The 55,058-nt window shown below is 72.5% G+C and carries 53 protein-coding genes (2 of these 53 cut by a window edge); 29 read left to right on the top strand and 24 right to left on the bottom strand.

Annotation, left to right across the window (positions count from 1 at the left end; translation table 11 throughout):
• Window positions 1–987, bottom strand: the 5' portion of a protein-coding gene (locus ACKUU6_RS07845; protein ID WP_407987741.1) for an FAD-dependent oxidoreductase. Its footprint begins 558 nt before the window's first position; the window shows 987 of its 1,545 coding nt (coding positions 1–987); its start codon is at window positions 985–987; the stop codon falls past the left edge of the window.
• A 49-nt stretch (window positions 988–1,036) separates the two neighbouring features.
• Window positions 1,037–1,474, bottom strand: a complete 438-nt coding sequence (locus tag ACKUU6_RS07840; RefSeq protein ID WP_407987740.1) for a DUF6480 family protein — start codon at window positions 1,472–1,474, stop codon at window positions 1,037–1,039.
• A 271-nt stretch (window positions 1,475–1,745) separates the two neighbouring features.
• Here ACKUU6_RS07840 and ACKUU6_RS07835 point away from each other — a divergent pair, with 271 nt between their 5' ends.
• On the top strand, window positions 1,746–1,901 hold the full coding sequence (locus ACKUU6_RS07835) for a hypothetical protein (protein WP_407987739.1): 156 nt from the start codon (window positions 1,746–1,748) through the stop codon (window positions 1,899–1,901).
• Here ACKUU6_RS07835 and ACKUU6_RS07830 read toward each other — a convergent pair.
• Window positions 1,894–2,943, bottom strand: a complete 1,050-nt coding sequence (locus ACKUU6_RS07830) for a C40 family peptidase (protein ID WP_407987738.1) — start codon at window positions 2,941–2,943, stop codon at window positions 1,894–1,896. The genes ACKUU6_RS07835 and ACKUU6_RS07830 overlap by 8 nt on opposite strands.
• Window positions 2,944–3,159: 216 nt before the next feature.
• On the opposite strand from ACKUU6_RS07830, the gene ACKUU6_RS07825 reads away from it, so the two are divergent.
• On the top strand, window positions 3,160–3,915 hold the full coding sequence (locus ACKUU6_RS07825; RefSeq protein WP_407987737.1) for a hypothetical protein: 756 nt from the start codon (window positions 3,160–3,162) through the stop codon (window positions 3,913–3,915).
• 50 nt (window positions 3,916–3,965) lie between these two features.
• On the opposite strand, the gene ACKUU6_RS07820 is transcribed toward ACKUU6_RS07825, so the two are convergent.
• Together ACKUU6_RS07820 and ACKUU6_RS07815 are read right to left on the bottom strand one after the other, a co-directional pair.
• Window positions 3,966–5,543 carry an IS1182 family transposase gene (locus ACKUU6_RS07820; protein WP_407992022.1) on the bottom strand — a complete coding sequence of 526 codons (1,578 nt, stop codon included), beginning with the start codon at window positions 5,541–5,543 and terminating at the stop codon, window positions 3,966–3,968.
• 68 nt (window positions 5,544–5,611) lie between these two features.
• A complete protein-coding gene (locus ACKUU6_RS07815; RefSeq protein ID WP_407987736.1) occupies window positions 5,612–7,363 on the bottom strand; it encodes an FAD-dependent oxidoreductase in 1,752 nt (583 codons plus the stop codon).
• Window positions 7,364–7,605: 242 nt separating this feature from the next.
• On the opposite strand from ACKUU6_RS07815, the gene ACKUU6_RS07810 reads away from it, so the two are divergent.
• Both ACKUU6_RS07810 and ACKUU6_RS07805 read left to right on the top strand, forming a co-directional pair.
• Entirely contained in the window at window positions 7,606–9,078 is a 1,473-nt protein-coding gene (locus ACKUU6_RS07810; protein ID WP_407987735.1) for an alpha/beta hydrolase family esterase, read from the top strand.
• Window positions 9,079–9,194: 116 nt separating this feature from the next.
• On the top strand, window positions 9,195–10,388 hold the full coding sequence (locus tag ACKUU6_RS07805) for a L,D-transpeptidase (RefSeq protein ID WP_407987734.1): 1,194 nt from the start codon (window positions 9,195–9,197) through the stop codon (window positions 10,386–10,388).
• Window positions 10,389–10,469: 81 nt separating this feature from the next.
• Here ACKUU6_RS07805 and ACKUU6_RS07800 read toward each other — a convergent pair whose 3' ends face one another.
• The gene (locus ACKUU6_RS07800; protein ID WP_407987733.1) at window positions 10,470–10,694 is read right to left on the bottom strand and encodes a hypothetical protein; all 225 of its coding nucleotides are present in this window, start codon (window positions 10,692–10,694) and stop codon (window positions 10,470–10,472) included.
• Window positions 10,695–11,148: 454 nt separating this feature from the next.
• On the opposite strand from ACKUU6_RS07800, the gene ACKUU6_RS07795 reads away from it, so the two are divergent.
• From ACKUU6_RS07795 to ACKUU6_RS07785, 3 genes are all read left to right on the top strand, one after another.
• On the top strand, window positions 11,149–11,352 hold the full coding sequence (locus tag ACKUU6_RS07795) for a cold-shock protein (protein WP_030918248.1): 204 nt from the start codon (window positions 11,149–11,151) through the stop codon (window positions 11,350–11,352).
• Between the two features lie 372 nt (window positions 11,353–11,724).
• The gene (locus ACKUU6_RS07790; protein ID WP_407987732.1) at window positions 11,725–13,242 is read left to right on the top strand and encodes a DEAD/DEAH box helicase; all 1,518 of its coding nucleotides are present in this window, start codon (window positions 11,725–11,727) and stop codon (window positions 13,240–13,242) included.
• Between the two features lie 104 nt (window positions 13,243–13,346).
• Window positions 13,347–13,772 carry a CBS domain-containing protein gene (locus tag ACKUU6_RS07785; RefSeq protein ID WP_407987731.1) on the top strand — a complete coding sequence of 142 codons (426 nt, stop codon included), beginning with the start codon at window positions 13,347–13,349 and terminating at the stop codon, window positions 13,770–13,772.
• Between the two features lie 99 nt (window positions 13,773–13,871).
• Here the strand turns inward: ACKUU6_RS07785 and ACKUU6_RS07780 are convergent, their stop codons facing one another.
• A complete protein-coding gene (locus ACKUU6_RS07780) occupies window positions 13,872–14,360 on the bottom strand; it encodes a carboxymuconolactone decarboxylase family protein (RefSeq protein ID WP_407987730.1) in 489 nt (162 codons plus the stop codon).
• Window positions 14,361–14,567: 207 nt separating this feature from the next.
• Between ACKUU6_RS07780 and ACKUU6_RS07775 the strand changes: the two genes are divergently transcribed.
• Entirely contained in the window at window positions 14,568–16,589 is a 2,022-nt protein-coding gene (locus tag ACKUU6_RS07775; RefSeq protein ID WP_407987729.1) for an amino acid transporter, read from the top strand.
• Between the two features lie 24 nt (window positions 16,590–16,613).
• Here ACKUU6_RS07775 and ACKUU6_RS07770 read toward each other — a convergent pair whose 3' ends face one another.
• Window positions 16,614–17,381 (bottom strand): SDR family NAD(P)-dependent oxidoreductase, encoded by a 768-nt coding sequence (locus ACKUU6_RS07770; RefSeq protein WP_407987728.1) that lies wholly within the window; start codon window positions 17,379–17,381, stop codon window positions 16,614–16,616.
• A gap of 281 nt (window positions 17,382–17,662) precedes the next feature.
• Here ACKUU6_RS07770 and ACKUU6_RS07765 point away from each other — a divergent pair, with 281 nt between their 5' ends.
• From ACKUU6_RS07765 to ACKUU6_RS07755, 3 genes are all read left to right on the top strand, one after another.
• Window positions 17,663–18,040, top strand: coding sequence for an STAS domain-containing protein (locus ACKUU6_RS07765; RefSeq protein WP_407987727.1), 378 nt, complete (start codon window positions 17,663–17,665; stop codon window positions 18,038–18,040).
• Window positions 18,041–18,121: 81 nt separating this feature from the next.
• Complete coding sequence (locus ACKUU6_RS07760; RefSeq protein WP_407987726.1) at window positions 18,122–18,556, top strand: Hsp20/alpha crystallin family protein; 435 nt, start codon at window positions 18,122–18,124, stop codon at window positions 18,554–18,556.
• A 118-nt stretch (window positions 18,557–18,674) separates the two neighbouring features.
• Window positions 18,675–19,079, top strand: a complete 405-nt coding sequence (locus ACKUU6_RS07755; protein WP_407987725.1) for a DUF2267 domain-containing protein — start codon at window positions 18,675–18,677, stop codon at window positions 19,077–19,079.
• Window positions 19,080–19,109: 30 nt separating this feature from the next.
• Here ACKUU6_RS07755 and ACKUU6_RS07750 read toward each other — a convergent pair whose 3' ends face one another.
• Window positions 19,110–20,183: an NAD-dependent epimerase/dehydratase family protein gene (locus ACKUU6_RS07750; RefSeq protein WP_407987724.1), complete on the bottom strand. Its 1,074-nt coding sequence runs from the start codon at window positions 20,181–20,183 to the stop codon at window positions 19,110–19,112.
• Between the two features lie 462 nt (window positions 20,184–20,645).
• Here ACKUU6_RS07750 and ACKUU6_RS07745 point away from each other — a divergent pair, with 462 nt between their 5' ends.
• Window positions 20,646–21,866: a PP2C family protein-serine/threonine phosphatase gene (locus tag ACKUU6_RS07745; RefSeq protein ID WP_407987723.1), complete on the top strand. Its 1,221-nt coding sequence runs from the start codon at window positions 20,646–20,648 to the stop codon at window positions 21,864–21,866.
• 226 nt (window positions 21,867–22,092) lie between these two features.
• The gene (locus ACKUU6_RS07740) at window positions 22,093–22,977 is read left to right on the top strand and encodes an ANTAR domain-containing protein (protein ID WP_407987722.1); all 885 of its coding nucleotides are present in this window, start codon (window positions 22,093–22,095) and stop codon (window positions 22,975–22,977) included.
• A gap of 24 nt (window positions 22,978–23,001) precedes the next feature.
• Here ACKUU6_RS07740 and ACKUU6_RS07735 read toward each other — a convergent pair whose 3' ends face one another.
• Window positions 23,002–23,181 carry a hypothetical protein gene (locus ACKUU6_RS07735; protein WP_407987721.1) on the bottom strand — a complete coding sequence of 60 codons (180 nt, stop codon included), beginning with the start codon at window positions 23,179–23,181 and terminating at the stop codon, window positions 23,002–23,004.
• Window positions 23,182–23,279: 98 nt separating this feature from the next.
• A complete protein-coding gene (locus tag ACKUU6_RS07730; protein WP_407987720.1) occupies window positions 23,280–23,636 on the bottom strand; it encodes a hypothetical protein in 357 nt (118 codons plus the stop codon).
• 178 nt (window positions 23,637–23,814) lie between these two features.
• On the opposite strand from ACKUU6_RS07730, the gene ACKUU6_RS07725 reads away from it, so the two are divergent.
• From ACKUU6_RS07725 to ACKUU6_RS07710, 4 genes are all read left to right on the top strand, one after another.
• Window positions 23,815–24,768, top strand: a complete 954-nt coding sequence (locus tag ACKUU6_RS07725) for an NmrA/HSCARG family protein (RefSeq protein ID WP_407987719.1) — start codon at window positions 23,815–23,817, stop codon at window positions 24,766–24,768.
• 118 nt (window positions 24,769–24,886) lie between these two features.
• The gene (locus ACKUU6_RS07720) at window positions 24,887–25,591 is read left to right on the top strand and encodes a 2-phosphosulfolactate phosphatase (RefSeq protein ID WP_407987718.1); all 705 of its coding nucleotides are present in this window, start codon (window positions 24,887–24,889) and stop codon (window positions 25,589–25,591) included.
• 217 nt (window positions 25,592–25,808) lie between these two features.
• Window positions 25,809–28,283, top strand: coding sequence for a glycoside hydrolase family 9 protein (locus ACKUU6_RS07715; RefSeq protein WP_407987717.1), 2,475 nt, complete (start codon window positions 25,809–25,811; stop codon window positions 28,281–28,283).
• Between the two features lie 156 nt (window positions 28,284–28,439).
• A complete protein-coding gene (locus ACKUU6_RS07710; protein WP_407987716.1) occupies window positions 28,440–30,869 on the top strand; it encodes a SpoIIE family protein phosphatase in 2,430 nt (809 codons plus the stop codon).
• 34 nt (window positions 30,870–30,903) lie between these two features.
• On the opposite strand, the gene ACKUU6_RS07705 is transcribed toward ACKUU6_RS07710, so the two are convergent.
• Together ACKUU6_RS07705 and ACKUU6_RS07700 are read right to left on the bottom strand one after the other, a co-directional pair.
• Entirely contained in the window at window positions 30,904–31,200 is a 297-nt protein-coding gene (locus ACKUU6_RS07705) for a hypothetical protein (RefSeq protein ID WP_407987715.1), read from the bottom strand.
• On the bottom strand, window positions 31,197–32,012 hold the full coding sequence (locus ACKUU6_RS07700) for a phytanoyl-CoA dioxygenase family protein (protein ID WP_407987714.1): 816 nt from the start codon (window positions 32,010–32,012) through the stop codon (window positions 31,197–31,199). The genes ACKUU6_RS07705 and ACKUU6_RS07700 overlap by 4 nt, the downstream gene beginning before the upstream one ends.
• 106 nt (window positions 32,013–32,118) lie before the next feature.
• Between ACKUU6_RS07700 and ACKUU6_RS07695 the strand changes: the two genes are divergently transcribed.
• Window positions 32,119–32,919, top strand: coding sequence for a helix-turn-helix transcriptional regulator (locus ACKUU6_RS07695; protein ID WP_407987713.1), 801 nt, complete (start codon window positions 32,119–32,121; stop codon window positions 32,917–32,919).
• Between the two features lie 88 nt (window positions 32,920–33,007).
• On the opposite strand, the gene ACKUU6_RS07690 is transcribed toward ACKUU6_RS07695, so the two are convergent.
• The 5 genes from ACKUU6_RS07690 to ACKUU6_RS07670 form a co-directional block, all read right to left on the bottom strand.
• On the bottom strand, window positions 33,008–34,420 hold the full coding sequence (locus ACKUU6_RS07690) for a GH1 family beta-glucosidase (RefSeq protein ID WP_407987712.1): 1,413 nt from the start codon (window positions 34,418–34,420) through the stop codon (window positions 33,008–33,010).
• Window positions 34,421–34,473: 53 nt separating this feature from the next.
• Window positions 34,474–35,412, bottom strand: a complete 939-nt coding sequence (locus ACKUU6_RS07685; RefSeq protein ID WP_407987711.1) for a carbohydrate ABC transporter permease — start codon at window positions 35,410–35,412, stop codon at window positions 34,474–34,476.
• A 14-nt stretch (window positions 35,413–35,426) separates the two neighbouring features.
• On the bottom strand, window positions 35,427–36,422 hold the full coding sequence (locus ACKUU6_RS07680; protein ID WP_407987710.1) for a carbohydrate ABC transporter permease: 996 nt from the start codon (window positions 36,420–36,422) through the stop codon (window positions 35,427–35,429).
• Between the two features lie 113 nt (window positions 36,423–36,535).
• A complete protein-coding gene (locus ACKUU6_RS07675; RefSeq protein WP_407987709.1) occupies window positions 36,536–37,837 on the bottom strand; it encodes an extracellular solute-binding protein in 1,302 nt (433 codons plus the stop codon).
• Between the two features lie 242 nt (window positions 37,838–38,079).
• Window positions 38,080–39,093, bottom strand: a complete 1,014-nt coding sequence (locus ACKUU6_RS07670; protein ID WP_407987708.1) for a LacI family DNA-binding transcriptional regulator — start codon at window positions 39,091–39,093, stop codon at window positions 38,080–38,082.
• Between the two features lie 209 nt (window positions 39,094–39,302).
• Here ACKUU6_RS07670 and ACKUU6_RS07665 point away from each other — a divergent pair, with 209 nt between their 5' ends.
• The gene (locus ACKUU6_RS07665; RefSeq protein ID WP_407987707.1) at window positions 39,303–40,277 is read left to right on the top strand and encodes a glycoside hydrolase family 6 protein; all 975 of its coding nucleotides are present in this window, start codon (window positions 39,303–39,305) and stop codon (window positions 40,275–40,277) included.
• Between the two features lie 72 nt (window positions 40,278–40,349).
• Window positions 40,350–41,648, top strand: a complete 1,299-nt coding sequence (locus ACKUU6_RS07660; RefSeq protein WP_407987706.1) for a glycoside hydrolase family 6 protein — start codon at window positions 40,350–40,352, stop codon at window positions 41,646–41,648.
• Window positions 41,649–41,712: 64 nt separating this feature from the next.
• Here the strand turns inward: ACKUU6_RS07660 and ACKUU6_RS07655 are convergent, their stop codons facing one another.
• From ACKUU6_RS07655 to ACKUU6_RS07640, 4 genes are all read right to left on the bottom strand, one after another.
• On the bottom strand, window positions 41,713–42,048 hold the full coding sequence (locus ACKUU6_RS07655; RefSeq protein ID WP_407987705.1) for a hypothetical protein: 336 nt from the start codon (window positions 42,046–42,048) through the stop codon (window positions 41,713–41,715).
• A 192-nt stretch (window positions 42,049–42,240) separates the two neighbouring features.
• Window positions 42,241–42,813 carry a cation:proton antiporter gene (locus ACKUU6_RS07650; RefSeq protein ID WP_407987704.1) on the bottom strand — a complete coding sequence of 191 codons (573 nt, stop codon included), beginning with the start codon at window positions 42,811–42,813 and terminating at the stop codon, window positions 42,241–42,243.
• A 23-nt stretch (window positions 42,814–42,836) separates the two neighbouring features.
• Entirely contained in the window at window positions 42,837–43,994 is a 1,158-nt protein-coding gene (locus tag ACKUU6_RS07645) for a sensor histidine kinase (RefSeq protein WP_407987703.1), read from the bottom strand.
• Complete coding sequence (locus ACKUU6_RS07640; RefSeq protein WP_407987702.1) at window positions 43,994–44,653, bottom strand: response regulator; 660 nt, start codon at window positions 44,651–44,653, stop codon at window positions 43,994–43,996. Before ACKUU6_RS07640 ends, ACKUU6_RS07645 begins: the two co-directional genes overlap by 1 nt.
• Before the next feature lie 590 nt (window positions 44,654–45,243).
• On the opposite strand from ACKUU6_RS07640, the gene ACKUU6_RS07635 reads away from it, so the two are divergent.
• From ACKUU6_RS07635 to ACKUU6_RS07595, 9 genes are all read left to right on the top strand, one after another.
• Complete coding sequence (locus ACKUU6_RS07635) at window positions 45,244–46,992, top strand: ABC transporter ATP-binding protein (protein ID WP_407987701.1); 1,749 nt, start codon at window positions 45,244–45,246, stop codon at window positions 46,990–46,992.
• 117 nt (window positions 46,993–47,109) lie between these two features.
• A complete protein-coding gene (locus ACKUU6_RS07630; protein WP_407987700.1) occupies window positions 47,110–47,685 on the top strand; it encodes a TerD family protein in 576 nt (191 codons plus the stop codon).
• A gap of 38 nt (window positions 47,686–47,723) precedes the next feature.
• Window positions 47,724–48,305, top strand: coding sequence for a TerD family protein (locus ACKUU6_RS07625; protein WP_407987699.1), 582 nt, complete (start codon window positions 47,724–47,726; stop codon window positions 48,303–48,305).
• A 309-nt stretch (window positions 48,306–48,614) separates the two neighbouring features.
• A complete protein-coding gene (locus ACKUU6_RS07620) occupies window positions 48,615–50,147 on the top strand; it encodes a sensor histidine kinase (protein WP_407992060.1) in 1,533 nt (510 codons plus the stop codon).
• Between the two features lie 17 nt (window positions 50,148–50,164).
• Complete coding sequence (locus ACKUU6_RS07615; protein WP_407992059.1) at window positions 50,165–50,551, top strand: roadblock/LC7 domain-containing protein; 387 nt, start codon at window positions 50,165–50,167, stop codon at window positions 50,549–50,551.
• A 64-nt stretch (window positions 50,552–50,615) separates the two neighbouring features.
• The gene (locus ACKUU6_RS07610) at window positions 50,616–50,975 is read left to right on the top strand and encodes a DUF742 domain-containing protein (RefSeq protein WP_407987698.1); all 360 of its coding nucleotides are present in this window, start codon (window positions 50,616–50,618) and stop codon (window positions 50,973–50,975) included.
• Window positions 50,956–51,573, top strand: a complete 618-nt coding sequence (locus tag ACKUU6_RS07605) for a GTP-binding protein (RefSeq protein ID WP_407987697.1) — start codon at window positions 50,956–50,958, stop codon at window positions 51,571–51,573. The genes ACKUU6_RS07610 and ACKUU6_RS07605 overlap by 20 nt, the downstream gene beginning before the upstream one ends.
• A gap of 65 nt (window positions 51,574–51,638) precedes the next feature.
• Window positions 51,639–53,174, top strand: coding sequence for a cytochrome P450 (locus ACKUU6_RS07600; protein ID WP_407987696.1), 1,536 nt, complete (start codon window positions 51,639–51,641; stop codon window positions 53,172–53,174).
• A 92-nt stretch (window positions 53,175–53,266) separates the two neighbouring features.
• The gene (locus ACKUU6_RS07595) at window positions 53,267–54,013 is read left to right on the top strand and encodes a DUF4383 domain-containing protein (RefSeq protein WP_407987695.1); all 747 of its coding nucleotides are present in this window, start codon (window positions 53,267–53,269) and stop codon (window positions 54,011–54,013) included.
• Window positions 54,014–54,020: 7 nt separating this feature from the next.
• Here the strand turns inward: ACKUU6_RS07595 and ACKUU6_RS07590 are convergent, their stop codons facing one another.
• Window positions 54,021–55,034 (bottom strand): NAD(P)/FAD-dependent oxidoreductase, encoded by a 1,014-nt coding sequence (locus ACKUU6_RS07590; RefSeq protein ID WP_407987694.1) that lies wholly within the window; start codon window positions 55,032–55,034, stop codon window positions 54,021–54,023.
• Window positions 55,031–55,058, bottom strand: the final stretch of a protein-coding gene (locus ACKUU6_RS07585; RefSeq protein ID WP_407987693.1) for an isoprenylcysteine carboxyl methyltransferase family protein. Its footprint extends 491 nt past the window's final position; 28 of the gene's 519 nt are visible here — the last part of the coding sequence; the start codon falls outside the window, past its right edge; its stop codon occupies window positions 55,031–55,033. Before ACKUU6_RS07585 ends, ACKUU6_RS07590 begins: the two co-directional genes overlap by 4 nt.

Genomic DNA, 55,058 nt, shown 5'->3' with positions numbered 1-55,058 from the left:
GGCCCAGCGGTACCTGAGCTCGGCTCGCGGGAAGGCCGAGTGTGCCCAGGCGGCGAGCCGGGCGTACCGTTCCCGCACCCCGCCGTCGCCGGGGTGGAAGGTCTCGCCGGTGACGATCAGCAGTCGGCGGTCGTCGTCGTACGGGGCGGTCCGGACCGAGTGGGTGCCCTCCTCGGACGTGACGTACATCCCGCCCGGGTCGTCCTGGAGCGGGATCGGACCGGCCACCACGAGCTCCCGGCGGGGCACCAGCCGGCCGAAGAGCAGCGCGCGGTCGAAGACCGGGTAGTGGGTGGCCACCACCACGTCCCGGGCCCGCACCACGGCACCCGACTCGGTCTCCACCCGGCACGGCTGCCCCTCCCGCAGGCCGACCGCCCTGGTGTGCTCGAAGACCCGGCAGCCCCGACCGGTCAGGTCCGCCAGCAGGGCGAGCAGGAACCGGCGCGGATGGAACTGCGCCTGGTCCTCCACCCGTACCGCGCCGGCCAGCGGGAAGGGCGCCGGGCTCTCGGTGACGTAGGAGGCCGGCAGACCGGCCTCCGCAGCGGCCCGCGCCTCCGCCCGGATTTCGTCGAGGTGGCCCGGGTCCGCCGTGTAGCCGAAGGCCGGTACCCGCTCCAGGTCGCAGTCGATCTCCAGCTCCCTGACCAGCTCCCTGACCCGTTCGATCGCGCCCTGCTGGGCCTGTGCGTGCAGCCGCGCCGCGCCGGGGCCGAAGGTCTCGCGGACGCGGTGGTGGAGCAGGCCGTGCAGCGAGGACACCTTGGCGGTGGTGAAGCCGGTGACACCGTGGGCCACCGGCCCTGCGTCGATCAGCACCACCCGTCTCCCGGCCCTGGTCAGCTCCCAGGCGGTGCAGATGCCGACGATGCCGGCACCGATCACGGCGACGTCGGCCTCGACTTCGCCGCTCAGCGGCTCGTACGAGGTGAGGGCACTGGTACCGATCCAGTACGAGGTGGTCGGCTCGGGGATCGCGTTCATGCCGGGCGTCTGCCCTCGGGCCGCCCGGCCACACACGGCGGCAGGGCGGTCACCAGCCGGCGATCCGGGCGATCATGAAGAGCACCACCGAGAGCACCAGCAGACCGACCACCGCCAGTGGCCAGCTGCCCCAGGCGCGACTCAGCTCCGGTGGTTCGGGGACGGAAATCCCGGCGGTGGTGCTGCTCTCGCCGGGCGGTGTGTCCTCGGGCGGTGCCCCGGCGTGGTCCCGCAGGACGGCCAGTGCGCCGGAGAGATCGAGCTCGGTGGTGGCGGTGCCCAGCTCGGTGAGGCGGGCGAAGCTCAGGCTGCCGTCGTGGGAGAACACCGCCGTCAGCGAGGTGTCCCGCAGGGTCAGCAGCAGTCGCTCGGTGGCCCGTTCGTGCTCGGGCAGCTGCCACTGCGCCCGCCAGCCGTACAGGCTGGCCTGTTCGAGCAGGAGGGCCTGGTCCCTGCTCGTCGGTACGGCGGGTTCGGCGTCGTTCACGGTGACCGCCTCCTCTCGTGGTCGGTCCCCGACCGTATGTCGCGCCTGCCCGGCCGGGCGGCTCTCACTCCTCCCGGGCCGGCCCGGCTTCGGCCGGTAGCGGGTAGGCGTCCGGATCCACCGGCCCCGGCAGGCCGACGGCCGGTGCGGCGGGTGAGCGGGGATCGGGGAGCCCCGGCCGGTCCGGCGCGGCGGGCAGGTCCCGGAAGGAGACTCCCGGCGGCGGTGGCCACCGGCAGGCAGGGACCCGTCACTGCTCTTCTGCGCGTTCATGAGGGACCCGGCCCTCTTCGTCCTGGTACAGGAACGCCCCGCCCGCAGCGACGCGCTCAACCCCTTCGTCCGGCACACGGCGTCCGCCGTGTTCCACCTGCCGCCCGTCACGGCGTCCGGGTTCTCGCTCGACGCCGGGCTGTCCGTCAACTGACGGGTCCAGGAGGGCGAACCGCCCCGAGGAGCGGCAGCGCGCCCACCGGGGCCACCCTGACCGTCGAGCCGGTGTGCGGAGCGTGCACCATCAGACCGTGGCCCACGTACATGGCCACGTGGGAGGCCCCGGCGAAGTAGATGACCAGGTCACCCGGCACCAGCTCGGCGAGCGGGACGCGGGGCAGCCGGGCCCACTGTTCCTCGCTGGTCCTCGGAATGGCCGTCCCCGCCGCCGCCCAGGCCCGGGAGGTCAGGCCGGAGCAGTCGAAGGCGTCCGGACCCTCGCCGCCCCACAGGTAGGGCCTGCCCAGTTGGGCGAGGGCGAAGGAGACCGCCGCCCGCGCGGCCGGGGACGGCGTCCGGTCGGTGGCGCTCAACCGCCCCGAGGCCACCAGCTCCTGCTGGCGCAGGTCGGACGAGACCGCCTCCCGCCGGTCGAGTTCGGCCAGCTGACCCTCGGTCAGCGCGGCGAGCTCCGCCTGCGCGGCCCGCTCCCGTTCGACCGCGAGGTCACGGGCCTGCTGCGCGGCCTGCCGGGCCTGGTCCGCCCGGTCCGCGGTCAGCTGCGCGGAGTCCTTGAGCTCGGACGCGCGGGAGCGCGCCGCGCGGACCTCCCCCACGACCTCGCTCACCGTGCGCGCCCGCGTGCGGTCCTTCGAGGCGTTGTCGAGCGCCTGGCCGGGGTGGTCCGAGAACAGCACGCGCAGGAATCCGGTCACTCTGGAGTGGCTGTACTGCTCGGCCGCCAGCCGGGCGGCCATGGCCTCCGCCTCGTCCACCCGGAGCTCCTGGTCCCGGAGTTCGCCGAGCACGGCCGAGAGCTCCCGGTCCCGGGCGGCGGCCTCGGCGTTCTGCTGGAGCCAGGACTGTTCGGCGGCCTCCGCCGTCCGGTGCAGTTCCTCCACCTTCAGCAGCAGGACGGAGAGGTCGTCGTCCCCGGCCGGATCCGCTGCGGCGGGACGGGCCCCCGACCACAGGGCGCAGCAGAGGAGGACGGTGCAGCACGCTCGCCGGGACCATGGTCCGAATACCGTAGACATATGAGCAGCACCATGCCAAGGCCGGGCGAGCGCGCCGGGCAGGGTCGCCGTTTCCCGCAGGATTACCGCCCGTTCGGCCCCACCCCCGCTGCTGCTCGCTGTCGGCCAACCGACTGAAAACGACGGCTCTCCGGGGCGATTCGCCCGAGGGGGCGCCGGGTGCGCGGGGTTGGTCGGGAGAATGCGCCGGTGGCCACTGGAAGGAAGGAGAGCCCGTTGACGTCGTCCGTGCTCTCGGCCGTCCGGGCCCGGCCCGCGACCACGACGGCCGGCCTGGTCGGTCTTGTCGTGTCCGGTGTCCTGCTGGCGCTTCTCACCGACAGCGCCGCCGTGAGCCGGCCCGTCACCACGGACGAGGCCGCCCAGCTGGCGCTGTCCCGGCTGACGACCTACGAGTCCAGCCCCGCACTGGTCGAGATCACCGTGCCGAGCGGCAGTGCCCGCACCCGGGTGCACGGACTCGTGGACTTCCGGACCCACCACGCCGTCGGCAGCTACGCCACGGACGGCGCCGGCACCGGGGGCATGATCGCCTGGGACCAGGGCGGTCTCGGGGTCGCGCCGGACCGGCAGCCCGCCGACCCGGGCCCGGCCGGGCTCGCGCACACGGCGGAGGGGATGCCGGGACCGGACTGGTCACCCCGGGCCTACACCGGCGACCCGTTCGACACCGCGCTGCACCTGACGATGGCCCTCGCGGCGGACCGCCCCGACAACCCCCAGCTGCTCGCCCAGTCCGGCGCCCGCAAGCTGCGCGACGAAGTCCTGGAAGGGCACGCGTACGGCGTCTTCTCCGGACCGCTGCCCCGGGGGAGCGAGACGGCCGAGTCGCACCTCACCTACTGGGTGGACGGCGACGGCAACCTCGGGCGCGTCGAGCTCCGCACAGCGGCCGGCGGGCAGCCGATCACGGTCGAACTCAAGGGCCGTCGCCTCGACACCCAGGTGCCGCAAGCCCCGTGGGGCCGGTGACAGGTCCTAGAAGACTGATGAAGATCTTGGTGTGATCCGGGCTGCCTCCGTCAGGCGGTGGCCTGGATTTGCCAGGTCGTGCCGTTGTGGGTGAGCCCGAGGTTGATGAGGGTTCGCAGGTTGAGTGCGGCGGCACGGGTGTGGAGCCAGGACTGGTTCTTGATCGTGCCGGTGTGTCGGAGTCGTCGGTTGCCGTGGGCGACGAGCCAGGCGACGGCGCGTTCGACGGGTGGCCGCCAGCGGCGGTAGGCGGCCTGCCAGTCGGGGTCGGTGGCAGCGCGGTGGCGGGCGGCTGCGAGCAGGTCGTGGTGCGGGCGGATGGTGACGATCCGCCCGGCCTTGGCGGTGCTGCACCGTTCACGCAGTGGGCAGCCGATGCACTGATCGGTGAACTGTGCCTTCCGCTGCGACTTCTGCCCGGACGGCTCGGCCAGGGGGACGGTGTGGGCGGCCGGGCAGGTCACCGTGCCGCCGGTGGTGTCGATGGCGAAGTCGTCGAGGCTGAACCCGCCCGGGACGGCGGTCCTCAGCGGGGCGGGCTTGAGGAACAGCCGGTGCCCGGCCTGCTGCAACGCCTGGCGGGTGGGGCCGGTGGAGTAGGCGGTGTCACCGAAAGCGTCCACGGGCTCGTTCTCGTCGGCGAGCAGATCGACGGCGACGGTGGCCTCGTGGTGCTCACTGCCGCTCCCGGGGGTGAGGGCGACCGCGGTGAACAGGCCGGTTTCGGGCTCGACGGCGAGGTGGGCCTTGTATCCGTCCTGGTAGTGGCTGCGGGTCTTGTGGACGTGCCGGGTGTCGGGGTCGACGGTGGAGACGATCCGGTCCGGGGCGGTCCCTTGGGAGATGCGCCAGCGGCCGTCGCGGCCGTCGGAGTCGTCGGCGGGTTCGACGTCCTGTCCGGCGACCAGGGCCAGCAGACCGACCGCGTTCGCGGCCTTCTCGCCGAGCTGCTGGTCGGGCATGTGGCCCAGCAACCTGAGTGCGTCGCCGACCAGCGCATCGACCAGGTCCGCCCGGGCCTGCTGATCGTTCCAGGCGACGCGGGGCTTGCCCGGATCGCGGTAGTCGTGCGCGGTGCAGTGAACCGCGGCGACCGCATCGGCGCCGGGGACCTCGCGGATCACCGCGCGGACGGCGGAGATGATCTGGGTGACGGTGTCCTGGGTGGCGACCGCGTCGTCCAGCACGGTGGAATCCAGCGCCCTTCGGTGGCGGCCCTTCAGCACACCGGTCGCCTTCACGACCTCCCGCACCGCCTCGAAGACCCGGTCCGGCCGAGCCGAGCGGGCCAGCCGCCGGCGGAAGTAGGCCAGCAGCGACGAGTCGAACGCGGTGTCGTGCAGGCCCAGCCCGCAGGCGGCCTTCCACCGCAGGTCGCACCGCAGTTCCTGCACGGTCTCGAAGTCCGACAGGCCGTGCAGGGCCTGCAGCGTGATCGCCGCGGCCAGGATCTGCGGCGGCATGCTCGGGCGGCCGTTCGCCGACGGGTACATGTCCGCGAACATCCCGGCCGGGAACAGCCGGGCCCGGTGCTCGGCCAGGAACGCGAACACACTCCCTACGGGGATCAACTCCCGGCAGGTCTCCCACACGTCCGGCCCGACCGTCTCCCCGGCCCATTCCCCCATCGCCACAAAACGAGTCTGGCCCCACCACTCACACGACGGGGCCAGAACCCAACATCTTCATCAGTCTTCTAGCCGGCCGCTCCCGGTGCCACGGCCGCCGGAGGCACGGGGGCGGGCACGGCGGCCGACCGCTGGGGGCGGGTCCGCAGGTAGGTCAGGGCGGCCTGGAGTGCGACGGCGCCCTCGCCGACCGCCGAGCCCACCCGCTTGACGGAGCCGGCCCGTACGTCACCGGCGGCGAACACCCCGGGCACGCTGGTCTCCATCAGGAACGGGTCACGCTCCTCGGGCCAGGGCCGGGGCAGCCGGTCCGCCGACTCGTGCACGGCCTGCCGTACGTCCGTGCCGGTGAGCAGGAACCCGGCGTCGTCGCGGGCGCAGACGTCCGCCAGCCAGGCGCCGGCCGGCACCGAGCCGATCAGGACGTGCAGCAGGGAGGCGGGCACCTCCTCCACCGCGCCGGTGACGGTGTCCCGCAGCCGGAGCCCGGTCAGCCGGGTGGTGCCCAGGGTCTCGACCACCTCGGTCTGGGTGCGGAGTTCGACCCGGCCGTTCTCCTCGATGCGGTCGAGCAGGTAGGCGGACATCGCCTTCGGGCGGCGGGAGGTGTCGCGGACCAACAGGGTGACCGAGTCGGCGTGTTCGGCGAAGTGCAGGGCGGCCTGGCCTGCCGAGTTGCCCGCGCCGATCATGTAGACGTGCCGGCCCCTCGAGGCCCGGGCCTCGCTGAGGCAGGAGCCGAAGTAGACGCCCGCGCCGGTCAGCCGTTCGACTCCCGGTACGGGCAGGGTCCGCCACTGCATGCCGGTGGCCACCAGCACCGCCCGGGCGCTGATCCGGGAGCCGTCGTCGAAGTGCACCGTGTGCCCGTCCGGGCCGGGCACCAGCGCCGTGGCGACGCGGGTCGACACCCACTCGACGCCCATCCGGCGGGCCTGGGTCAGGGCCCGCTGGGCGAGTTCGCTCCCGGTCAGCCCCGCCGGGAAACCGAGGTAGTTCTCGATCCGGGAGGTCGAACCGGCCTGTCCGCCCGGCGCGTCGTCCTCCACCAGCAGGACGTCCAGGTTCTCGCAGGCGCCGTACACCGCACCGGCCAGGCCGGCCGGGCCGCCGCCGACCACGATCAGGTCGTAGTGCGTCCGGCTCGCGGGGCGGCTCAGACCGAGCTCCAGGGCCAGCAGGCTCAGACCCGGATCGGTGAGCCGCCGACCGTCCGCCAGCACGACGGTCACTGACCCACCGTCAGCGGCAGCGTCGTCCCCGGTGCCGCGCGCGGCGTCAGGCTCGGTGTCGACGAAGGTGAACGGCACGGCGTTGCGGGTGAGGAAGTCCCGGATCCGGTACGCCGGGGCGGAGTACAGCGAGCCGACCACGGACACCGCGCTCGTGGCGCCCTTCCGGCGGCTCAACTTCCAGTCCAGCAGCAGCTCGTCCACCACCGGCAGCACCTCGGCCTCCCACTGCTCCGGCCCGTCGGGCAGGGCCAGCGCGCGGACCGGGAGCCCGACCCTGTGCTGCTCCCCGGAGAGCAGCAGCAGACCGCCGGCCGACGGGCACAGCGCGCTGACCGCTTCCAACGCCTCCACCCCGTCCGCGTCGGTGAGGTGCTCCGTCGTGACGGCCAGCGCCAGGCCACCGCCCTGCGCCTGGCCGGTACCGTCCGCCACCAGCTGGACCGCCTCGCCGAGGCTCGCCACCGTCCGTACCCGGTAGCGGGAGTCGTAGCGGACCCGCAGTGCGTCCGCCAGGTCCTCCCGCAGGGCCGGATCGGCCGAGGCGACCAGGACGGTGGGCCGGGGGCGGGAACTGCTGCTGGTCATGGTTCTCCTTGTGACCCGAAACGCTGATTCCGGAGCGGTGCTTCGGGTCGACCGCCCCTCCGACCAACGAGCGCGGATCCGGACCGTTTCTGTTCGGCGCCGATCTTCACGCCCCCGGGGCCGCAGGCATGGTGCGCCTGCACACGACGGCGCGGCGAAGGGTGGATCTCCGGGCCATTACCCGCCTCCGGAGGCGCCCCGCATGATGCACGTCATCTCCTTCCCCCACCCAGGAGGCCCCCATGACTCGTCCGCCGAGCACTCCCGACCCGCGATCCGCCCTCCGCCGCCGGATCGCCGCCACGGCGGGCGCCCTCGCCCTCGCCGCCGGCCTGCTCACCGCCGGCGCGCCGCTGGCCACCGCCGCCGGTCTCACCCAGGTCACCGGCTTCGGGTCCAACCCGGGCAGCCTCGCCATGTACGAGTACGCGCCAGCCGGCCTGCCCACCGGCGCGCCGCTGGTGGTCGCCCTGCACGGCTGCGTGCAGAGCGCCTCGGACTACCACTCCCACTCCGGTTGGGCCCAGTTCGCCGACCAGTACGGCTTCGCGGTGGTGTACCCGCAGACCAACTCGGCCAACAACGCGCTCAGTTGCTTCCGCTGGTTCGACCCGGCCCAGAGCAGCAGGGGCGGCGGCGAGGCGCTCTCCGTCAAGCAGATGGTGGACAAGGCGGTCGCGCAGTACGGCAGCGACACCCACCGGATCTACGTCACCGGCCTGTCGGCGGGCGGCGGCCAGGCCGCCAACCTGCTGGCCGACTACCCCGACGTGTTCGCCGGCGGCTCGATCGCCTCCGGCCTCCCCGCCCAGTGCGCCACCAGCCAGAGCGCCGCGTCCGGCTGCCAGAACAACGACCAGCACCTGACCCCGGCCCAGTGGGGCGCCAAGGTCCGCAGTTCGTACCCCGGTTACGGCGGGCCCTACCCGCGGGTGGCGATCTGGCAGGGCACCGGCGACTCCACGGTCAAGCCGGTCAACGCCACCGAGCTGCGCGACCAGTGGACCGACGTCCGGGGCATCCCGCAGACCGCCTCCAGTACCCGGTCGCTCCCCGGCGGCACCACCCTGAGCGTCTACGACGACGCCACCGGCAGGCCCGCCGTGGAGCTGTACTCGATCGCCGGCCTGGGCCACGGCCTGGCCGTCGACCCGGGCTCCGGCACCGGCCAGTGCGGCTCGGCCGGGAGCTACTTCCTCGACTCCATCTGCTCCACCTACTACACCGCCGCGTTCTGGGGCCTCGGCGGCCCCGTTGACGGAGGCGGCACCACCGGGCTGCCCGCCCCGACCGGCCTGGCGGTCACCGGCAGCACCGACACCTCGGTTGCGCTCAGCTGGTCCGCCGTCACCGGCGCCGCCTCGTACCGGATCTACCGGAACGGAGCCGTCGTCGGTGCCCCCAGCGCTACCGCCTACACCGACACCGGCCTGACCAGCGGGACGGCCTACTCCTACACCGTGGCCGCCGTGGACGCGGCCGGTACCGTCGGCGCCGCCTCCGGCGCGGTCACCGCGACCACCACCGGTCAGGCCGCCCAGTGCTTCACCACCGACAACTACCACCAGGTCGCCGCCGGCCGGGCCCACACCGGCGGCGGCTACACCTACGCCAACGGCTCCGACCAGAGCATGGGCCTGTACAACGTCTTCACCACCCACACCCTCCGGGAGACGTCCGCCGGCTACTACGTGCTGGCCGACGGCGGCTGCTGACGGCGCGGCACCTGACACCTCGTCCTGCTGCGCTCAGGGCCTGTCCGGGGCCCGGTCCGTGAAACCATTCCGCCGGTTCGCGCGTGTACACAGCGAGGAACGTGGAGGGAACGCAGATGAACAGGCTGGGCAGGGTCCTGATGGCGGGGATCGGTGGCGGTGTGCTGATGTGCACGGCGGCGTGCAGTGGCAGTACCGGGTCCGGCGGTGACGGTGCAGTGAAGGCGAGCGCCGCGTCGTCCGCCGCCCGGATCAGCGTGGAGCCGGCCAACGGCGCCACCGAGGTCAAACCGGGCAGTGGGCTGAAGGTCTCGGTGGCGGACGGCAAGCTGACCAAGGTCACGGTCGCGGACCAGACCGGCAAGCAGGTCCCGGGCGCCCTGCTCCCGGACGGTAGCGGCTGGGCCCCGTCGGCGGGCCTGGCGGTCTCCTCCCGGTACACGGTGCACGCGGAGGCGGCCGACGCCAAGGGCACGGCGACCGCCACCGACAGCTCCTTCGCGACGCTCACCCCCGCCAAGGAGGCCGGTCCCCACGACAACATCGCCGACGGCTCCACCTACGGCGTCGGCATGATCGTCCGGCTGGAGTTCAAGGAGGACGTCAAGGACCGGGCGGCCGTCGAGAAGGCGGTCTCCTTCGAGACCTCGGACGGCGCCCCGGTCAAGGGCCACTGGTTCAACAACCGCTGGATCGACTTCCGCCCGGAGACGTTCTGGAAGTCCGGCAGCAAGGTCACCGTCCACTACCGGCTGAAGAGCGTCGAGGTCGCACCGGGCGTCTACGGGGGGATCGACAGCGACCAGACCTTCACGGTCGGCCGCGACAAGCGCAGCACCGTCGACGCGGCGACCCACCAGATGACCGTCGAGAAGGACGGCCACGTCGTCGAGACCATCCCGATCAGCACCGGTGCCACCACGCCGAAGTCGTGGAACGCCTACAACGGCATCATGGCCGTCATGGAGCGGAAGGAGTCCGAGGTGATGGACTCCACCACCGTCCCCGGGCTCGAGGGCGACGCCTACAAGCACCCCGTCCCGCACTCGCTGCGCCTGACCTCGTCGGGCACGTACGTGCACGGCAACAACTGGTCCGACCCGAGCGTGTTCGGCCATGAGAACGTCAGCCACGGCTGCGTCGGCCTCCAGGACGCCGTGGGCGACAAGGGTGACCCGAACTCCCCGGCCGGCAAGTTCTTCGCCGACTCCATCGTCGGAGACGTCGTGACCATCAAGAACTCGGTCGGCGGACCGGTCGAGGCCTCGAACGGCTACAGCGGCTGGAACGTCCCCTGGAGCAACTGGTAGGAACGCCGCGGCCGGGCAGGTGAGGACCGGGGTCCCCCGCTGCCCGGCCGGAGCGCGGCCCGCTTCCCGGGTGCCGGGGTGTCAGAGCTTGAACAGCGCCGTGTACGGCTGGGTGATGCGTTCCTGCCGCGATCCGAAGTCGACCAGCACCGCGATGGCGCTGTCACCCTCGACGCCGATGGCCCGGCCGAGGCCGTACCGGTCGTGGCTGACCCGGTCGCCGACGGCGAAGCGCTTGAGCGGTGCCTCGGCCCGGACTTTGAAGGGGCTGGTGGGCAGGTGCCGCCGGACTGCTGCTTTCGTCATTCCCTCAGTATGCGCCGGATTCCGGGGGAGCAGGGTCGCGCGGAGGTCTCGAATTCGCATGTGCGGGTTTCGAATCACCCCCTTCACTTTTCCCTGCGGTCACCGGTGGGGCCCGGTGGTGGGCCCTTGACCGGGCCGGGGTCGTCCGCGCCGCGCCGATCCGAAACCGCCGATGCGGCGGGGCCATCGGAGGACATGCCTGGTCACAGACGTGCGGCGGCGGGCCAGGAGGGGGCTCCGACGGCAGCGGGGAAGAAATATCTCACCGCGGCGGCGGGGAGCCTGCTAGAGTCTCCTTAGTTGCAGTAGTGGTTCCCATGAACTTTGTGTGCGCCTGCTGATGTATCGCAGGCGCATTTTGTTTTCCCGGCTCTTCCCCGGGGTGGGTCATCATCGCGGCACTCGGGGTTCGCATGGTGCGGACTCCGGAAGGCCCCTTGAAGGAGATTTTTTTATGGCTAATGGCACTGTGAAGTGGTTCAACGCGGAAAAGGGCTTCGGCTTCATCGAGCAGGAGGGTGGCGGTCCTGACGTGTTCGCCCACTACTCGAACATCAACGCCAACGGCTTCCGTGAGCTGCTCGAGGGCCAGAAGGTCGAGTTCGACGTCACGCAGGGCCAGAAGGGCCCGCAGGCCGAGAACATTCGTCCGCTGTAGTTTTTCTGCCGAGGCACTCGCCTGGCAGCGAGGGGCCCGCACCGCGTACACGCCCGGTGCGGGCCCCTCGCCATCGCGCCACCACGCACCACCCCCGGCCGTTGAGGCCCCCTGGCTCCGCCACCGGCAGCCATCCCCACGCGAGACGCACAGCGCCGCGTCAGGATCGGCGCCCTGCCGTGACAACTCACGGTTCGAGGCTCCTCGTTCCCGCCCTCCGCGGTGAGCGTCGACCACAGGTGACGTGCCGCACGGTTCTACCGTCCACGCTCCGCCCCGTCATACTTTCGGCCCGTTCCCTTGCGGTCTCTGCCGGCGCCCCGCGCTGCGGAGCCTTCCTCGTGACGTGCCGCCCTGAGGAAGGTCTCCCGCATGAACCGTTCCAGTCGCTCCTCCTCGTACCAGAACGCCAACTCCCGCTCCCGCTCCTCGTCGAGCTCCAGCTCCTTCTACGGCGACCGGCCGACCGGTGGTGGGCGCTCCTCCGGTCGTAGTGGCCGTCAGAGTTCCTCCCCGCAGGGCGAGTTCGCGATGCCGGTGAGCACCACCCCCGCGCTGCCGGCCGTCGAGTCCTTCGAGGAGCTGGACATGCCGAAGGCGCTGCTGGCCGTGCTGGCCCGACAGGGTGTCACCTCGCCGTTCCCGATCCAGGCCGCGACGCTGCCCAACTCGCTGGCAGGACGCGACGTCCTCGGCCGGGGCCGTACCGGCTCCGGCAAGACCATCGCGTTCGGCCTCGCGGTGCTGGCCCGCACCGCCGGCCAGCGGGCCGAACCCCGCCGCCCGCTGGCCCTGATCCTGGTGCCCACCCGCGAGCTGGCGCAGCAGGTCACCGAGGCGCTGACCCCGTACGCCCACGCGGTGCGCCTGCGGATGGCCACCGTGGTCGGCGGGATGTCGATCGGCCGGCAGGCGCAGGCGCTGAACCGTGGGGCGGAGATCGTCGTCGCCACCCCCGGCCGGCTCAAGGACCTGATCCAGCGCGGTGACTGCCAGCTGGACGGCGTCGGCATCACGGTGCTGGACGAGGCCGACCAGATGGCCGACATGGGCTTCCTGCCGCAGGTCACCGAGCTGCTCCAGCAGGTCGCCGAGGGCTGCCAGACGATGCTGTTCTCGGCCACCCTGGACCGCAACGTCGACCGCCTGGTGCGGACCTTCCTCAAGGATCCGGTCACCCATTCGGTGGACCCGTCCGCCGGAGCGGTCAGCACGATGGAGCACCACCTGCTGCACGTCCAGAACAGCGACAAGAACGCCACGATCGCCCACATCGCCTCCCGTGACGGCGGAGTGATCATGTTCATCGACACCAAGCACGGCGCCGACCGCCTGGTGCTGGACCTGCTCGCGAACGGCGTGAAGGCCGCGGCCCTGCACGGCGGCAAGTCCCAGCCGGAGCGCACCCGCACCCTGGAGCAGTTCCGCAACGGGCAGGTGACCGCGCTGATCGCCACCAACGTGGCGGCCCGCGGCATCCACGTCGACGGGCTCGACCTGGTGGTCAACCTGGCTCCGCCGAGCGACCACAAGGACTACCTGCACCGGGCCGGCCGCACCGCGCGGGCCGGCGAGTCCGGCACCGTGGTCACGCTGGTGCTGCCGAACCAGCGCCGCGAGATGGCCCGGATGATGACCACCGCCGCCATCACCCCGCAGTCCACCCGGGTGCACTCCACCGACGAGGAGCTGGCCCGGATCACCGGTGCCCGGGTCCCCACCGGCATCCCCACCGTGATCGCCGCCCCCGTCGTCGAGCGGCCGAGCCGCAGCGGCTCCACCAGTCGTAACCGGGGCCGCCGCAGCCGTCCGGCCTACGCGGGCCGCAACCGCCAGGCCGGCAGCACCCCGCGCAGCACGGCTCCCGAGCGCGTCGCTCTCGCCGCGTAGGCCCCTACCGGGCCAAGGCCCGGTACGCCGGAGGGCCGGCCCGCACCGCGGGCCGGCCCCGATCGCCGCCGGACCCGGCGGAAGCGACCCGAAGGAGACCGTCCATGACCCTCGCCCTCGAACACACCACGGCCACCGCCACGGTCGGCGACTTCATGCACCACCCGGAGCTCCAGGTCGGCGACGACGTCATGGCCGACATGGCGATGGACATCATGCAGAGCTCCGGCGCCCACCACCTGCTGGTCCGGGGCGAGGACGGCCGCTGCGCCGGGCTGCTGACCCGCCTGCACCTCGCCCCGTTCCAGGCCCGGTCCTGGTACACCGAGCGCACTCCGGTACGCGACATCGTCCTGGACCGCGCCCCGTTCGCCACCGCCGACATGCCCGCCGCCGAGGCGGCCGCCACCATGCGTTCGCGCGGTCTGGACACCTGGCCGGTGGTGGATCCGGACGGCCACGCCATCGGCCTCCTGGCGTTCACGGCACCTCTCGCGGTGCTCGCCACCCACCAGGCGTACGCCGCGTAGCCGTCGCGGGACTGACCGCCTGACCGCGAGGTCCTCCTCACGGAGCCCGGACGGACGCCCCCGGCTGACGCTGCGCCAGGGCCGCCCGGCGGGCGACGGTCAGTCCCACTGCTGGTCGGCGAGCGAGGCGACCGGCTGCGGCTTGCCGATGACGGCGAGCGCGATGAAGAAGCTGATCTGGCCGATCGCGACCGTCAGGGTGGCCAGCGCCTTGCTGTCGTAGTGCTCGGCGACCTCCGTGTACAGCTCGTCGGTGACCCGCTCGCGCCCGTGCGGGGCCGGCTGGAGGGTGGCCTCGACCAGCGCGAGCGCGGCGCGTTCGGCGGTGGTGAAGTACGGGGCGTCCTGCCAGGAGGAGACGGCGGTGATGCGCTCCTCGGTCTCACCGGCCTTGCGCAGGAACGCGGTGTTCAGGACGGTCAGGTAGGTGTTGTTGACGATCTGTCCGGCCCGCAGGTGGATCAGGTTGATCGTGGTGCGCGGCACGGAGCGGTTGCCCGTGGCCTTGAAGAGGGCGGCGCTGACGTCCGCGAGCTCGGGGATGAACTCGCCGGGGTTGAGCATCCGGGAGATCGGGTTCTTCGTCATGGTTGCTCCTTCGGTCGGCCGGTTCGGCATCCTTCACAGCACCGACGGACGGGCTCCCGAAGATGTGACAGGACCCGGCCGTTCTGCCGAGGGGTGCCCTGGCGGTGGGGCGCGGAGGGGCAGGGCGGATACTCGGTGATCGTCGCGGTACCGAGGGGTACCGGTGTTGCCCTGTCAGCCGGGGCGGGTGAAAGGAATTGTCGGGGCATGGACGAGGCGAGCGAACCGGTGCTGGTGGAGTGCGAGGCGGAACATCCCGCCGAGCTCGCGGTGCCGGAGGTGGTGGAGAACCCCGCGCTGCGGGCGCTGCCGACCAAGGGCCTGGCCGGGTGGCTGCTGCGGCACCGGGTGCAACCGGTCGGCCCGGCGGCGGGCGAGGGGCACGCGCAGCCGCACGCCTGGTGGAAGGTGATGTGCCTGACGGGCGTCGACTACTTCTCCAGCCTCGCGTACGTTCCGGCGATCGCCGCGCTGGCCGCCGGGGCGGTGTCGCCGCTGGCGACGCTGGTGATCGTGGCGCTGACCCTGCTGGGGATGCTGCCGATGTACCGGCGGGTGGCCCGGGAGAGCCCGCACGGCGCGGGGTCGGTGGCGATGCTGGAGGACCTGCTGCCGTTCTGGCGCGGCAAGCTGTTCGTCCTGGTGCTGCTCGGCTTCGTGGCCACGTCGTGGATCATCACGATCACGCTCTCGGCGGCGGACGCGTCGGTGCACGTGGTGGAGAACCCGCTCTTCCCGCAGGCTCTGCACGGCCACGAAGTGGCCATCACCGTGGGGCTGTTGCTGCTGCTGGGTGGAGTGTTCCTGCTCGGTTTCAGCGAGGCGGTCAGCGTGGCGATCCCGTTGGTCGCAGTGTTCCTGCTCCTCAACGCGGTGACCATCGGCGTCGGTCTGGTGGACGTCTTCACCACGCCGGGGGCCTGGTCGGCGTGGACACACGCGCTCTCCGAGGGCGGCGGTGGTTTCGGTGACCTCGTGGGCCCGGCCCTGCTGGCCTTCCCGCTGCTGGTGCTCGGCCTGTCGGGATTCGAGACCGGCGTGAGCATGATGCCGCTCATCGCCTCGGACGGCGCCGACGCCGAGCAGCGGCTCGCCTCGCGGATCCGCAACGCCCGGCGGCTGCTGACCACCGCAGCCCTCATCATGAGCGTCTACCTGCTCGCCGCCAGCTTCGTCACCACCGTCCTGATCCCGCACCGGGAGTTCGAGGCGGGCGGCGCGGCCAACGGCCGGGCGCTGGCCTGGCTGGCCCACGAGCACGTGGGCCAGGCGTTCGGCACGGTCTACGACGTCAGCACCATCCTGATCCTCTGGTTCGCGGGTGCCTCGGCGATGGCCGGCCTGGTCAACATCGTCCCCCGCTACCTGCCCGACTACGGCATGGCGCCCGAGTGGGGACGGGCCGTGCGCCCGGTCGTCCTGGTGTACACCGCGCTCTGCATCGTCATCACGATCGCCTTCGACGCCGACGTCAACGCCCAGGCGGGCGCCTACGCCACCGGCATCCTGGCCATGATGGTCTCCGGCGCGTTCGCGGTCACGGTCTCGGCCCTGCGCCGCCACCGACGGGCCGCGACCGCGGGCTTCGCCACGCTGACCGCGATCCTGCTCTACGCGCTGATAGCCAACATCGTCGACAAGCCCGACGGCATCACCATCTCCGGGATGTTCATCGCGGGCATCATCCTGGTGTCGCTCATCTCGCGCGTCTCGCGCACCACCGAACTGCGCGCCGACCGCCTGGTGTTCGACCCGGAGGCCCGCCGGTTCATCACCGACACCCTGGCCTACGACGACGCGATCAACATCATCGCCAACCGCCGCCAGGCCGGCGACCGGGCCGAGTACTCCGAGAAGGAGGCCGAGCAGCGCGGCAACAACCCGGTGCCCGGGCGCGCCGACGTGCTGTTCCTGGAGATCGACGTGGTCGACCCCTCCGACTTCAGCGAGACCCTCACCGTCCACGGTGTCGAGGTCGACGGCCATCGCGTGCTGCGCGCGGAGGCGCCGGCCGCGCCGAACGCCATCGCCGCGATCCTGCTCGCCCTGCGCGACACCACCGGCGTCCAGCCGCACTGCTACTTCGCCTGGGCCGAGGGCAGCCCCCTGAAGCACATGTTCCGGTACTTCCTGCTGGGCCGCGGTGACACCGCACCCGTCACCCGCGAGATCATCCGCAAGAACGAGCCGGACCCGGCCCGCCGGCCCGGCATCCACGTCGGCGGCTGACCGGCGGGATCGGCCGGGAGCGCCTCAACTGCGCAGGTGCGAGGCGCCGTTGAGGTCGAGGATGGTGCCCGAGGACCACTCGGCGGCGGGGGAGGCGAGCCAGAGCACCGCGGCCGCGATCTCCTCCGCCGAGCCCACCCGGCCGAACGGGCTCTGCGACCGGATGCCCTCGCCCTCGGGGCCCTCCAGCCGGGACGCGACCCGTTCCGTGGCGAAGAAGCCGGGCGCGACCGAGGCGACGGCGATCCCGTACGGGGCGAGGGAGACCGCGAGCGACTGCCCCAGGGCGTGCACGGCGGCCTTCGTCGCCCCGTACGCCGGATGGTCGGGCTCACCCCGGAAGGCGCCCCGGGAACCGATGTTGACGATCCGGCCGCCGCTGCCCTGGTCGATCATCCGCCGCGCCGCGAGATGGCTCAGGCTGGCGGTGGCCAGCAGGTTCACCGCCACGTGCCGCTGCCATACCGACACCCACTCCTCGTACGGGGTCTCCGCCAAGGGGTGCCGGGTGTTCACCGCCGCGTTGTTGACCAGCACGTCGATCCCGCCGAGCGCCTCGGCCGCCGTGTCCACCACGGCGGCCGCCCGCGCCGGATCCGCCAGGTCGCCGCCCACCAGGGTGTGGCCGGTGCCGGCGAGGCCGTCAAGGGTGGCACGGGCCTCCTCCTCGCGCGAGCCGAAGTGGACGGCCACCCGGTCGCCGTTGGCCGCGAACGCCTGCGCCACCGCGCGCCCGAGGCCCCGTGACGCGCCGCTGACCAGTACGCGTCGGCCCGATGCGGACAGGTTCATGGGGTGTGCCTCTCTGTTGGTGCGACGACCGGAGGATTCTGCTGGACCGGGACGCGGAGCGCAGCCGAATACCGGGGACCACCGCCAGCGACGGTCGTCCGGCCTCCCGCTCGCAGGTCTGCGACCTGCGGTTCCACCCGTACTGCCGACGCCGAGAAAAGATCTCTCGGTCCCTCTTGCCAGTGCCTGGCGATATGCGCTATATGGGCAACATGTACTGATTGGCGGCGCACGAGCGCCGGCGCCTTGCCCGGACCGGGCCCGCGCAAGGAGGTTGCACCATGGACCTCAAGATCACTTTCCAGCAGCTGGAGGGCTGGTCGGTTGCGCACGTGGAGGGCGAGCTCGACATCGCCACCACCGATGAACTGCGCCGGCGCCTGACCGACGCGCTGTCGGCCGTCGACGGCGGGGTCCGCCTGGTCGTCGATCTGACCCGGCTCGACTTCTGTGACGCCAGCGGCCTGGGCGCCTTGCTGGCGGCTCGGGAGACCGCCGAGCGGCTGGGTGCGAAGGTGCGCCTGGCGATCACGGAGGGGCGCGTCCTCCGGGTGATCCGGCTGACGCAGCTGGACCGCGTCCTGCCCGTCTACCCGACGGTACGCGCCGCCGTCAGCGCAACGGACGCCGAGGTGGATGCTCTGTCGTTCTCCGGATGACGTCCGGGTTGTCATCTGATGGACGACGTGTTAGAACGGATCCGGAGGTAGCACTTCTGTCCTGATGTGGAGGTGTTCGCGATGCTGATGCGCACCGACCCGTTCCGTGAACTGGACCGTCTGACGCACCAGTTCCTGGGATCGACCGGTACGTGGTCGCGTCCGACCCCGATGCCGCTGGATGCCTACCGGACCGGCGACGAGTACGTGATCTCCTTCGACCTGCCGGGTGTCGACCCGGAGGCGATCGACATCGACGTCGAGCGGAACATGCTGACCGTCAAGGCCGAGCGCCGTCCCCGCCATGAGAGCGAGGAGGTGAAGTGGGAGCTGTCCGAGCGCCCGCTCGGTGTCTTCTCCCGCCAGGTCATGCTGTCGGACATCCTCGATCCCGAGGGGATCAGTGCCGACTACGACACCGGAGTGCTCACGCTGCGCATCCCGGTCGCCGAGAAGGCCAAGCCCCGCAAGGTCGCGATCAGCCGGAGCGACAGCCGCAAGCAGATCCAGGCCTGACCGCCACCGGAACACCGGTCCGCGCCGCCCCCCGGGCGGCGCGGCACGCCCTCACCCCGCAGCCTGCGGCCGCCCGGGCCCTGCCGCCGTCGGTCGGCCCGGACGAAGGAGTTCGGTCGTGACTCTTCGATGGGACACGTTCCTGGAGGAAGTCCGGGAACGCGGCGAATACGACACGCAGGAGGAGGCCGAGCGGGCGGCCCGGGTGGTGCTGGGCCTGCTCGGCGCCCACCTGATCGGCGACGTGCGCACCGACCTCGCCGCCCGACTGCCCGAGACCCTCGCCCTGATCCTGCTCAACCCGCTGCAGGCCGCCGAACCGCTCAGCTCCGAGCGCTTCGTCCGCGCCACGGCCGCCTGGATCGATGGCGCCACCGAACAGACCGCCCTGTGGGACATCGGCGCCGTCCTGAGCACGGTGGCGGACGCCGCCGGTGACGACCTGACCGAGCGCATCCTGCTGCAACTCCCGCCCGGCTACGACCTGCTGTTCGGCCGCCCGCAGGCCGGCCAACGCCCGTGAGCCATGTGCGGGCCGTCGAGCCCCAGTGGGTCAGGCGGCCGCACTGCCCGCCCGCCACCTGCGTCGCGGCGGATGGAGCGGGGGAGTGGGCAGCCCCTCCTGCGTACGCAGCCCGGCCAGGAGCTCCCGCACGGTCTCCTCGGCGGTTCGGGCCGGGCTCCACCCCAGCTCCTCGCGGGCCCGGGTGGTGTCCAGCAGCGGAAGCCGCAGCACCGCGTCGAACAGGTGCGGCGACGCGGGGACGGCCCGCAGGTGCCAGGCGGCGGCCAGCAGCGCGCGCGGCGGTCCGACCGGCAGGTGGACGGAGCGGACGCCGAGGAGTTCGGCCAGCAGGTGGGCGTCCACCGGCGGTTCGGCCGCCAGGTTGAACGCACCCCGGACCGGGCGCAGGACGGCCCGCCGGTAGGCGTCGGCGGCGTCGGAGGCGTGCAGCACCTGGACCCGCAGACCCGGCAGGTCGGGCACCCTCGGCAGGAGCTTCGGCGACACGGCCGTGCGCGGCGGCACGAACCCGGCGAAGATCCGGCTCTGCTCGGCGGCGGCCTCCCGTTTGAAGATGAAGGCGGGCCGCATCCGGACCACCCGGAGCCCCGGATGCTCGTGCTCGAAGCCGTCCAGCACGCGTTCCAGGTACGCCTTCTCCCGGCAGTACGCCGCGTCCGGCCAGCCGTGGGTGGGCCAGGACTCGTTCACCGCCTGGTCCTTCGGATGGCCCTCCGGGCCGGGGGAGTACGCCCCCACCGAGGAGGCGTGCACCAGGGCGGGGACACCGGCCGCCGCCGCGGCGCGGAAGACCCGGATGCTGCCGAGCACGTTGGTCCGCCAGGTGACGACCGGATCGTGCGTCGGCCCGAACCGCCAGGCCAGGTGGACGACGGCGTCGGCGCCGTCGAAGTGCGCGGTCAGGTCCGCTTCACAGATGTCGGCGGCGGCCCAGGTGGTCTTCGGTGCGGACCACTCCGGCACGCGGCGGGCCAGCCCGAGGACCGATCCGATCGCCGGATCGCGGCCGAGCGCCTCCACCACACTGGTGCCGACATTGCCGGTGGCCCCGCTGACGACCACGCGCAGGCCGGTCGAGCTGCTCGAACTGCCGTCGGTCATGGCTTCCTCCAGGTGGCTTCGGTCGAGCCCGCCCCCACGGCCGCGTGTGCCCGGGTCGGCCGCGCTTCATGCCAGGACGGGAGCCGGGGAGCCAAAAGGGGTCCAGTCATGAAGCCGCAGGCATGAGGCGGCAGCTCCCCGGCACCGGGACGGCGCAGTTCGCCGCCGTGCGGTGGGTCGAGCCCGACGGCACCCACGTCTCGGTGCGCGGCGCCCTCGATCTCGACAACGCGTCGCGGCTGCGCCGGGCCCTGCTGTCGGCGCTCCGTGCGACCGGGCGCGCTCCAGGTCGATGTCCGAGGCGTCCTTTGTCATGGCATCCGGCATCCCTGTTCTCCTCCGTCGACCGGTTGGTGTTTCCGACTCGTGCCGCGCGGCCGGGGTTCCGTGCTCGGCGTAGGGTCGGTGGCGGAGTCGGCGCAGCGCGCCACGGCGTGCGCTGCGCACTGCGGAGGTGGCCGGATGAGCGTCGAGGTTCCGGGCGGAGAGCCGCCGCAGGGCGTCGGTGACGCGGTGCTGGGCGGGGTGCTCGCCGGGGTGTTGGAGGCGTCGCACCGGGTCGCACCGGGAGAGGTTCCCGCCCTGGTACGGAACGCGGCGCGGGCGCTGGGTCTGGTGGAGGCGGAGGCGTACCTCGCCGACGTCCAGCAGCGGATGCTGGTGCCGCTGCCCGATGCGGAGCTGCGGCGGCCGCCCGGCGCGCTGGACGTGGACGGCACGCTGGCCGGCCGCGCCTACCGGACGCGGAGCGTCGAGACGGCCGTCGGGCCGCCCGGCGTGGGCTGGATCCCGATGGTCGACGGGATCGAGCGGATCGGGGTGCTGCGGGTCGGATCGTCGCTGCCCCCCGGGCCGCTGCCGGACCGGGCCCGGGCCCTGGCGTCCCTGATGACCCTGATCGTGGTGTCGAAGAGCGCGTTCAGCGACGTGTTCGTCCGCACCGTCCGGACCCGTCCGATGAGCCTGCAGTCGGAGTTGCTGCGGGCGTTCGTCCCACCAGGGAGCATCGGCACCCGGCACGTCACGTCCAGCGCCGCCCTGGAGCCCGCGTACGAGGTGGCGGGCGACGCCTTCGACCACAGCCTGGCCGAGGACGTCTTCCACCTGACGGTGGTCGACGCGATGGGTCACGACCTGGCATCCGGCGGGGCGGCTGCCGTCGCGCTCGCGGCCTGCCGCTCGACCCGCCGTGCGGACGGCACGCTCGCCGACATCGCGGAGGCGATCGACACCACGCTGAGCCGCTGGATCCCGGACCGGCTGCTGACCGCGGTGATCGCCGACCTCGACGCCACCACCGGACAGCTGGCCTGGGTCAACTGCGCCCATCCGCCGCCGCTGCTGATCCGCGGCGGCCGTGTGGTGCCCGGTGCCCTGGAGCGCCAGGCCCATCTACCGCTCGGCATCGGCGGGCGCCACCAGCCGGTGACCGTCCACCGGGCCCGGCTGCAGCCCGGGGACCGCGTGCTGGTCCACACCGACGGCGTCACCGAGGCCCGCTCTGCCACCGGCGACGTCTTCGGCGAGAAGCGCCTCATCGACACCGTCGTGCGCGCCACCGCCAGCGGCGAGCCGGCCCCCGAGGTCCTGCGCCGGCTGATGCACGCCCTGCTGGCCCACCGCGATCACGACTTGCGCGACGACGCCACCGTCATGCTGGTCGAATGGCACCCCGACCGCTGAGCGCGCCCGTGGACGGGTGACACCGGCGCTCTTCGGGGTGAAGACCGCGCTGCGGAGTTGACGCCGCCGAGGCGCAACGGCTCGCCTGTCGACCGGCCAGTCCCGGCGGCGGAGGCCGGCCACCCCGCGTGCCGGTCCCCGCGCGTTCGATCACGGTAAGCACCCGAGGCGGTACTTTGTGTGGCCGTTCTGCGTACGGGACAACGGAGGAGTCCAGGTGCCCTTGGTGAACATCGCAGCTCTGCAGGAGCTGCTCGCGGAGCTCGACCAGCTCTCGGCGGACGACCCCCAGGCCCCGCGCCGCACCGAAGCGATCCACTACGCCCTCGGGGTCTACACCGGAGCGTCCGAGGCCGTCGAGGCAGTCCGCCGAGCCCGGGACCTGCTGCCGGTGGCCCCGCAGCAGCCGGCCCCGTCCGTCGCGCGTTCCGCCTCGCTGCCCGGCAGCACGCTGCTCGACAGCGCTCTCGCCGATCTGGCGGGCCCGACCTCCGACACCTCCGCTCCGCACCGCACCCTGGACGACGTCATCCGGCTGACGCCCGTCCTGGTCCCCTCCTGCGTGGCCGCCGGAGTGACGCGCTGGCAGTCCGACCGGCCCGCCCACGTCCTGGTCTCGACCTCGCACGTGCACAGCCTGCTCGACCGGCTTCAGATCCAGGCCGGGCGTGGCCCACTGGTCGACGCCCGGGCCATCGCCGACGGCACCGCCACCGCCACCTTCGGTCCGGCCGCCGCCCCGACCCCGCTCGTCGCGGCCGCCGCCCGGTACGGGGTCCGCAGCGCCATCGCCGTCCTGCTCGCCTCCGGCTCGGACCACCACACCACGCTCAGCCTCTACCTCCGGACCCCGCACACCCCCGGTCCCACCGTGCGCCGCCTCGCCGCCATCCAGGCCGTGCACGCCCGGATCGCGCTGGACCGGGCGGACCTCGCCCGCGCCGTCGCGCAGCTGCTGGACCGTCGCCGACGCACCGGTCAGGCCATCGGCATGCTGATGGAGCGCCACGGCCTCACGCCGCTCGCGGCCCTCGACCTGCTCACCCGGGCCGCCCGTCGCCTCGGCACGGACCTGCCCAGCCTGGTCACCCATCTCCTCGATGCGCCCTGAGGGCGCGCTGAGGTTGAGGCCGGCTCAGGTGTCGTCCTCCGCCACGAGTCCGAGGGCTTCGAGGAGCAGGCGGCAGTCGTCCCGGTCCCGGGCGTAGGAGGCCACGACGGATCGGGCCCGGGCGCGGACGGTGGCTGGCAGGGCTTGGTCGACGGGTTCGATGATGTCGGTGATGGTGGTCAGGTCACGGTTGGCGCGGCTCATGAGGGTCACCCCCGGGGCGTGCGGTCGAGCGCGGCGAACCGTCCACCGTACTCCGCGCGAGCGTCGTACGGGAGGCCGCCCTGGTGCCGCGACCGGGATCAGGCCGGACGGAGCTGGACCGTCGTCCTGGTCTCTCCGCCGCCTCCGGCGGTGCCGACCTCGTCCACCTCGGCGAAGGCCCGCAGGGCGTCCAGCACGTAGGCGATGCGCTCGGGCGCGCCGGTGATGTCCGCACTGATCTCCCCGACCAGCCGGTGACCGGCCCCGATCCGCCGTCCCGGGCCGTCGACCAGGAAGCGCCGGCTGCCGACGGTTGGGCCGGGGCTCCCGTAGGCGAAAAACGCGTCGGTGCTCGGCTGGGGCGTGAAGGCACCGCCCAGGGCCCGGAAGACGTCGAGCGCCATCTCGTGCGTGCCGCCGTTGAGGTCCACCGTCACGTACTCGTTCGATGTCAAGGCGAGACCGTCCCTTCCCTCGCCGGCGATCCGAAACGCCGACAGCTCCAGGATGGCGCCCGTCGGCACGGGTGGCACCTCGCTCACCCGGCGTCCACTCGGCTTGCCGGGTGGGCTGTTCTGGGTTGGGCTTGGAGTGTCGGGGCGGATTCGCAGCGTGGCGAGGAAGAACGGTGTCATGACGGAGAAGAAGATCATCACGGTGTTCGGCGCGACCGGTTCCCAGGGCGGGGCCCTGGTGCGGGCGATCCTCGCGGACCCGGACGGCGAGTTCGCGGTCCGCGCCGTCACCCGTCGGCCCGACTCGGACAAGGCCCGTGAGCTGGCCGGGCTCGGCGCCGAGGTCGTACAGGCCGACATGGACGACGAGACGACGCTGGGGCCGGTGCTGGAGGGTGCGTACGGGGCGTACCTGGTGACCAACTTCTGGGAGCACATGTCCGCCGAGCGGGAGAAGGCCCAGGCGGCAGCCCTCGCGCGGGCCACCGGCCACGCCGGGGTGCAGCACGCGATCTGGTCCACGCTGGAGGACACCCGGGACTGCATCCCGCTGGACGACGACCGGATGCCCACCCTCCAGGGCTCGTACAAGGTGCCGCACTTCGACGGCAAGGCGGAGGCCGACCACTACTTCACCGACGCGGGCGCGCCGACGACCTACCTGCGCTCCACCTTCTACTGGGAGAACCTGCTCAGCGCCTTCGCTCCGCAGCGCGGCGAGGACGGTGCGCTCCAGCTCTCCTTCCCGCTCGGCGACAAGCGGCTCTCCGGCATCGCGGTCGAGGACATCGGCAAGACCGCGCTGGCCGTCTTCAAGCGCGGCACCGACCTCATCGGGGCGACCGTCAGCATCGCGGGCGAGCACCTGACGTTCGCCGACATGGCCGCCGCCCTCACCGAGGCCGTCGGAGAACCCGTGCAGTACCTGCCGCTGTCCCCGGACGCCTTCCGGGCGCTCGGCTTCCCGGGCGCGGACGAGGCCGGGAACATGTTCCAGTACTACGCCGAGTGCGAGGAGCGGTTCATCGCCGCCCGCGACCTCCGGGCGGTCCGCGAACTCAACCCCGAGCTACAGGACTTCGCCACCTGGCTGGCCGCCCACGGGGACGCTCTGCGGGCGGCCTGGAGCTGACGGGGTCCGGACCGGCCGAAGCGGTGTCCGGCCCGGGCGGTGTCGCGAGGCGAGGGCCGTGCCCGGTCGACCCGGGGCGGGCAGGTCCTGGACGGGCCGGCTGACAGGGGCGGCGGGCATGCGCGATCATGAACCGGATGACACCCGTTTCCTTGGAACAGCCGAGCTGGTCGACGTACCGTCCGTCGCGGTCGTGGTCGATGTCATGCGTGCTTTCACCGTGGCCCCCTGGGCCTTCGCCCAGGGGGCGGAGAAGATCGTGCTCGCCGGGTCGCTGGACGACGCCCTGGCGCTCAAGGCGCGCCACCCGGACTGGCTGACGCTCAAGGACGGACCGGCGGCGCCCGGCTTCGACCTGGTCAACTCGCCGGGCCTGCTGCGGTCCGTCGACCTCGGCGGGCGGACCGTGGTGCAGAAGACCACGGCGGGTACGGTCGGCGCCCTCGCGGTCAAGGAGGCGTCGCTGGTGCTGTGCGCGAGTTTCGCGGTGGCCGGGGCGACGGCCCGGCTGCTGCGGACCCGCAGCGGTGACAGCGTCACGTTCGTGGTCACCGGCGAGGACGGGCAGGCCGACGAGGACCTGGCGTGCGCCCAGTACATCGCCCGGAGGAGGGCCGAGCACGGGGCGGACGCCGGCGAGTTCGTCCGCCGCGCCGCCGGCTCGCGCGCGGCCACCGAGCTGGCGGAGGGGGTGCGCGAAGGAGTCCACCCCGATGACGTCGCGCTCTGTCTCGAGGTCGACCGGTTCCCCTTCGCCATGGTGGCGTCCCTGGAGGACTCGCTGATGGTGCTGCGCCCCCGGACGCCTCAGCCGGTCGGCTGACCCACCGTCAGGACGCCCGCGCGCGGACGCTTCTGTGGCTGCGACGCACATGGATCGTCACCGCCCCTGGTGGGCAAGCGCGAGCCGCTCGGTTCTGTTCGGCGCCGACTCAACTGGCTTTTCGTTCATGTGCCTTGACGGGACTGTCCGGTGCCTGGCTTGATTGCTGGGAGCGCTCCCACACCTGATCCCCCACCCACCGAGGAAGGCTCCACCCGTGCCTCCTGTCATCTCCGCCCGCGGCGTGCCCCGTCGCGCGGCCGCCGTACTCACCGGCCTCGCACTGGCCGTCGGCGGCCTGTCCGCGACCGCTCTGACCGTTCCGGTCGCGGCTGCCGCCGCTGCGACTGCCGTCGCTGACACACCCGTCCGGGTCAACCAGCTCGGCTATCTGCCCGACGGCCCCAAGCGGGCCACCGTGGTCAGCTCCGCGACCGCCCCGCTCGCCTGGCAACTGCGCGACGCCTCGGGGGCGGTGGCTGCCTCGGGCGCCACCACGGTGCGCGGCGCCGACCAGGCGTCCGGCCAGTCCACGCACCTGGTGGACTTCGGCGCGTACACCGGCACCGGTACCGGCTACACCCTGGTCGTCGGTGGCCAGACCAGCCACCCCTTCGACATCTCCGCGTCGCTGTACGACGGACTGCGCGCGGACAGCATGTCGTTCTTCTACCAGCAGCGCAGCGGTATCGCGATCGACGCCGGGCTGGCGGGCGGCAGTGCCTACGCCCGTCCCGCCGGGCACCTGGGGGTGGCGCCGAACAAGGGTGACACCAGCGTCCCCTGTCAGGCCGGGGTCTGCGACTACCAGTTGGACGTGCGCGGTGGCTGGTACGACGCGGGCGACCAGGGCAAGTACGTCGTCAACGGCGGCATCGCCGTCTGGGAGATGGTCAACTCCTTCGAGCGGGCGCACCGTTCGGGCGGCGACGCGGCGGTCGGTGACTCGACGTTGCGGGTGCCGGAGCGCGGCAACGGGACGCCGGACGTACTGGACGAGGCCCGCTGGGAGCTGGAGTTCCTGCTGAAGATGCAGGTCCCGGTCGGGAAGCCGATGGCCGGGATGGCCTTCCACAAGATTCACGACGCCCAGTGGACCGCCCTGCCGACACGGCCCGAACTTGACTCCGAGCAGCGGGAGTTGCACAAGCCATCGACCGCCGCGACGCTGAACCTGGCAGCCTCGGCCGCGCAGTGCGCCCGGGTGTACGCGCCGTACGACAGCGCGTTCGCCGCCCGCTGCCTGGACGCGGCCCGCCGCGCCTGGACGGCCGCCAAGGCCAACCCGAACGTGCTCGCCCTGGCGACCGACAGCACCGGCGGCGGTGCGTACGAGGACGCCGACGTCTCCGACGAGTTCTACTGGGCGGCGGCCGAACTCCTCGCCACCACCGGCGAGTCGCAGTACCGGGACGCCGTCACCTCCTCCCCGCACCACACCAAGCCGGTCGACGGGTTCTGGTGGGGCGGCACCGCGACGCTCGGCCGGATCACCCTCGCCACCGTCCCCGGCGTGGCGCTGCCCGCCGACGACGTGGCCCGGATACGCGGCCTGCTGACCTCGGCCGCCGACGGCAACCTGACCACCATGGCCGGCCAGGGCTACGCGGTGCCGCTCGCCGCCACCGGGTACGTGTGGGGCTCCAACAGCGCCGTCACCAACAACGCGATGCTGCTCGCCGTCGCGTACGAGCTCACCGGCCAACAGCGGTACCGGGCTGGTGCGTTGGAGTCCATGGACTATCTGCTCGGCCGCAACGCGCTCGACCTCTCGTACGTCACCGGCTACGGCGAGCGCTACTCCGAGAACCAGCACCACCGGTTCTGGGCGCACCAGAACGACGCCTCGCTGCCGCACCCGCCGGCCGGCTCCTTCGCGGGTGGGCCTAACGCGGGGCTGGAGGACCCGGTGGCCAAGGAGAAGCTCACGGGCTGCGCCCCGGCGGCGTGCTACGTGGACGACATCGGCTCGTACTCCACCAACGAGGTGGCGATCAACTGGAACGCCTCGCTGGCCTGGCTGGCGGCCTTCGCGGCGGAGCGGCGCAGCACCCCGGTAGTGCCCGTGGTCCAGGTGGCACCGGCGGCCGTGACGGTCCCGGAGGGCGGTTCGGCGGCGGTGGGTGTGCGCCTCTCGGTCGCGCCCGCGCAGAACGTCACCCTGACGGTGGCCCGGAGCTCCGGCGACCAGGACCTGTCGGCGGCCGCGACCCTGGTGTTCACCCCGGCCAACTGGGCGACGGCGCAGCAGCTCGCGGTCTCCGCCGCGCAGGACGCCGACGCGGTGAACGGCAGCGCCACCTTCACGGTCGGCGGGCCCGGCGTGCAGTCGGCCACGTTCACGGCGACGGAGGCGGACGACGACGCGGTGTCGTCGGCCTCCTGCTCGGTCGCGTACCGGGTCGACAACGCCTGGGGCAACGGCTTCACGGCGACGGTGACGGTGAAGAACACCGGTACCTCGGCGATCTCCGGGTGGACCCTGGGCTGGAACTTCGCGGGTGACCAGCGGATCAGCAACGCCTGGAACGCCACGGCGACCCAGTCGGGCAGCGCGGTGACCGTCCGGGACGCAGGCTGGAACGGCAACCTGCCGCCCGGCGGCAGCGCGAGCTTCGGCTTCCAGGCGACGTACTCGGGCACCAACGCCGTCCCGGCGCGCTACACGGTGAACGGCGCGGTCTGCTCCTGAGCACCGCACCCTGCCCGCCACGTCTCCCCGGCGCGGCGGGCAGGGTGCGTCCGGACGGTCGGTTGAGCGGCGGGTACCGGGGCGCGATGCTGGAGGCAGCGCCGGTGACGGGTGGCGCGGCGCAGGGCCGCGGGCGCGGCAGGAACGAGGCCCACCATGGAGAACGAGCCTGATACGAGCGCGAGGGGCGTGGTAGCTCCCGAGGACTTCGCGGTGGTCGTGGACGACCGCGGAGCCGTCATGGTGTGGAGCGCCGGAGCCGGTCGGCTCCTCGGGTACCGGCCCGAGGAGGCGGTGGGCCGCCCGGCCGTCCGGCTGCTCGCCGCGGCGCCGCCCTCGGCCCTGCGGCGCCACCTGGCCGCCGGTGAGCCCTGGACCAGCGATCTGGCGCTGCGGACCAGGGACGGGGACCGGATCACCGTGCCGCTCCGGGGCACGCCGCTGGAGGGCTCCAACGGCCGGACCTGCTGGGTCGTCACCCCGGCGGCGGTGACCTACCCCGTCGGGCCGACCGACGCGTCGTCGGCGGAGCTGTGGGACCTCACGCTCGCCCAGCTCCCCCTGCCGGTCGCCGTCTACGACCGGGACGCCCGGTTGGTGAGCTGCAACCAGGTGATGAGCCGGGCCATGGGGCTGACGCCGGAGGAGATGCGGGGAAAGACGCTCTGGGAGATCTACCCCGCCCCGCCGCTGGACGAGATCGACCGGCTGCAGCGGCAGGTGCTCCGCACCGGCGAGATGATCTTCCGCGAGGAGCAGCCGTTCCGGGCCTCCGGTGAGGTCCGCGACCACGCGTGGTCGCTCTTCATCTCCCCGTTGAAGGACCGGGCGGGGGAGGTGCTGGGGCTGTCGGCGCTGGTCATCGACATCACCGAGCAGTACTGGGCCCGGCGCCGCCTGGCGGTGCTGAACGACGCGGGCATGCGCATCGGCCGCTCCCTGGACGTCACCCGGACCGCCGAGGAGCTGGCCGAGGTGGCGGTGGAGGGGTTCTGCGACTACGTGACCGTCGACCTGCTGGAGTCGGTGGTCCAGGGCCACGAGCCGCAACCGGTGCCCCCGGACACGCCGGTGGTGCTCCGCCGCACCGCGCAGCGGTCGGTGCTTCCCGGGTGCCCTGAGTCGGCGGTCGCGGTCGGGGACACCGACGGCTACCCGCCGGGCTCCCCACCGGCCCGGGCGCTGAGCACCGGTGAGGGCGCCACGTACCGGATGGGCGACCCGCTGTTGCGCGAGTGGCTGTCGGCCTCCCCGGTGCGCGCGGAGCGCATGAGGCGGTTCGAGATCCACTCGATGATGATGGTGCCGCTGCGCGCGCGGGGCGTCACCCTCGGGGTGATGCACCTGCTGCGGCACCGCACCGCCGACCCGTTCGGCCAGGACGACCTGGTGCTCGCCGAGGAGATCGCTGCCCGGGCGGCCCTGAGCGTCGACAACGCCCGCCGCTACACCCGCGAGCGGCACACCGCGCTCACCCTCCAGCGCAGTCTGCTGCCCGAACGGCTGCCGCACGTGCAGGCGCTCGAGCTCGCCTACCGGTACCTGCCGGCAGGCGGCGGGGAGGAGATCGGCGGCGACTGGTTCGACGTCATCGCCCTGTCCGGCGGCCGGGTCGCCCTGGTGGTGGGCGACGTGGTGGGCCACGGGGTGCAGGCCTCGGCCACCATGGGCCGCCTGCGCACAGCCGTACGGACCCTCGCCGACGTGGACTTCACACCCGACGAGCTGCTCACCCGGTTGGACGACCTGGTGCTCCGCCTCGACCGGGAGCGGGGCGGCGAAGGGGAGAGCGCCTCCTCCGGCGAGGTCGGGGCCACCTGTCTGTACGCCGTCTACGATCCCGTCACCGGCCGGTGCGACCTGGCCAGGGCGGGGCATCCGGCCCCGATCCTGGTGACCCCCGACGCGGCCCGGCTGCTGGACCTGCCCGCCGGGCCGCCGCTCGGCCTGGGCGGCCTGCCCTTCGAGGCCGCCCGGATCGACCTGGCCGAGGGCAGCCTGCTCGCCCTCTACACCGACGGCCTGATCGAGTCCGCCGACCACGACATCGACGTCGGCCTGGAGCTGCTTGCCGAAGCGCTGCGCCGCCCGGCCGCCGATCTGGAGGAGATCTGCGACGAGGTGCTGCGCAAGGTGCGGTCCGAGGCGCCGGCCGACGACATCGTCCTGCTGCTGGCCCGCGCCTCCACCCTCGACGCGGACCGGGTCCGCAGCTGGCAGGTCCCGGCGGATCCGGCGGCCGTCGCGGGCCTCCGCCGGACGGTGAGCGAACAGCTGGACGCCTGGGGGCTGTCCGAGCTCGTCTTCGCCACCGAGCTGATCGTCAGTGAACTGGTCACCAACGCCATCCGGTACGGCAGCGAGCCGATCCAGCTGCGGCTGATCCGCGCCGACGCGCTTGTCTGCGAGGTCTCCGACGGCAGCAACACCGCCCCGCACCTGCGGCGGGCCCTCATCTTCGACGAGGGCGGCCGCGGTCTGCTGCTGGTCGCGCAGGTCTCCGAGCGCTGGGGCTGCCGGCAGAGCTCGGTGGGCAAGACGATCTGGTCCGAACAGGCCCTCGCCGACGGGGCGTCAGGCGGGTAGGGCCCGTGGTGTCAGGCGGGCTCGCCCCGGGCCGTCAGGCGGGTAGCGCCCGGGTGTCGACGATCCGTTCGAAGAAGAACTCGTGCTTGAGGAAGGAGACGTCGTACTCGTGACCCGGGTACGGCGGGATCAGCTGGGCGGCCTGGAACAGCCGCCAGCCGTCCAGGAGCGCCGCCACCCCCGTGTCGTACGGGGGTTCGTCGCTGTCGCCGGTGGTGGGCGAGGTGTGGCCGGTGCCGTCGTACCTCGCCCAGCCGACCACGTACGAGTCCAGCGCCGAGTCGGAGAGGTAGAGCACCAGCACCTGTTGGCGCAGCCTATCCGTGGTCATATCGCCTGCTCCTCGGGGCGGTTGGAGACCCTGGTCACCCAGTGGTCGAGGTCGTAGCCGTCGTCGCCGGTCAGCTCCCGCCACAGCAGGATGCGGTTGTACCGTTCCAGCCGGCCGGTCGCGCCCTCGTACCACGGGAACATCGTGTCCAACTCCGCGTTCACCTGCGGGTCGTGGAGGTCCGAGGTGTCCCACAGCCGTTGCTGGCGCACCGTCGGGTTGAAGCGGATCTTGAACATCCAGCGCTTCGTGTCGCTGTCGTTGCGCCGGCCACCGTGCCAGATGCCGTGGTGCAGAAACACCACCGTCCCGGCGGGGCAGACCAGCCGGTCCTGTCCGCGCAGGTTCTGGTAACGGCCGGTGTCCGACTCGTTGGTCCGGCGGAGGTGGCTGCCGGGGACGCTGAGGGTGCCGCCCATCTCCAGGGTCACCGCCTGTGGGTAGTACATCAGTTGCACGTCGAAGGCGTCCGGCCGGACGTCGATGATGGCGTCCCCGTGCAGTGCCTGGGCGTTGCCGCCGTGCGGTTCGCGGACGTGCACGAAGTGGTGGTCCACCGACGGCTCGGGGCCCACCAGGCTGCGGAGCGCCCCTGCGACCTGCGGCAGTTCGAGCAGTCTCCGGACGAAGGAACCCTCGGGGTAGGCCGTGGACAGCGGCGTCCCGTACGGGACCGGCGGCACGTCGTCCGCCAGGACCTCCAGGCCCTCGGCGTTCAACTCCGCCGGGACCACCGCGTCCAGCCGCAGCGCGCCGCGCGCGACGAAGCGCGCCATCTGGACGGAGCTGAGCAGTTGTTGGCTGTTCTCCATGGCCGCCACGTTAGGTGCGGGCGTCGTCCCACCGCGTGGGTCGTGTTCACCCACTGGTGGTCGATTCTCACCGTGCCGTCCCGCGCGGCGTGGTAGACACCTGACCATGCACACGGCCATCGCCCATCTGGACGAGCCCCCGACCATCGCCGCCGTCGGCATCGCCGTGCACGGGCCGGCGGGCCGAGTGGAGGTGTTCTCGCTGCCGGACCTGTGGCAGCTCCATCTCTACGGCTACGACGCCGACTTGACGGTGGACGGCACCCAGCACACGATCCGCCCCGGACGGGTCAGCCTCGTACCGCCGGGGTCCGAGGTCCGCTACCGCTACCGGGGCCCCTCCGAACACCTCTACGTCCATCTCCGCCTGGGCACCGGGGGAGCGCCCACCAGCGTCCCGGTGATCCAGTCGGCTGGTCCTGAACTGGCGCTGCTCACCGCGCAGTTGCGGCAGGCGCTGGCCGCCTGGCCGCACACCCCGGCCCGGGCCGTGGCCGAGGTGTGGGGCGCGCTGTGGCGGGTCTCCCGGCTCACCCCGCCGGGGGAGCGGAGCGCGCAGGCCGCGCATCCGGCGGTCGCGGCCGCGGTGGCCCTGATCGAGGCACGGCTGGCCGAACCGCTGACGGTTCCGGAGATCGCGAAGGCGGCCGGGGTCTCGCACAACCACCTGACCCGGCTGTTCCGGGCCGCCACGGACGAGACGGTGGTGGGCTACATCCGGGCCCGGCGGATGGAGCGGGCCCGCCACTTCCTGTGCGCCACCACGCTCTCCATCCCGGCCGTCGCGGCCTCGGTCGGCATCCCCGACCTCCAGGCGTTCAACAAGACCTGCCGGCGCGAACTGGGCGCCTCCCCGCGCGGTATCCGGGCCGCCGGGGCGGAACCCTCGCTGTGCCCGGGAGGGTGAAAGCTCGGGCCCGTCACAGCAGTTGGCTGACAGCGCCGCGCCGCCGACCGTGGGAACGGTCGGCGGCGCGGCGCTGTCAGCGGTGCTGTCAGTCGAGGGCGCCGCGGCGGATCACGTCGGCGTACCAGTGGGCACTGCTCTTCGGGGTGCGGACCAGGGTGTCGTAGTCGACGCGGATGATGCCGAAGCGCTTCTCGTAGCCGTACGCCCACTCGAAGTTGTCCATCAGGGACCAGAGGAAGTAGCCCCGGACGTCCGCGCCGCCGGCGATCGCCTCGGAGATCGCGGCCAGGTGGTCGCGGAGGTAGGCGGTCCGCTCGGGGTCGTGGACGCTGCCGTCGGGGCCGGCCACGTCCTCGAAGGCAGCGCCGTTCTCGGTGACCAGGAGCGGCACGCCGAACTCGTGGTGCAGGGCGAGCAGCGTGTCGGACAGCCCGGTCGGGTCGATCGGCCAGCCCATCGCGGTGACGTTCTCGTTGGCGAGGTGGAAGGCGACGTCCTCGGCGCCCGGCCACGGCGAGTGCGAACTCGCGCCGTGCCCGTCCTGGCGAGGGAGGTCCTTGGCGTTGGCGGCCGAGGAGATCACGGTCGGATTGTAGTAGTTGAGGCCGAGCACGTCGATCGGGCGGGAGATCTCGGCCAGGTCGCCGTCGTGGACCAGCTCGTCCCACTTGACCAGGTGGCCGGTGTCGGCGAGCAGGTCCTCGTCGTACCGGCCCTTGAGCATCGGGCTGGTGAAGATCCGGTTCCCGACGGCGTCGATCCGGCGGGCCGCCTCCAGGTCACCGGCGTCCGCGCTGCGCGGCCGGACGGCGTGCAGGTTGAGCGAGACGGCGAGCTGGGCGTCGGCGGGCAGTGCGGCGCGGAGGGCGCCGACCGCCAGGCCGTGGCCGAGGTTGAGGTGGTGGGCGGCCTTGAGGGCGTCGGCCGGGTCGGTACGGCCGGGGGCGTGCACGCCGGAGCCGTAGCCGAGGAAGGCGCTGCACCAGGGCTCGTTGAGCGTGGTCCAGGTGGAGACCCGGTCGCCGAGCGCCTCGGCGGCCAGGGCGGTGTAGTCGGCGAAGCGGTACGCGGTCTCCCGGACCGGCCAGCCACCGGCGGACTCCAGCTCCTGCGGCAGGTCCCAGTGGTAGAGGGTGGCGACCGGGGCGATGCCGTGCGTCAACAGCTCATCGACCAGCGCCCGGTAGAAGTCGAGACCGCGCTCGACGGCCGGGCCGCGCCCGGTCGGCTGGACGCGGGGCCAGGAGATGGAGAAGCGGTAGGCGGTGAGGCCGAGGTCGGCCATCATCCGGACGTCCTCGCGGAACCGGTGGTAGTGGCCGATCGCGGTGTCGCCGGTGTCACCGTTGGCGACCTTGCCGGGGGTGTGGCTGAAGGTGTCCCAGATCGACGGGGTGCGACCGTCCTCCGCGACGGCGCCCTCGATCTGGTACGCGGCGGTGGCCGCGCCCCAGGCGAAGCCGGCGGGGAACGTACGGGGGGCGGGGTTCGCGGTCATGAGGGTGTGCTCCAAGAGATTCGGTGACGGTCGGGTGGCGGCCTGACGGCCGGTCACCCCTTCAGCGCGCCCTGGGTGATGCCGCCGACGATCTGCCGGCCGAAGACGACGAAGACGAGCAGCAGGGGCAGGGTGCCGACGAGCGCGCCGGCGGTGATGACCGACCAGTCGGTGGACCAGCCGGTGCCGAGCCCGGCCAGGGCGACCTGGACGGTGGGGTTGGTGGCGCCGTTCATCGCGATGATCGGCCACAGGAAGTCGTTCCAGGACTGGACGAAGGCGAGCATCCCGAGCACGGCCATCGCGGGCCGGGCGATCGGGACGACGACGTGCCAGACCACCCGCAGCGAGTTCGCGCCGTCGACCAGGGCCGCTTCCAGCAGCTCGGTGGGCAGCGCCTGGGTCAGGTACTGGCGCATGAAGAACACGCCGAACGCGGTCACCAGGGTGGGCAGCACCAGGGCACCGAGCTGGTTGCCGAGCCCCAGGTGCTTCATCAGGATGAACAGCGGGACGATGCTGACCTGGGCCGGCACGGCCATGGTGGCGACCACCAGGGCGAGCAGGGCGCCGCGGCCCCGGAACCGGAGCTTGGCGAACGCGAACCCGGCCAGCACCGAGAACGCCACGGTGCTGAGCGCGACGGTACCCGCGACCAGGGTCGAGTTGAGCAGTGCGACACCCATGCCGCGGGCCCCGGCGTTGTGCCACACGTAGCCGATGTTGCGGAACAGGTTGCCGCCGGGCAGTAGCGGCGGCGGCGTGGAGATGACCTGGTGGCTGTCGGTGGACGCCGCCACGACCGTCCAGTACAGCGGGAACAGCGAGGCGAGGGAGACCAGGACCAGCATGGTCAGGGCGACCGGTCCGGCCCGGTGCTGGCCGCCCGCGCCGAGGGCGCGGGGCCGGCGGCGGCGCCCGGTCGCGGGGGCGTCGGCGGAGCCGGGGACCGGCCTCGCCGCGGGGGAGTCGTGGGCAGTGATGGTGGTCATGTCGTCCTTCCCGCTCACTGGGCGGAGCGCAGGCGGCGGGCGATCAGCGTGTTGGCGAGACCGACCAGCAGGAGCAGGCCGAACATCATCCAGGCGATGGCGGAGGCGCGGCCGAGCATGCTGTGGTGGAAGCCGGTGTCGTACATCAGGATGCCGAGGGTCTCGTACTGGTGGTCCGCACCGCCCTGGTGGCCGGTCTGGCCGCCGAACAGGTAGGGCTCGCCGAAGAGTTGGGTGGCGCCGATGGAGGAGACCACCACGGTGAACAGGATGGTGGGACGTAGCTCGGGGATCGTCACGTGGCGGAACTGCTGCCAGCGGGAGGCGCCGTCGATGGCGGCGGCCTCGTACAGCTCGCGCGGGATCGCCTGCATCGCGGCCAGGTAGATCAGCGCGTTGTAGCCGGTCCACCGCCAGATGACGATCACGGACACGGCGAACTGGGAACTCCAGGGGCCGGCCTCCCAGTGGACCGGACCGGCCCCGACCAGGCTCAGCAGCCAGTTGGCCATGCCGCCCTCGGGGCTGAAGATGAGCGCGAAGACCAGGGTCGCGGCGGCCACCGAGGTCGCGTACGGCGCGAGCAGCGCGGTGCGGAAGAACCCCCGGGCCGGGAGGTGGTAGTTGAGCAGGTGGGCGAGGCCGAGCGCGAGCAGCAGCTGCGGGACGGTGGACAGGAGGCCGAGCGTGATCGTGTTGCCGAGGGCGTTCCAGAAGAAGTGGCTCGGCGGCCCGAACAGCAGGTCCCGGTAGTTCTGCAGGCCCACCCAGTCGGCCTGGTCCACGTTGTAGAGGCTGACCCGGTGCAGGGACAGCCAGCCGGTGTAGAGCAGCGGGAAGAGGCCGAAGGCGGCGAACACCAGGAAGAAGGGCGCGACGAACAGGTAGGGCGAGGCTGCGCGGTCCCAGCGGTGGAGGCGGCTGCGTCGGCTCGCCCCGCCGTGGTCGGGCGCGACCGGGGGCGGTGAGCCGGCCGGGCCGGTTCGGTGGGTGCGGGTGGGGGTGGCCACAGGGGATTCCTCCGTGCCGGGACGACGGCCAAGCGGGTCGTCGGGTCGTTCTGGAAGGGCGTGGACGGTCGGCGGCGGTGCCGTACGGGCGGCCGTACGGCACCGGGAGCCGGCTACTGGATGCTGCTCTCGATCTGCTTGAGGGTGGCGGCCCAGGCCTCGTCGGCGCTCTTGTTGTTCTGCTCCATCAGCAGCACGCCGTTGCTGAACGCCCCGTGCAGGTCACCGTGGTGCGGGCCGGTCTCGGCGGGCGTGATCGCCTTCGCGGCGGTGGAGAAGATCTGCCCGGTGGGGGCCTTCGGGCCGATGTAGGGGTTGGTGAAGTCGGTGACGCCGGGCAGCGTGTACGCCTTCTGGTTGGCGGGGATGTTGCCGACCTTCTGGAAGACCTTGGCCTGCTGCTCCGGCGCGGTGAGCCAGACGGCCAGCGCCTGGGCCTGCGCGACGTGCTTGCCGGAGGCCGGTACGGCGAGGAAGGAGCCGCCCCAGTTGCCGGCGGCGGGAGCCTGCGCGATGTTCCACTTCCCGGCGTTGGCCGGGCCGGAGTACTTCTCGATGTTGGCCTGCTGCCAGGACGGGCAGACCGTGGTGGCGAAGGTGGAGTTGGAGAAGGCGGTCTGCCAGGGGGTGTCGAACTCCTTGAGCCCCTGGGAGACTCCGGCCTTGACCGCCTCGGCTGCCAGCTGCCAGCCCGTCCTGACGCCGGCGGAGTCCTGGTACGCCATCTTCCCGCTCCGGTAGTACTGCTCGGCGTTGGAGGAGACCACGCCGTTGTAGAGGCCGGTGGCGGTGTCCATGAAGAAGCTGCCCTTGGGCGCCTTGGCCTGGTACTGCCGTCCGACCTCGACGTACTTGGCCCAGTCACCCGCCCACAGGGCGCTGACCGCGGCGGGGTCGGACGGCAGGCCGGCCGCCTGGAACAGGTCCTGGCGGTAGCAGATCGCCATCGGGCCGACGTCGGTGCCGAGGCCGATGGTCCTGCCCTCGGTGGTGGTCGCCTGCTTCCACTTCCACGGCAGGTAGGTCTCCTTGTCGACGCCCGGGGCCTTCGACAGGTCGGTGAACGCCCCGTTGAGCTGGTCGGAGGTGGCCAGCGCGATCCGGCTCACCTCCAGCGCCTGGATGTCGTCGAGTCCGCCGCCCGACAGACGGGTCTGCAGGGCGGTCCAGTAGTCGCCCTCCTGGGTGGTGGAGTTCTCCTTGATGGTGATGTTCGGGTGGGCCTTCGTGTACTCGTCGAAGAGCCCGGCCTCCTTGTAGCCGAAGGTGCCGAAGTCGCCCACGCTGAGCGTGATCTGCGCGTTCGGGTCGTCCGAGCCCGCCCCGCTGGAGGAGCATCCGGTGACCAGCAGCCCGGCGGTGACGGCGGCGGACACGAGGGCGGTGGTTCTGCGGGTACGGCGGTGCGGCGACATGGATTCTCCAGAAGGGGTGGGTGCGGAGTGGGGCCGCGCGGGACGGGGCGGGGCACCCGAGGGCGGGGCCCGGAACGCGGTGTGGGAGCGCTCCCAGAACGGCGGAACGAAACCCTGCTATCCCGGGTGGGGAGCTGTCAAGGGGGGATCTCGGCCGTCCGTCCGGCCCGTGGAACCGGCCATGAGCAGCACGGATCGCCGGACGGCGAACGCGCCCGTGCTTTTAATGAACTGACGTGTGGTCAGGCGGAGTCGCGCCGGATCAGCGTGGTGGGCAGGATCAGCGGACTGGGCTTCTCGCCCGCGATCAGGGCGAGCAGCATGCGGGTCATCTCCCGGCCGATGTCCCGTATCGGCTGCCGGACCGTGGTGAGGGGTGGCTCGGCGATCTCGGAGGCCGCCAGGCCGTCGAAGCCGACCACCGCCACGTCACCGGGGATGGTCCGGCCCGCGCGGTGGAGCACTCGCAGTGCGCCGGCCGCCATGTTGTCGTTGGCGGCGAACACCGCGTCCAGGTCCGGATGGCGCGCGAGCAGCTCCTCCATCGCGGCCATGCCGCCCCGTTCGGTGAAGTCACCGCCCGCCTCCGCGCGGAAGGGGACGCCCGCCAGGGTCAGCGCCTCGTGGTAGCCGCGCCTGCGGGCCAGGCCGACGTCGGTGTCCAGCGGCCCGGTGATGGTCGCGATCCTGGTGCGGCCCAGCGAGACCAGGTGCTCGGCCGCCTCGCGCGCCCCGCGTACGTTGTCCACGTCGACGTAGAACGGGACGTCCCCGTGCAGCGGCTTTCCGCCGAACACGGCGGGGACGCCGGCCTCCAGGGCCAATTGGGAGAGCGGATCGTCGCCGCGCAGGGACATCAGCATCACCCCGTCCACCGCCCGGCTCTGCAGCAGCTGCTTCACCCGGATCTGACCCCGGGTCGAGGTGGCCAGACAGAGCACCAGGTGCAGGTCGGTCTCCTCCAGGACGGTCGAGGTGCCCGCGATGACCTGCCCGTAGAACGGGTCGGCCAGGACCGCCGGGTCCTCCCCGGCGATGATCAGGGCCACCGCGCCCGCCTGCTGGGTCGCCAGCGCGCGGGCCGTCGGGTTCCGGACGAATCCGAGCTCCTCGATCGCGCGCAGCACGGCCTCGCGTTTGCCGCGGCTCACGTTGGGGGCGTTGTTCAACACCCGTGACGCCGCGGTGCGGGACACGCCGGCGTGCTCTGCGACCTCGTCCAGGGTCGGCCTTCGGCGCGTCGGTTCGTCCGTCATCGTGGTCCACCTCGGTCTTGGTGCCGTTGCTCAGCGTACCGCGCCTCCGTGGAACAGAAACTGGAAGCGCTTCCAGTCGCACTGTAGGGCCAGCTTCCGTCCATGGGAAGGGATATTGCATCTCTTGACATCCGGCGGGGAAGGGCCAATCATCTGGCAACTGGAAGCGCTTCCACCTCCCCCACCCCACCCACAGCGGAGGAAGCCCCATGCGCCGCACACGCCGCAGTACGGCTCTGCTCATCGCACCAGCGCTCACCGCCCTCCTGATCGCGGCCTACCCCGGGACCGCGTACGCCGCCGATCCGACCGGCATGACCAACGGCTTCTACGCCGATCCCAACTCCAGTGCCCAGCAGTGGGTCAACGCCAACCGCGGGGACGGCCGCGCCTCCGCCATCCAGAACTCGATCGCCAACGTGCCGATGGCCCGCTGGTTCGGCAACTGGAGCGGCACCATCGGGACGGCGACCGGCGCCTACGCCGGCGCGGCGGCGGCGAGCGGGAAGCTGCCGATCATGGTGGCCTACAACATCCCCAACCGCGACGTCTGCGCAGGTCAGTCCGGCGGTGGAGCGGGTTCCGCCGCCGAGTACAACAGTTGGATCGCCGCCTTCGCCAGCGGCATCGGCAACCGGCCGGCCCTCGTGGTCCTCGAACCCGACGCACTCGGGCACGAGAGCTGCATGACGTCCGCCCAGGTCTCCGAGCGCAACGGGCTGTTGCGCAACGCCGTCGCCCAGTTCAACTCCAAGGCCCCGAACACCTGGGTCTACCTGGACATCGGCAACCCCGGCTGGCTGAACGCCAACACCGCGGCCAAGCTGCTCTCCGACGCCGGGGTGAGCGGAGCCCACGGGTTCTCGCTGAACGTCTCGAACTTCTACACCACCGGGCAGAACACCACCTACGGGAACAACGTCAACGCGGCGCTCAAGTCCTCGTACGGGCTGAACAAGCCGTACGTGGTCGACACCAGCCGCAACGGAAACGGTTCCAACGGCGAGTGGTGCAACCCGGCCGGGCGCCGGATCGGCACGCCCACCCAGAAGGGCGGCGGCGCCGAGATGCTGCTGTGGGTCAAGGCCCCCGGCGAGTCCGACGGCAACTGCGGTACCGGCGCCGGATCTTCGGCCGGGCAGTTCCTGCCCGAGGTCGCCTACAAGATGATCTTCGGCTACTGACCGGCGATCGACACCAGCTCCGCTCGGGGCGGCGCCACTCCGCCGTCCCGAGCGGCCCAGAAGAGGAAACCCATGAGACCGCGCATCCCACGCTCCCTGGTCCCCGCCGCGCTGGCGGCCCTGCTGGCGGCCTTCGCCGTGCCCGTCCAGGCGGAGGCCCAGCAGGCCACCGGCCACACCCTGCCCGCAGGCACCCGGTTCTACGTGGACCCGCAGAGCGACGCCGCCGAGCAGGCCGTCCGCAACCTGCGGAACCACGACTTCGCGGGCGCCGCCGCCATGGCCAAGCTCGCGAGCTGGCCGCAGGCCGACTGGTTCACCGACGGCACCCCCGCCGAGGTCGAGAGCCGGGCGCGTACCCTGACCCGCCGCGCCGCCCTCACCGGGACCGTCCCGGTGCTGGTCGCGTACAACGTCCCGCTGCGGGACTGCTCGCAGTACTCCAGCGGCGGCGCGCAGTCCGACGCGGAGTACCAGGCCTGGATCGCGGCGCTGGCCCGCGGTCTCGGCAGGAGCAAGGCCGTCATCGTGCTCGAACCCGACGCCCTGGCCAACCTGCCCTCCGACTGCGGCCCGGGCAGCGACCCGACGGGCGCGATCACGGCGGGCCGACTCGCCGACCTGCGCTACGCGGTCGACGCGCTGGAGCGGCAGCCGAACACGGTGGTCTACCTGGACGCCGGGAACAGCCACTGGCAGAGCGTCGGCACCGCCGCGCAGCGCCTGCTGCAGGCCGGCGTCGAGCGGACCCAGGGCTTCTCCCTGAACGTGTCCAATTTCTTCGCCACCGACCTGGCCGACCACTACGGCACCTGGGTGTCGAAGTGCCTCTGGTACGCCACCAAGGGCCCGGAGGCCGCGCGCGGGCACACCGACTGGTGCGCGGGCCAGTACTACTCGCCGGCCGCGCCGAACGACGGGCAGCCGGGGAACTCCGTCAACGTGGACGACCCCTCCACCTGGCACTGGACCGACACGTGGTTCGAGCAGAACGCCGGCGCCGCGCCCGTGAAGGACCTGACCCACTTCGTGGTGGACACCAGTCGCAACGGGCAGGGCGGCTGGACCCCGCCGGCCGGCAAGTACGCCGGTGACCCGCAGGTCTGGTGCAACCCGCCCGGACGCGGCATCGGCAACCGTCCCACCGCCGACACCGGCACCCCGCTGGTGGACGCGTACCTGTGGGTGAAGACCATCGGGCAGTCGGACGGGCAGTGCAACCGCAACATCCCCGGCGGCACGATCGACCCCGAGTACGGCGTGGTCGACCCGGCGGCGGGTGCCTGGTGGCCCGAGCAGGCCCTGACCCTGGTGCGCAACGCCAGCCCGGCCCTGACCTTCGCGCCCTTCGGCTCCGCGCGGAGTTCGTAACGGCGGCTGCCGGCCGGCCCGCCTCTGCGGCGGGCCGACCGGTCTCAGCTCCGCCGCACGGGCGTCAGGACGAACGCGAAGTCGGCCGACGCGAGTCAGCAGCCCAGCGGACGTCCGCGCGGTTTCCGTTCTCGTGGGGACGTACGTAAGGCGTGTGCAACCCCTCCGGGGTCGCCCGGACGCATCCGACCCACTTGCCGCAGCGGGGTGACGACTTCCAGGACGTGATGGTGGAGCCGATCCTCCCGCCGGAGGAGTACCGGGAGCAGGTCCGCAGGAACGCCTGGCGCTCGCCGGCCCGGATCGGGCTGGTCAGGGAGCTACCCGCCGACCGGTCCCTGGTCGAGTGGTTCGGCGCCCGAACCGCCTGGCGCGTAGGCCTCGCCCGGGCCGGACACACTCGGCGGGCGGCGTGGGAAGCACGCCGTGGCCCAGCTCGACCCCCTCGCGGGCCAGCGACCAGGTGAACCGTAGATGAGACGGGTCAAGCACCTCGTGGTGGTTCTCCACCGTGAGCGTGTCCGCCTTCGGCGCCCAACTCCGCCTGGACGGTGAGCCAGAGCTCGCCCGTGCCGTCCGTCGGGCCGCGACTTCACGCTGCGGATGTCGCTGCACGGCCTCGCGGCCGGCCTGCGCCGGGTATGACGTCCGTTGCCGGGGCGAGGGCCGCGTCAGCTCTTGTCCCCGGCCCGGGCCTCCGACGGGCCGAGCTCCGGGGAGTGGCGGTTGCGGAGGACGGGCGGTTCAGGAGTCGGGCGATGGCGACCGAGCCGCCGCCGTGGAGCAGGACGCTGCCGAGCGCCGTGAGCGTCATGGCGTACAGCGCGGTGTCGGCGTGGAGCCCGTCGGGGAGGGCGTTGAAGGCAAGCAGGCCGAAGACGATCGAGGTGGTGCCGCGTGGTCCGACGGCGCCGACCATGACCCGATCGCGCCAGGTGAACCCCGATCCGAGGAAGGCGAACAGGACGGGCAGGACCCGTACGACGATGTGCTGGGCGACCTTGGAGTTGAGGGTCTCGGCCAGGTGGCTGTGGGTGAACAGGCCCGTGACGACTCCCGCGAGCACCAGCATCAGGGGAGCCCGTACGTGCCACCGTTCCAGCCGTCCGGCGACGAGCGACCAGGCGGCCACCCCGGTTGTGATCACGATCCGGACAGGGACCATGGGGATTTCCGCTTCCGGTCCGGTCAGCCGGTACGGTCGGGCAGGTGGACGTGCAGGGTGTAGCCACCGTCGGGGGTGGGTCCGCTGGTGAAGGTGCCGCCGAGGAGCTCGGCGCGTTCCCTCAGACCGACCAGGCCCTGCTGGGAGCTGGGGAGGGCGAGGCCGATCCGGGTGGGCGCGGTGTTGGTGACGGTGATGTCCAGGCCCCGGCCGGAACAGTGGATGTCGATCACGGTGCTGGCGCCGGGGGCGTGCTTGCGGATGTTGGTCAGTGCTTCCTGGATGATCCGGTAGACGGTGCGCTGGACCGGCGCGCTGGCGTCCTCCGGCGGTTCGCCCTCCACCCGCACGTCGATGCCGCTGTTGGCGATCAGCTGGGCGAACTCGGCGAGGGTCGGCTGCGGGGCGAGTTCGGCGCTGTTGCCGCCGGAGGCGCGCAGCAGCGTGACCATGTGGCGGAGCTCGTCCAGGGTAGTGACGCTAAGGGTGCGGATGGTCCGGCCGGCGTCCTTGGCGGCAGGGTCGCTGGTGGTGACTTGGAGCGCGCCGGCGTGCACCGCGATCAGGCTGACCTGATGGGACACCACGTCGTGCATCTCCCGGGCGAGTTGGGCCCGTTCCCGCGCCAGCACGGTCTGCGCGTGCAGCTCCCGCTGGTGCTCCTGGGCCTCCTGCAGGTCGGCGAGCCGCTTGGCCAGGTCGCGGCGGGTCTGGACCAGCTGGCCCAGGATCACCGGGGCGGCGGCCAGTGCGATCAGGTAGCCGGCCGTGATCAGCACGGTCGGTGCCGTGATGAAGAACCCGGAGGTGGCCGCCGCGGACGGATCACCGAAGCTCTCCACCGGTAGGGAGACGGCGGACGAGACGCCGAAGAGCACCGCGCACGCGGCCAGCGCGGGACGGTTCCGGTAGCGCTCCGCCAGGGTGAACAGGGCGATCAGCGGTGCCAGCAGCACGTAGCTGGTCAGGGCGGCGGGCATCGTCAGCACGAACACCGCGACCGGCCACCTGCGCCGGACCAGCAGCGCCGCGCAGGCGAGGCCGGCCAGCAGTACGTCCGGCCAGGCCGAGTCGTGCACGCTGATCCAGGAGTCCGCGACGGCCGCCGCGACCAGAAGCAGGTCCACGGCCCGGGGGGAGGGCTGGGGCATCGGGCGGCCGAGCAGGGCGGGGCGGTACATCAGTGGTTCCCGGGCGGCGGGAACAGTCCCACCCGCTGGGCGAACAGGGCGGCCTGGACCCGGTTGGCCACCTGCAACTTGGCCAGCACGGCGCTGACGTGGTCCTTGACGGTGCCCACGCTCAGGTGGACGCGCTGGCCGATCTCCGCGTTCGACAGGCCCTCGGCGAGCAGCACCAGGATGTCGCGTTCACGTTCGGTCAGCCGGGCGGCCAGCTTGGCCTCACCGGCGTCCGCGGTGGCCCGGTCCAGGAACCCGCTGACCACGGTGCCCGTCACCTTCGGCGAGAGCACCACGCCACCGGCGGCCAACGAGCGGACCAGCTGGGCGAGTTGTTCGGGGTCGGTGTCCTTGAGCAGGAAGCCGGAGGCGCCGGCGCGCAGGGCGGCGGCGATGTACTCGTCCGAGTCGAAGGTGGTCAGCATCGCCACCACCGGCAGCTGGGGCAGCTCCATCACCTGGCGCAGGATGGTCAGACCGTCGACGTCCGGCATCCGGATGTCCAGCAGGACGACGTCCGGGCGGTGCTCCCGTACGGCCGCCAGGGCCTGCCCGCCGCCGACGGTGGCCACCACCTCGACGTCCTCGGCCTGATTCAGGATCAGCTCGAAACCGAGCCGGATCAGGGCCTCGTCGTCGACCACCATCACCCGGATCACGTGTGTCCCTTTTCTCCGTCCGTGGGCGGTTCCGTGCTGCCCGGTCCGGTACCGAGCATAGGGTCGTCAGCAGCGGATTCGGCCCCGTGACAGCGCCTGGCGGACGGTCGGCGGTCAGGTCCGGCCGATCGGCGGGTCCGGCACGGCCGGACGGCGGGTCGCACGTGGTGTGCCGCGCCTCCGACGTGGGAGACCCGGGCGGCCCCGCCATCGGGCGGGGAGGGGGCGGCCGGTCGGCTGCCAGGGATGGACGGGTGGCGGGTGGCCGGTGAACTGCCGGAGCGTCAGAGTGGGTACGTCACATCGGTCGGCGCCGGCGAGGAGTGGGCTGGGGCAGCCGCGGGGCCGGAGGCATGGGACCTCGGGCGGCCGCAGATACCTGGTCGGCGCTGATTACCCCCTGGATGCGACACCGCGAGGCTCGAGCTCCCCGTCCAGCACCGGCGGGGCTCGGGCCTCGCACTCTCTGCCTCCGTTCTCGGACGGGGCACCGGCGATGCCGATCCGGGGGAGTCCCGCTGGGCCGGTGGCCGCCCCGGGCCACGCCCGCGACGACGACCCACCTGAAGTCCCCTCTGAGAGAGTCTGCTGTGCCGAACCTGCGTCTGCTCTGGACCTTCGTCCGCCCTCACCGCCGCACCCTGCTGCTCGGCCTCCTGCTCGGGTTGGTGGCGGTCGGGGCTTCGCTGGCGGGACCGTTGGCCACCAAGTGGGTGCTCGACGGGCTGGCCGGCTCCCGTTCGATCGCCCCGGCCGTGGCCGTGCTGGCGACGCTGCTCGTGATCGGTGCGGCCACTCACGCCCTGCAGGCGGTGATGCTCGGCGGCATGGGCGAGCGGGTGGTGCGCGACGCCCGCAGTTCGATGGTGCGCCGCCTCCTGCGGGTCCGGCTGGGAGCGCTCGGCGGCCGGTCGAGCGGTGAGCTCGTCACGCGGGTGACCTCCGACACCCAACTGATCCGTGAGGCGGCCACGTCCAGCGTGACGCAGTTGATCAACGGCGTGATCGGGATGGTCGGCGCGCTCGCGCTGATGGCCGTGCTGGACCGGGTGCTGTTCGCCGTCACGGTGGCGAGCCTGCTGTCGGTCGGTGCGCTGGTCGCGGTGCTGATGCCCCGGCTGGCGGAGAGTCAGGCCGCCGCTCAGGAGTCGGTCGGTCGCCTGGGCGCGGCATTGGACGGCGCCCTGCGCGCGATCCGTACCGTCAAGGCGGCGCGGGCCGAGGAGCGCGAGTCCGTCCGGATCGAGGCCGAGGCGGACGCCGCCGCCGGGCACGGAACCCGGGCGGTCCGGATCGAGGCGGTCGTGTGGACCGTGACGATGGCCGGCGTCCAGCTGGCGACCATGCTGGTCCTGGCGGTCGGCGCGCTGCGGGTGAGCTCCGGACAGCTGCCGGTCTCCAGCCTGATCGCCTTCCTGCTGTACGCCTTCCAGCTGGTCGAGCCCGCTTCCGAAATCTCGCACCAGTTCTCGCAGTTGCAGTCCGGCATCGCGGCTGCCGCACGAATCGGGCAGCTCGACCGGCTCGAACTCGAGGACGGGCACGCGCGGGCGGCCGTGGCTGCCCAGCCCCGGCCGGACCGGGTCGGCGCCCACGTCGTCTCGTTCCGCGACGTCACGGCCCGCTACACCGAGGATGGCCCGGCCGCGCTCGACGGCGTCAGCTTCGACGTGCCGCGCCACGGGCACACCGCGATCGTCGGTCCCTCGGGGGCGGGCAAGACCACGGTGTTCTCCCTGCTGCTGGAGTTCCACCCGGCGCAGCGCGGCCAACTCCTCCTGGACGGCGTCCCGTTCGGGCAGTGGCCGCCCTGGGAGTCGCGCCGTCAGATCGGGTACGTCGAGCAGGACGTCCCGCTGGTCCCCGGCACCCTCGCCGACAACCTGCGCTACCTGGACCCGTACGCGACCGACGACGACCTCTGGGCGGCGCTGGACGCGGTCGGTCTGACCGACCGGGTCAAGGCGTTCCCGGAGGGGCTCGACACCGTACCGGCCAGTGCCACCATCTCCGGGGGAGAGCGCCAACGCATCGCCCTGGCCCGCGCGTTCGTCGCCGACCCGGAGATCCTGCTGCTGGACGAGGCGACCGCCCAACTGGACGGCCTGACCGAGGCGGCCGTACAGGACTTCATCCGCGACCGCGCCCGGAGCGCCGCCGTGGTCACCATCGCGCACCGGCTCTCGACGGTGGTCGAGGCGGACCAGATCATCGTCCTGGACCGCGGCCGGGTCCGGGCCAGCGGCACGCATGCCGAACTGCTGGTCGCGGACTCGCTCTACCGCGATCTGGTGACCGCCCTGCGGGTCGGCGTGCCGGTGACCCCGACAGGTGGCTGAGTGGACCACCGCCGGGTGTCCGGGTGCGCCGGACGACCGCCGGATACCCGGTGAGGTGCGGTTCGGCCAGGCTGGTGACATCGGCACGAACAAGCGTTATCCGAAAGAGAGTTCACCATGAGTGTTTCCCTGGCCAAGGGTGGCAACGTCTCGCTGACCAAGGAGGCCCCGGGTCTGAACGCCGTCCTGATCGGCCTCGGCTGGGACGTGCGGACCACCACCGGGACGGACTACGACCTCGACGCCAGTGCCCTGCTGTGCACCGAAGCGGGCAAGGTGGTCTCCAGCGGTCACTTCGTCTTCTACAACAACCTCCGCAGCCCGGACGGATCGGTCGAGCACACCGGCGACAACCTCACCGGCTCCGGCGAGGGCGACGACGAGGTGATCAAGGTCGACCTGGCCGTGGTCCCCGCCGAGGTGGCCCGGATCGTCTTCCCGGTCTCCATCCACGACGCCGCCGCCCGTGCGCAGAACTTCGGTCAGATCCGCAACGCCTACATCCGCGTGGTCAACCAGGCCGGCGAGGCGGAGATCGCCCGCTACGACCTGAGCGAGGACGCGGCCACCGAGACCGCCATGGTCTTCGGCGAGCTGTACCGCAACGGCGCCGACTGGAAGTTCCGTGCTGTCGGTCAGGGCTACGCCTCGGGGCTCGCCGGAATCGCCCAGGACTTCGGCGTCTCGCTCTGACGCTCGACCACCATCCGTCACCCTCAGGAGAAGTCGACATGTCCGTAAACCTGGCCAAAGGTCAGCAGATCAGCCTCAGCAAGGAGAGCGGAGTCCCGCTCGCCTTCGTCCGGATGGGCCTCGGATGGCAGGCGGCGCCGCGCAAGGGCTTCCTCGGGAAGCTGCTCGGCGCGCCCGACATCGACCTGGACGCCTCCGCCGTGCTCTTCGCCGGCGGTCAGCCCGTCGACGTCGTGTACTTCAACCAGCTGACCAGCACTGACGGTTCGGTCGGGCACAGCGGCGACAACCGCACCGGCAGCGACGGCGAGGGCGACGACGAGAGCATCACCGTCGACCTCGTCCGGGTGCCGGTCCAGATCGACCAGATCGTCTTCACCGTCAACTCTTTCACCGGCGCCAGCTTCAAGGAGATCGAGACCGCCTACTGCCGCCTGATCGACGAGACCACCGGCGGGGAACTGGCCCGCTACACCCTGGGCGGCGGAGGCGGCCACACCGCCCAGATCATGACCAAACTCCACCGCACGGACGGGACGTGGCGGATGGCCGCGATCGGCGAGCCGGCCTTCGGCCGGACCTTCCAGGACCTGCTCCCCGCCATCGTCCAGCACCTGTGACCGTCCACGGTCGGGGGTCGCCGGCCACCGCCGACGCCCGACCGGGCGGCGGCGGTGGCGCAGGTACCAGGGCCCCGGGCAGAAGAGGATCTCACTCGCTGCCCGGGGCCCTGTCCGCTTCCGGCGACCGTCACGGGCCGTGCTGTATCACGAACGCTCCGTACCGTGTGGCGGCTTGCCGAGAGGGTCCCCCTCATGGGGGAAAAGGCCCGGACGGCGTCGCCAGGAGGGCCGAGCAGCGAAAGGGTGGGGCCGACACCGACCCGGTCGTCCGCCCGCCCGGACCCTTTCGATCGTTTGAGGATGCTGATGCTTCGTGCTGGATCGTCACTCGGAGGTCGGCGCGCCGCGCCCGTTCTCGTGTGGCTCCTGCCCACGGTCGTGACGGTGGCCGCCGCTGTCGTCGCCGCGACGGTGACCTCCACCGGCGCCCGGGCGGGAGTCGTCTGGTGCGGAGTGGTGGGCACCGCGGCGGCAGCCGTGGTGGCCGCCGAGGCGGCGCGCCGCGGGCGGGCACTGGCGGCCCTCCAGGAGCGCTACGCCCGGCAGGAGGGCGAGCTGCGCCTCCGGCTCACCCGGCAGGAGGCCGAGACGGTCCGGCTGGCCAAGGTCATCCTGCCCGAGACGGTCGCCCGGCTGCAGCGCGGCGAGTTCACCGAGGACGTGCTGAAGGCGTACGAATCCCTCGACGGCGTCGTCGGCCCGGAGTTCCGGGCCGCCCGGCAGGCGGTGTTGCGGACCGTCCTGGAGGCGGTCGACAACGAGGAGGGCCTGCGCGAGTCCGCGCAGCGCGCGTTCGTGAACATCGCCCGCCGGGTGCAGGCGATCGTGCACCGGCAGGCCGAGGACCTGCGGGCGATGGAGGACCGGCACGGCAACGACCCCGCCGTCTTCGACGACCTGCTCCGCCTGGACCACGGCAACGCGCTGGTCGGCCGACTCGCGGACAGCATCGCCGTCCTCGGCGGCGCGCGCCCCGGCCGCCAGTGGAGCAAGGCGGTGCCGCTGTACAGCGTGCTGCGCGGCGCCATGTCGCGGATCCTCGACTACCAGCGGGTGGAACTCCACCCGGTCTCCGAGGTCGCCGTGATCGGCCCGGCCGCCGAGCCGCTGATCCACGCGCTGGCCGAGCTGCTGGACAACGCCACCCGCTACTCCCCGCCGCACACCGACGTCCACCTCACCGCCGTCGAGGTGCAGACCGGCATCGCGATCGAGATCGAGGACGGCGGGCTCAGCCTGAGCGAGGAGGGCCGGGCCCGCGCCGAGCGGATGCTCCGCGAGGCACAGGCCGGGATCGACCTCAACGACCTCGGCGAGACGCCCCGCCTCGGCCTCGCCGTGGTCGGCCGCCTCGCGCAGGAGTACGGCTTCCAGGTCTCGCTGCGCCCTTCCGCGTACGGTGGCGTGCGCGCGGTGCTGATCGTGCCGCAGGAACTGATCACCACGGCGCCCGCCGTCGGCCGGGCCCACGGCATCGGCGCCACCTCCGGCTTCCGGTCGGTCGCGCCCGCCGCCCTGGGGTCGTCGGCCGGACCGCGCCCGTGGGGGTCGAGGACGGTGCCGATCCCCGCTGCGGCCTCGCCCATAGCGCCCTCGGCGGCGGGTGCGACCCCGGCGACGGGTGAGCAGAACCCGTACGGGCTCCCGCAGCGCCGCCGCCACGCCGCGCCCTCCTGGACCGGCGAACCCGCGCGCTCCCGGGCGCCCGAGCCGGCCCAGTCGCCGGTGCAGCCCGGGATCTGGCTGGCCGCCTTCCAGGAAGGGGTGAACGGCAACGCGCCGTCCACCGGCGCGGCCGCCCACACCAGCGAAGAGTCGGAAGGGAAGGGCGAGCAGTGACTCAGCAACGGACCAACATGGACTGGATGCTCAAGGAGCTGGCGGACGGTGTTCCGCACGCCCGCCACGTCGTCGTGCTCTCCGCCGACGGCCTGCGGATGGCCCAGTACGGCACCGACACCGACAGCGCGGACCGCCTCGCCGCCGCCTGTGCGGGGCTGCAGAGCCTGGCCGCCGCCGTGGGACACGAGTTCCCGCACGGCGACCGCCGGATGCGGATGGTCGTGATCGAGATGGGCGGCGGGTTCTTCTACCTGATGGCGGCCGGCGCCCGTGCCTACCTGGCGGTGCTCGCCGACGAGGGTGTGGACGCCGGGTTGATGGGCCAGCGGATGCGCGACCTGGTAGCCCGGATCGGCGAGCACCTCAGCACTCCGCCGCGCACCAGCGAGCCGGCCCTGTGACCGGGCGGAGCAGCGACGGGTCCGTCGTGCGCGAAGCCCCCGACGAGTGCACCGGGGACGACGGATGAGCGCAGCCGACCGCAGCTGGGAGGAGGACAGCCCGGAACGGCTCTACGTGATCACGCGCGGCCGCAGCGGTCAGGCCGAGCGGGCCACGTTCGACCTGGTCACGCTGATCGTCGCGCGCTCGGAGCCGACACCCACGATGCAGCCGGAGCAGGCGGCGATCCTGCGGATCTGCGGCTCGCCACTGTCCGTGGCCGAGATCTCCGCGTACCTGCGGCTGCCGATGAGCGTGGTCACCGTGCTGCTGGCGGACCTCCTCAGCGAGCGGCGGATCGAGGCCCGCGCCGCCGTTCCCAAGGCGATCCTTCCCGACCATGCCCTGTTGGAGGCGGTGATACATGGACTTCAGAGGCTCTGAGACGGTGCTCGGGCCGGAGAGCGCGGACCTGCTCCCGGCCTCGGCCGCCATGGCGGTCAAGGTGGTGATCGTGGGCGGCTTCGGCGTCGGCAAGACGACCCTGGTCAGCTCGGTGAGCGAGATCCGTCCGCTGACCACCGAGGAGACGATGACGCAGGCTGGAGCGGAGGTCGACGACACCGCAGGGGTCGAGCGCAAGACCTCCACCACGGTGGCGATGGACTTCGGTCGGATCAGCATCAACGAGGAGCTGGTGCTGTACGTGTTCGGCACCCCCGGGCAGGAGCGGTTCTGGTTCCTCTGGAACGGTCTCTTCGAGGGCGCGCTCGGCGCGGTGGTGCTGGTCGACACCCGCCGGCTCGAAGTCAGCTTCGACGTGATCGGACGGCTGGAGGACAGCGGCGTGCCCTTCGTCGTCGCGGCCAACACCTTCCCGGAGTCGCCGACCTACCCGACCGAGGAGTTGCGGGCCGCGCTCGACCTGCCCCCCGAGGTGCCGATCGTCACCTGCGACGCCCGGACCCGTGCCTCGGGCCGTGACGTCCTGATGGCCCTGATGCGCTACCTGTACGACCTTTCGAGCGCGCCCGCGCGGTGACCGCTCCGGCCCTTCGCGCCGCCCGCTCACGACGACCGCCTGACGACACCCCCCCGGAGACACCCGTGACCACACCGTTCCGTGACGACGCCGTCCAGACCCCGCCGCCCGGCTGCCCCGCGCACGGGCTCGGCGCTGACGGGCTGGGCACCCTCGGCGCCCACGGGCTCGGTACCCAGGGGCTCGGTACCCGGGGGCGCGGCGCCCACGGGCTCGGTGCTCCGGGCCTCCGGCGGCTCTACGGGCCGGAGGCGGAGGCCGACCCGGCGGCCCTGTACGAGAAGCTGCGCGCCGAGCACGGCGAGGTGGCGCCGGTCCTGCTGCACGGTGACCTCCCGGCGTGGCTGATCCTCGGCCACTCCGCGAACCTCACGGCCATGCGGACCCCCTCCCGGTTCTCCCGGGACTCCCGTCGCTGGACGGCGTTCCAGCAGGGCCTGGTCACGCCCGACTCCCCGTTGATGCCGGTGATCGCCTGGCAGCCGCTGTGCGTGTTCGCGGACGGCGCCGAGCACAAGCGCCTGCGCGGCGCGGTCACCGACGGCCTGAACCGCGTCGACCGACGCGGGATCCGCCGCTACGTCACCCGCTTCGCCGACCAGCTGATCGAGGACTTCGGACCGGCCGGACAGGCCGAACTGGTGGCCCAGTTCGCGGAGCACCTGCCGATGCTCGTGATGACCCACGTGGTCGGGATGCCGGAGGAGTACGGACCCCGACTGGTCGACGCCGCACGAGACTTGATGAAGGGCACCGAGACGGCGATCGCGAGCAACGACTACGTCGTGGAGACGCTGCGCCGGATGATGGAGCGCAAGCGGGTGGCGCCCGGCGCCGACCTCGTGTCGTGGCTGATGCAGCACGAGGCGGGGCTGACCGACGACGAGGTGCTGGAGCACCTGCGGGTGGTGCTGCTCGCCGCGAACGAGACGACCGTCAACCTGATCGCCGACACGCTCAAGATGGTCCTCACCGACCGCCGGTTCCGCGCCCACCTGTCCGGCGGCCACATGACCCTGCCCGACGCCCTGGACCAGGTGCTCTGGGACTCCGCGCCGATGTCGCTGATCGCGGGCCGGTGGGCCACCGGCGACACCGAGCTCGGCGGACAGCAGATCAAGGCCGGCGACATGCTCCTGCTCGGTCTCGCGGCGGGCAACGTCGACCCGGCCGTCCGCCCCGACCTGTCGAAGCCGCTGCACGGCAACCGCGCGCACCTGGCCTTCGGCGGCGGCCCGCACGAGTGCCCGGGTCAGGACATGGGCCGGGCCATCGCCGAGACCGGCATCGACATCCTGCTGACCCGCCTCCCCGATCTGCAACTCGCGGTCTCGGAGGAGGAGCTGACCTGGACCTCGGCCTGGCTCTCCCGCCACCTGACCGAGCTGCCGGTGCGCTTCACCCCGCGCACCAAGCCCGCCGAGACGACCCTGACCGCCGTACGCACCGTGCCCGCGACCCCGCCCCCGCCGCCGACCGCGCCGCCCGTCGCCCGGCCCGTCCAGCCGCCCGCGCCGCCCGTCGGCCCGCCCGCCACCGCGACCGTGCCCCGGCAGGTGCGCGGCTGGTGGAGCGCCCTGACCGCGAGGTTCCGGCGGTGAGATCCGCGACCGGAACCGGATGCCCGGCATCCGGTTCCGGTCGCGGATCGCGGGTAACCCCTCTGGTGCGGTTCCCCGAGGAGGGAGACGACATGACCAGGCGCATTCTGGCGATGGCCGCAGCCGCACTGGCCGCCGCGCTGGGACTGGGTGCGGTGCTCCGTCGCCGGCCTCGCGGCGAGGCGGCCGCCGTACCGACACCGGAGCCGGTGCCCTTGCGGGCAGTCGCCGAGCGACCAACCGCGCGTCCGGGGTCGACTCCGGCGGCGCGGCCGAAACGGAAGAAGCGGATGGCCGTGAAGCTGGACGACCACCTGCCCCACGACCACCGGCTGGTGGTGGTCTACCGGATCGGCGGCTGCCTGGGCGGGCTCTTCCTGGTGGTGTTCGGCATCCTGGGTCTGGTCGGCCACCCGGGCTTCCTCGACACTCAGGGGGACGAGGTCGCGGGGCTGTCCAGCAACGGCGCACTCAGCGTGCTGTCCATCGTGGTGGGAGCGGTACTGCTGATGGGCGCGGCGGTCGGCGGCAACGTCGCGGCCAACGTCAACACCGCCGTCGGCCTCCTGTTCTTCGTGGGCGGGTTCGCCGGCCTGGCCCTGTTGGACGGGGACGCCAACTTCCTGGCGTTCCGGATGCCCAACGTGATCTTCAGCTTCGTCTTCGGACTGGTGCTGATCACTTTCGGCCTGTACGGCCGGGTCACCAGCCATCTGCCGCACGACAACCCGTACTGGCGGGAGCTGGTCCGTAACCCCGACCACCTACCCTCCGGCCCGCCCGGACTGGTACGCGTCCTGCGCCCCGCGCCGGGGCCGCCCCGGCCGATCAGGCACTGAGCCGGCCTCAGGCCAGTCCGTTGACGACGGCGCCGAAGAGCGCCGGGAGGCGCGCGGCGGCCGGGACGATCCGGGTGGCGAGCGCCGGACGGGCGCGGACCCTAACCAGGCCGTCGGTCAGCAGCCGGTGCCGCCGGGAGGCCCGCAGCCAGGCCCGCTCGTACGCCTGCGGGCGGTCCTCCCGTACGCAGCGCACCAGGTGGGCGGCGCCCGTGAGCGCGAGCGAGACGCCCTCGCCGGTCAGCGCGTCGATGTACCCCGCCGCGTCGCCGACCAGCAGGACGCGGCCGTGCACCCGGGAGGCGACCGGCTGGCGCAGCGGCCCGGCTCCGCGTACGGCGGTCGCCGCCCGCTCGGGAAGGCGGGCGGTCAGGGCGGGGAAAGCCGCGAGGTGCTGCTCGAAGGCGGCCCGTTCGCCGGTCAGCACGGCGACACCGACCAGGCGCGGGCCGAGCGGCGTCACGTACGCCTCGGAGCGGCCGGACCAGTGCACCTCCACGAAGTCCGTCCAGGGCTCGACCGCGAAGTGCCGCCGTAGTCCGTACCGGGCGGGGCGCGGGTCGGGGCGGTCGAGTCCGAGCTGCCGTCTGAGCGGGGAGTGCAGTCCGTCCGCCGCGGCGAGGTAGCGCGCGGTCAGCCCTGCGGCGGTGACCTGGTGGCGGTCCTGCCGGACGGTGCCGACTTTGGCGGGGATCACCGGTACGCCGAGTGCGGCCGCCCGTTCGGCGAGTGCGGTGTGCAGGGTGGTGCGCCGTACGCCCAGGCCGTGGCCCCGGCGGAACGCGGCCTCGGCGCGGTGCCGGTGGTCGAGGTAGCGGATGCCGCTGATCAGTGCGCCGGTCACCGCGATGTCCAGCCCGGCCAGCGCGCGGACCGCGCCGGGCATCAGGCCCTCGCCGCAGGCCTTGTCGATCGGCCCCGTGCGCGGCTCCACGACCACCACGTCGAGGTCGGCCAGGGCGGCGTGGATCGCGGTGGCCAGGCCGGCGGGCCCGCCGCCCACCACGAGCAGGTCGATCACGTGGCAGGGGCGCAGCGGGTCAGC

It is taken from the genome of Kitasatospora sp. CMC57 (assembly GCF_045866025.2).
GTDB lineage: Bacteria > Actinomycetota > Actinomycetes > Streptomycetales > Streptomycetaceae > Kitasatospora.
Note: the sequence above shows the minus strand (reverse complement) of the source record. Positions and strands in the feature narration are given on the sequence as shown.

Bases quoted from the DNA above. Each gene is read 5' to 3' on its own strand.
- ACKUU6_RS07735 (WP_407987721.1), bottom strand. From the start codon at position 23,181: ATGAGCCGCGCCAACCGTGACCTGACCACCATCACCGACATCATCGAA.
- ACKUU6_RS07670 (WP_407987708.1), bottom strand. From the start codon at position 39,093: ATGACGGACGAACCGACGCGCCGAAGGCCGACCCTGGACGAGGTCGCA.
- ACKUU6_RS07725 (WP_407987719.1), top strand. From the start codon at position 23,815: ATGACGGAGAAGAAGATCATCACGGTGTTCGGCGCGACCGGTTCCCAG.
- ACKUU6_RS07665 (WP_407987707.1), top strand. From the start codon at position 39,303: ATGCGCCGCACACGCCGCAGTACGGCTCTGCTCATCGCACCAGCGCTC.
- ACKUU6_RS07830 (WP_407987738.1), bottom strand. From the start codon at position 2,943: ATGTCTACGGTATTCGGACCATGGTCCCGGCGAGCGTGCTGCACCGTC.
- ACKUU6_RS07790 (WP_407987732.1), top strand. From the start codon at position 11,725: ATGAACCGTTCCAGTCGCTCCTCCTCGTACCAGAACGCCAACTCCCGC.
- ACKUU6_RS07690 (WP_407987712.1), bottom strand. From the start codon at position 34,420: ATGACCGCGAACCCCGCCCCCCGTACGTTCCCCGCCGGCTTCGCCTGG.
- ACKUU6_RS07660 (WP_407987706.1), top strand. From the start codon at position 40,350: ATGAGACCGCGCATCCCACGCTCCCTGGTCCCCGCCGCGCTGGCGGCC.
- ACKUU6_RS07765 (WP_407987727.1), top strand. From the start codon at position 17,663: ATGGACCTCAAGATCACTTTCCAGCAGCTGGAGGGCTGGTCGGTTGCG.
- ACKUU6_RS07675 (WP_407987709.1), bottom strand. From the start codon at position 37,837: ATGTCGCCGCACCGCCGTACCCGCAGAACCACCGCCCTCGTGTCCGCC.
- ACKUU6_RS07650 (WP_407987704.1), bottom strand. From the start codon at position 42,813: ATGGTCCCTGTCCGGATCGTGATCACAACCGGGGTGGCCGCCTGGTCG.
- ACKUU6_RS07770 (WP_407987728.1), bottom strand. From the start codon at position 17,381: ATGAACCTGTCCGCATCGGGCCGACGCGTACTGGTCAGCGGCGCGTCA.
- ACKUU6_RS07610 (WP_407987698.1), top strand. From the start codon at position 50,616: ATGAGCGCAGCCGACCGCAGCTGGGAGGAGGACAGCCCGGAACGGCTC.
- ACKUU6_RS07700 (WP_407987714.1), bottom strand. From the start codon at position 32,012: ATGGAGAACAGCCAACAACTGCTCAGCTCCGTCCAGATGGCGCGCTTC.
- ACKUU6_RS07710 (WP_407987716.1), top strand. From the start codon at position 28,440: ATGGAGAACGAGCCTGATACGAGCGCGAGGGGCGTGGTAGCTCCCGAG.
- ACKUU6_RS07820 (WP_407992022.1), bottom strand. From the start codon at position 5,543: ATGGGGGAATGGGCCGGGGAGACGGTCGGGCCGGACGTGTGGGAGACC.
- ACKUU6_RS07750 (WP_407987724.1), bottom strand. From the start codon at position 20,183: ATGACCGACGGCAGTTCGAGCAGCTCGACCGGCCTGCGCGTGGTCGTC.
- ACKUU6_RS07760 (WP_407987726.1), top strand. From the start codon at position 18,122: ATGCTGATGCGCACCGACCCGTTCCGTGAACTGGACCGTCTGACGCAC.
- ACKUU6_RS07745 (WP_407987723.1), top strand. From the start codon at position 20,646: ATGAGCGTCGAGGTTCCGGGCGGAGAGCCGCCGCAGGGCGTCGGTGAC.
- ACKUU6_RS07805 (WP_407987734.1), top strand. From the start codon at position 9,195: ATGAACAGGCTGGGCAGGGTCCTGATGGCGGGGATCGGTGGCGGTGTG.
- ACKUU6_RS07630 (WP_407987700.1), top strand. From the start codon at position 47,110: ATGAGTGTTTCCCTGGCCAAGGGTGGCAACGTCTCGCTGACCAAGGAG.
- ACKUU6_RS07835 (WP_407987739.1), top strand. From the start codon at position 1,746: ATGAGGGACCCGGCCCTCTTCGTCCTGGTACAGGAACGCCCCGCCCGC.
- ACKUU6_RS07785 (WP_407987731.1), top strand. From the start codon at position 13,347: ATGACCCTCGCCCTCGAACACACCACGGCCACCGCCACGGTCGGCGAC.
- ACKUU6_RS07775 (WP_407987729.1), top strand. From the start codon at position 14,568: ATGGACGAGGCGAGCGAACCGGTGCTGGTGGAGTGCGAGGCGGAACAT.
- ACKUU6_RS07625 (WP_407987699.1), top strand. From the start codon at position 47,724: ATGTCCGTAAACCTGGCCAAAGGTCAGCAGATCAGCCTCAGCAAGGAG.
- ACKUU6_RS07705 (WP_407987715.1), bottom strand. From the start codon at position 31,200: ATGACCACGGATAGGCTGCGCCAACAGGTGCTGGTGCTCTACCTCTCC.
- ACKUU6_RS07620 (WP_407992060.1), top strand. From the start codon at position 48,615: ATGCTTCGTGCTGGATCGTCACTCGGAGGTCGGCGCGCCGCGCCCGTT.
- ACKUU6_RS07645 (WP_407987703.1), bottom strand. From the start codon at position 43,994: ATGTACCGCCCCGCCCTGCTCGGCCGCCCGATGCCCCAGCCCTCCCCC.
- ACKUU6_RS07810 (WP_407987735.1), top strand. From the start codon at position 7,606: ATGACTCGTCCGCCGAGCACTCCCGACCCGCGATCCGCCCTCCGCCGC.
- ACKUU6_RS07605 (WP_407987697.1), top strand. From the start codon at position 50,956: ATGGACTTCAGAGGCTCTGAGACGGTGCTCGGGCCGGAGAGCGCGGAC.
- ACKUU6_RS07815 (WP_407987736.1), bottom strand. From the start codon at position 7,363: ATGACCAGCAGCAGTTCCCGCCCCCGGCCCACCGTCCTGGTCGCCTCG.
- ACKUU6_RS07595 (WP_407987695.1), top strand. From the start codon at position 53,267: ATGACCAGGCGCATTCTGGCGATGGCCGCAGCCGCACTGGCCGCCGCG.
- ACKUU6_RS07685 (WP_407987711.1), bottom strand. From the start codon at position 35,412: ATGACCACCATCACTGCCCACGACTCCCCCGCGGCGAGGCCGGTCCCC.
- ACKUU6_RS07695 (WP_407987713.1), top strand. From the start codon at position 32,119: ATGCACACGGCCATCGCCCATCTGGACGAGCCCCCGACCATCGCCGCC.
- ACKUU6_RS07780 (WP_407987730.1), bottom strand. From the start codon at position 14,360: ATGACGAAGAACCCGATCTCCCGGATGCTCAACCCCGGCGAGTTCATC.
- ACKUU6_RS07800 (WP_407987733.1), bottom strand. From the start codon at position 10,694: ATGACGAAAGCAGCAGTCCGGCGGCACCTGCCCACCAGCCCCTTCAAA.
- ACKUU6_RS07615 (WP_407992059.1), top strand. From the start codon at position 50,165: ATGGACTGGATGCTCAAGGAGCTGGCGGACGGTGTTCCGCACGCCCGC.
- ACKUU6_RS07720 (WP_407987718.1), top strand. From the start codon at position 24,887: ATGCGCGATCATGAACCGGATGACACCCGTTTCCTTGGAACAGCCGAG.
- ACKUU6_RS07795 (WP_030918248.1), top strand. From the start codon at position 11,149: ATGGCTAATGGCACTGTGAAGTGGTTCAACGCGGAAAAGGGCTTCGGC.